Genomic DNA, 56,731 nt, shown 5'->3' with positions numbered 1-56,731 from the left:
AGGGAGCGTCTGCCCCCCGAGGGCCCTGCGCATGCCGGGCCGAACGGCACCGAGTGCCCCAGGAGCGGGGCCGGAAGGCCCAGTTACGTCAGGAGGACGACCCGGGGGCCCGGGACTCGTCGTACGCCTCTCGCGCCCTGACCACCGCCGGCAGCCGCCGCTCCGTCCACTCGGCGAGCGAGCGGACCTGCGCCGCGGCCTCCTGGCCCAGCTCGGTGAGCGAGTAGTCGACGCGCGGCGGGATCACCGGCTTGGCGTCGCGGTGCACCATGCCGTCGCGCTCCAGGGTCTGCAGCGTCTGCGTGAGCATCTTCTCGCTGACCCCGCCGATCTCCCGGCGCAGCTCACTGAACCGGAAGGAGCGCTCCTGCAACGCCAACAGCACGAGCACGCCCCAGCGACTCGTGACGTGTTCGAGGACCAGCCGCTGCGGGCAGAGCCCGCCGGCACTGTCGAGCGTCCACTGCCTCACCCTGCTTACCGCCATGGAAGTACCTTACTTCAAAGTGGGTACTTACGGATCCACAGTGCACCCCTTACGGTGAGGAAGGAAACACCGCACCGAAGGAGATTTCAGACATGAGCCTCGTCGTCACCGGAGCCACCGGCCAGCTCGGCCGTCTCGTCGTCGAAGGGCTGCTCGACGCGGGCGTGCCCGCCGGGGAGATCGCCGCCGTCGTGCGCGACAAGGAGAAGGCCGCGGACTTCGCCGAGCGTGGCGTCGAACTGCGCATCGCCGACTACAGCGCGCCCGCCACGCTCACGGACGCCTTCCGGTCCGGCGACCGGGTGCTGCTGATCTCCGGCAGCGAGGTCGGGCAGCGCGTCCCCCAGCACCGGGCCGTGATCGACGCCGCGAAGGCCGCCGGCGTGGCCTCCCTCGCGTACACCGGGGTGCTGGGCGGGCCCGACGCCGACTTCGCGCTGGCCGACGAGCACAAGGTCACCGAGCAGGCGGTCCTGGACTCGGGCCTGCCGTACACGTTCCTGCGCAACGGGTGGTACCACGAGAACTACACGCAGAACCTCGCCGCCGTCCTGGAGCACGGCGCCGTCGTGGCGTCCGCGGGCGAGGGCCGGATCGCCTCCGCCTCGCGCGCCGACTTCGCCGCGGCGGCCGTCGCCGTGCTGACCGGCGAGGGCCACGAGAACAAGGCGTACGAGCTGAGCGGCGACGACGCCTGGTCGCTCGCCGAGTACGCCGCCGAGGTCGCGAAGCGGTCCGGCAAGGACGTCGTCTACCGCGCCGTGACGCCCGCGGAGAACCGGGAGGTGCTGCTCGGCGCCGGGCTGCCCGCCCCGTTCGCCGACATCCTCGTGGGCGTCGACACCGCCATCGAGCAGGGCCTGCTCGCCCGTCGGAACGGGGATCTGGCGCGGCTCATCGGGCGCCCCACCACACCGGTCGCCGAGGCCGTCGCCGACGCCCTGAAGTAGCCCGCCGACGTCGCAGGTCAGGACGTCAGGACCGTATGGCGATACGGGCATGACACGCACTGCCCCGCGGCGCTACCTTCATGGGTGGCCGCCGCGGGGCTGCCGGGTGTCTGGAGGAGGACGGCGTTGGCCGAGAAGGAAAAGCAGGACGGGCGCGTCGGACTCCTCAACGGATTCGCGGCCTACGGCATGTGGGGGCTCGTGCCGCTGTTCTGGCCGCTGCTCAAGCCCGCCGGCTCGGTGGAGATCCTGGCCCACCGGATGGTGTGGTCGCTGGCCGTCGTGGGCGTCGCCCTGCTCTTCGTCCGCAAGTGGGGATGGGCCCGGGAGCTGCTGCGGCAGCCGAAGCGGCTCGGTCTCGTCGTCGTCGCCGCCGCCGTCATCACCGTCAACTGGGGCGTCTACATCTGGTCGGTGAACGCCGGGCACGTGGTGGAGGCCTCGCTCGGCTACTTCATCAACCCGCTCGTCTCCATCGCGCTCGGCGTGCTGCTGCTCGGCGAGCGGCTGCGGCCCGCGCAGTGGACGGCCGTCGGCGTCGGCCTGCTCGCGGTCCTCGTGCTCGCCGTCGGGTACGGGCAGCCGCCGTGGATCTCGCTGGTCCTCGCCTTCTCCTTCGGGACGTACGGGCTCGTCAAGAAGAAGGTGAACCTCGGCGGCCTGGAGTCGCTGGCCGCCGAGACCGCCGTGCAGTTCCTGCCCGCGCTCGGCTATCTGATCTGGCTCGGCACCCAGGGCCGGTCGACCTTCGGCGGCGAGGGCGTCGGCCATGCCGCGCTGCTCGCCTCCACCGGTGTCGTGACGGCCATTCCGCTGGTCTGCTTCGGGGCCGCCGCGATCCGGGTGCCGCTGTCCACGCTGGGGCTGTTGCAGTACCTCGCGCCCGTCTTCCAGTTCGTCCTCGGGATCGTGTACTTCCACGAGGAGATGCCGCCGGAGCGGTGGGCCGGGTTCGGGCTCGTGTGGGTGGCGCTCGTCCTCCTCACCTGGGACGCGTTGCGCTCCGCTCGGGCCGGGAAGGTTCGGCTGGCCCGAGCGGAAGCCATTGCCGTCGCACCTTCTGCGGAGGCCGGGGTCGATGGAGTGGTTCAGCGGGAGTCGGCCGTCTGAGCCACTGCGTCTGCCGGGATCGGGTCGCGTCGGCGGGTGCGGGTTGTGGTGGGTTGCTCGCGCTCCGCGGCGGAGCCGCTGATCGATACCGCCCCGCGCCCCCTGCGCAGGCCTCCTCCCAGCAGCAGCGCGCCTGTCACCACCATGGCCACCGGGACCGCCAGGGCCCACCTGAACGCCGACAGGGTCGCCTCCGGTGTCGTGCCGGTCAGGGTCAGGCCGTACACCGCCGTCACCGCCGAGATGCCGAGGGCCGAGCCGAACTGGGTCGCCGTGTTCAGCAGGCCGCTCGCCAGGCCCTGCTCGTGTTCGGCCACGCCGTCCGTCGCCGCGATGGTCAGGGGGCCGTACGCGAGGGCGAAGGCGGTGCCCGCGAGGATCAGGGTCGGGAACATCGCCGCGTACGTCCAGTCCAGGCCGACCGGCAGGAACAGGCCGTAGGCGAGGACCGCCAGGAGGAAGCCGCCGAAGGCGACGCGGACGTTGCCGAAGCGGTTCACGAGGCGGGGCGTCAGGGTCGGGGCGAGGACCGCGTCGCAGCCCATCACGATCAGCGCGATCGCCGTCTGGAGCGAGGACCAGCCGCGCAGCTCCTGGAGGTACAGGGTCAGCACGAACTGGAAGCCGAAGAAGGCGCCGACGAAGAGCAGGGCGCCGAGGTCGGCGCGGACCGTGGCCCTGTTGCGGAGGATGCCGAGGCGGACCAGGGGCGTCTTCCCGCGCCGTTCGACGGCGACGAACACCGCCAGCAGGAGCAGCCCCGCCGCCACCGCGCCCAGCGTCAGCCACCAGCCGTCCAGGCCGTGCTCCAGGCGTACGACGCCGAAGGCGAGCAGCAGCATCGCGCCGGCCGCCGTGAGCGCGCCCGGGACGTCGAAGCCGGCCCCGGTGCGGGCCGGGGCGCTCTGCCGCGGGATCAGCCGCAGCGCCGCCACGAGGATGGCCGCGGAGAGCAGGACCGGGGCGAAGAAGACCCAGCGCCAGCCCAGTTCGGTGAGCACGCCGCCGATGACCAGGCCGAGCGAGAAGCCGCCCGCCGCCGTCCCCGCGAAGACCAGCAGCGCCTGGTTGCGGCGCGGCCCCTCCTCGTACGAGGTGGTGATCAGGGAGAGCGCGGCCGGGGTCATGAACGCCGCCGCCACCCCGGTCACGAACCGGGCCACGACCAGCATCCACTCGGCCGTGGCGAAGCCGCCGAGCCCGGAGAAGAGCAGGAAGACGGTGAGCCAGGTGAGGAACATCCGGCGGCGGCCGAGCAGGTCGGCGGCGCGGCCGCCCAGGAGCGTGAAGCCCGCGTAGCCGAGCACGTAGGCGCTCATCACCCAGGACGCCGCGCCCGTACTGAGTTCCAGATCGGATCTGATCGAGGGCACCGCCACGGCCAGCATGGCCACGTCGATGCCTTCGAGGAAGATCGTGCTGCACAGGACGAGCAGCAGGGCCCAGGCGCGGGTTCCGTGGAGTGCGGTCATGACGGGTGTCTCCTCAAGTCGCCTGCCGACAGGGGTGGTTACCGGAGTGAGGGTCGGTTCCCTCTTGTAACCACTGGAATCCTGCGGCAGCATCGACAGGCATGGAAGAAGGCACTTCTAAGTCACCTGGTTACTGCGCGAATACCGGCTCCGACAAGGACTACGGCGACGCCGACCCCTTCCAGTGGGACACCCGCGAGGACTGCGAGGTGCGGCAGATCCTGGACCGGATCGCCGACAAGTGGTCGCTGCTGGTGATCGCGCTGCTCGACACGCGGTGCCTGCGCTTCATGGAGCTGCGCCGCGAGATCGACGGGATCAGCCAGCGGATGCTCACCGTCACGCTCCGGCAGCTGGAGCGCGACGGGCTGGTGAAGCGGACCGTGCACCCGGTGGTGCCGCCGCGCGTCGACTACGAACTGACCGCGCTGGGCGGCACGTTGCACCGCACGATCCAGTCCCTGGTGACGTGGACCGAGTCGCATCAGAGCGAGATCGCGGCGGCCCGGGTGGCGTACGACGCGCGGACCGCCGAATCCGAGCACGCGGAGGCCTGAACCGACCTATAAAGGGCCCATGACCTTTGACTGGAAGCTCGTCATGGACGCCCACGACCCGCATGCGCAGGCCGAGTTCTGGGCCGCCGCGCTCGGCTACGAGATCGAGGACAACGCCGCCCTCGTCGAGCGGCTGCTCGGGTTCGGGGCGGTGCGCGAGGACGAGACCGTGGAGTTCCGGGGGCGCAAGGCCTTCCGGGACCTCATCGCCGTGCGGCACCCCGACGACCCGGTGGACGAGCAGACCGGGAGCGGGCTCGGCCGCCGGATCCTCTTCCAGCGCGTGCCGGACGCCAAGACCGGCAAGAACCGGCTGCACCTCGACATCCACGCGGGCCCCGAACGCCGGGCGGCCGAGGCCGACCGGCTGGTCGGCCTCGGCGCGCGGGTGCTGAGCACGGTCAAGGAGCAGGGTGGCGAGTGGGTGACGATGGCCGACCCCGAGGGGAACGAGTTCGACGTGCAGTGACCGGGTCCCGCGGGACCTCTAGGCGTCGAAGTCGGTGCCGCGGGAGACCTTCTCCCAGGCGGTCAGCTCGGCCCTGACCGCGTCGAGGTGACCGGCGAGGAAGTCCACCGCGTCGCCGCCGAGGGGCAGCCGCAGCGGGGTGTCGTCGGCGGCCAGGGCGAGGCGGATCGCCGCGGCGGCCTTCGCCGGGTCGCCGGGCTGCTCGCCGCCGGCGCCCCGCACCATCTGCCGGGTGGCACCGACCTTCTCCGCGTACGCCGGGTGCTCGTCGGAGAAGTAGGCCGCGTCCTTGGCGAACAGGTTCGTGCGGAAGGCGCCCGGCTCCACGATCAGGACCTTGATGCCGAACGGCGCCACCTCGTCGGCGAGCCCCTCGGAGAGCTGCTCCAGGGCGGCCTTCGTCGCGCTGTACGCGGAGAAGCCGGCGAAGGACAGCTGGCCGCCGAAGCTGCTCATGTTCACGATCGAGCCGCTGCCGCGCTCCCGCATCTGCGGCAGCAGCGCCCGGGTCAGCCGTGCCGGGCCGAAGACGTGCACCTCGAACAGGTCGCGGAGCTCCGCGTCGGTGGTCTCCTCGAAGGCGCCGACCTGGGTGCGGCCCGCGTTGTTCACGAGGACGTCGACCCGGCCGTAGCGGGACAGGACGTCGGCGGCCACCGCGTCGATCCGCTCGCCGTCGGTGACGTCCAGGGCGATCGCCTCGATCCGGTCGGGGTGCGCGGCGACCAGGTCGGCGAGGCCCTCGGCCCTGCGGGCCGTGCCGATCACCGTGTCGCCGGCGGCGACGGCGGCCTCGGCGATGGCCCGCCCGAACCCGCTGCTCGCGCCGGTGACCAGCCAGACCTTGGCGTCGCCGTTCGTGTTCACGCTCATGTTCCGGTCTCCCTCGTCACTGTCGTCAACTGCCGTGCGGGGCTTCCCCGTTGGCGGTTCGTCTGTGGTCCCCATCCTTCTTCCGCGGGCCCGTCCGCGTCCAAGTCCCCTTGTGATAGCCATGAGTTATGGATGTTCACGGGCGCGATCTGCGCTACTTCACCGCGGTCGCCGACGAGTTGAACTTCACGCGGGCCGCCGAGCGGCTGTACGTCTCCCAGCCCGCGCTGAGCAAGCAGATCCGGATGCTGGAGAAGCAGCTCGGCGCCGAGCTGTTCGTCCGGGACCGGCGGTCGGTGCGGCTGACGGCGGTGGGCGAGGCGCTGCTGCCGCACGCCCGTGGGGTGCTGGCCGCCTGGCAGGCCGCGGAGACGGCGGTGGAGGAGGCGCGGGCCGCCGAGCGGGACACCCTGGTGGTCGGCATGTCCACGAGCCCCGGCCGCGGTCTGCTGCCCGCGCTGCGGACCCGGCTGATGTCCGGCCACCCGGCCGCCCGGCCCGTCCTGCACCAGGTCAACTGGGCCGATCCGACCGCGGGGCTGGCCGACGGATCGACCGATGTCGCCTTCGTCTGGCTGCCGCTGCCGGACGGCGAGCGCTACCGGACCGTGGTGGTGGCGAGCGAGCCGCGGCTCGTGGCGCTGCCGCCGGGGCACCCGCTGACGGCGCGGGCCGCCGCGGACCCGGAGGGCGCGGTCGACTTCTCCGACCTCGCCGACGAGCCGTTCCTCGCGCTGCCGCCGGAGGCGGGGCCGCTGCGGGACTACTGGCTCGCCCTGGACGCACGGGAGGGGCGCGCGCCACGGATCGGGGGGGTGGTGGCCAGCGCCGAGGAGACGCACGAGGCGGTCGCCAACGGCCAGGGCGTGGTGCTGCTCGCCACCGGGAACGCTCCGCTGATCGTCCGCGACGAGGTGACCGCGGTGCCGGTCAGGGGCATCACGCCGTCCCGGCTCGCGGTGGCGGCACGCCGCGACGACGAGCGGGCCCTGGTCCGCGCGTACCTGACCGCGGCGCGGGCGGTGGGGGTCGCGGAGGCCTGACCGGGCGGGGCTCCGGCGGGCGGGGTTCTTCCGGACACGTCCGCCGCCGGATGGTTCACCGTCGTACGACTTCAGGGGCGCGGGCTCCGGAATCCGAACACCCCTGACCGGAATCGGCTCTTGACCCTTCGTCAGCCACGCCGGACCATCGGGCAGCTCGAATCCCCGTACGCCCAGTGCACCACCGAGGAATCAGGAGCCCCCCACATGCCCCTGCACCCGACCCGTGTGCGCCTCGCGAGCGCCGCGCTGCTCACCGTCGCCGGTCTCGTCGCCGCCGGGACCGCGAGCGCGGCGCCCGCCCCGGTCGCCGCCGCCCCCGTCGCCGCTGCCGCCGCGCCCGACATACCGGTGGCCAACGTGAGCGCGCACCTCGCCCAGTTCCAGTCCATCGCCACGGCCAACGGCGGCAACCGCGCCCACGGCCGGCCCGGCTACAAGGCCTCCCTCGACTACGTGAAGGCCAAGCTGGACGCGGCCGGATTCACCACCTCCGTACGGCAGTTCACCTCCGGCGGCCGCACCGGGTACAACCTGATCGCCGACTGGCCCGGCGGCGACGAGACCCAGGTCGTCATGGCCGGCGCCCACCTCGACAGCGTCACCGCGGGCCCCGGCATCAACGACAACGGCTCCGGCTCCGCCGCGGTCCTGGAGAACGCGCTCGCCGTCTCGCGAACGCAGCTCAAGCCCGCGAAGCACCTGCGGTTCGCCTGGTGGGGCGCCGAGGAGCTGGGCATGGTCGGCTCCCGCAACTACGTCAACTCCCTCGCCACCGGCGACCGGTCGAAGATCGACGCCTATCTGAACTTCGACATGATCGGCTCGCCGAACCCCGGCTACTTCGTGTACGACGACGATCCCGCGCTGGAGAAGATCTTCCAGGAGTACTACACGGGGCTCGGCATCCCCACGGAGATCGAGACCGAGGGCGACGGCCGGTCCGACCACGCCCCGTTCAAGAGCGCGGGGATACCGGTCGGCGGGCTGTTCAGCGGTGCGGACTACACGAAGACGGCGGCGCAGGCGCAGAAGTGGGGCGGGACGGCGGGGAAGCGGTTCGATCCCTGCTACCACTCGTCGTGCGACACCACGTCGAACGTGAACACGACGGCGCTGGATCGCAACGCGGATGCGATCGCTTACGCCTTGTGGGGTCTGGCCACGCAGTAGCGCGGCTGCGGGTGCGCGGGGGTTGCTCGCGCAGTTCCCCGCGCCCCTGAGAGTCTGACTTCGGCTGCGGGCCGGTGGGGCTTTTCGCGCAGTTCCCCGCGCCCCTGAAAACCCGACCTCGACTGCCGGCCGGTGGGGCTTCTCGCGCAGTTCCCCGCGCCCCTGAAGGCCTGCGGCTTCGCCGCACCTTCCCCCACGGGGTGCGCCTCTGAGGTAGCGCACGAAGTGCGCACCTCAGGGGCGCGGGGAACTGCGCGGGCAACCACGACGAGACCCGCGCTCGAAGAACCGGCCGCCACCCGGCAGACGCTCAGGGGCGCGGGGAACTGCGCGAGAAGCCCCACCGGAGCCGCGCCCGCCCCACAACCCCAGATACCCTTCCCCCAAGTACTTGCGCATGCATATACTGCACGCGCAAGTACATACCCGTACCGCACCCCTGGGGGACCCATGCCCACCCACCGCAACTTCCTCTTCGTACTCGGCAGCAGCCGCCCCCACGGCAACACGGAGATCCTCGCCCGCAAGGCGGCCGAACAGCTGCCGGCCGACGTGGGGCAACGGTGGATCGACCTCGCGGAGCACCCCCTCCCCGAGTTCGCGGACCTGCGGCACGACAGCGACCACGTCCGCCCGCAGGGGGACGACGTGGCGCTGCTGCTGGACGCCACACTGGAGGCGACCGACATCGTCATCGCCTCGCCGCTGTACTGGTACTCCGTCTCCGCCCCCGCCAAGCGCTACCTGGACTACTGGTCGGGCTGGCTGCGCACCCCCGGCGTCGACTTCAAGAAGACGCTGGCCGGGCGCACCCTGTGGGGCGTCACCGCGCTCGCGCACGAGGAGTTCGTGGTCGCCGACCCGCTGATCGGCACGCTGCACAACTCCGCCGCCTACATGGGCATGCGCTTCGGCGGCGTACTCCTCGGCAACGGCAGCAAGCCGGGCGACGTGCTCACGGACGAGACGGCGCTGACCCGCGCCAAGACGTTCTTCGCGCAGGACGCGCCGCTCGCCCGGTTCGCGTACGAGACCGAGGACGCCGCGTAGTTACGCCGTGATGTCCTTGGCCGTGAAGCGGGCCCAGGCCGCCGAGCCGAACACCGCCGCGTACAGCGCCTGCAACTGGAGGTTCTTCGTGAGGTCGTCCCAGTAGACCGGTTCGCGCATCAGGTCGGCGAAGGACAGCCAGTGGTGCGAGAAGAAGTACGGCTGGACGGCGTGCAGTTGGGGGATCTGGTCGAGGATCTGGACCGTGATGAGCAGGCCGACCGTGGTGGCCATCGCCGCGATGCCGCTGTTGGTGAGCGTCGAGACGAACAGGCCGAGCGCGGCGATGCCGATCAGGGACGCCGCGACCACCAGCGCGATGAGGAAGGCCCGCCACAGCCCTTCGGCGAAGCCGATCCGCGTGCCGGAGATGGTGACCACGTCACCGAGCGGGAAGAGGACCGCGCCGGTGACCAGCGCCGAGACGGCGACGACCAGGGTCGCGACGACGCAGAACGTCATCGTCGTCGCGTACTTGGTGAGCAGCAGCCGGGTGCGGCCCGCCGGGGCGACCAGCAGATAGCGGAGCGTCCCCGCGTTCGCCTCGCCCGCCACCGCGTCGCCCGCGATGACGCCGACGGCCATCGGCAGGAAGAACGGGAGCGTCGCGGCGAGCGAGGTGAAGACGAGGAACAGGCCGTTGTTCGTGATCTGCGCGATGAAGGCGGGTCCGCCGCCCTCCGGCCCTCCCCCGCCGATCGTCGAGCCGTCGCTCGTCTCGATCTTCACCGCCACGCCGATCAGGATCGGTACGCCGGTCAGGACCGCGAGCAGGGCGAGGGTGCGCCAGCGGCGGAACGTGGTGGACAGTTCGCTGCGCAGCAGCCCGAGGGTCCACACCGCCTTCACCCGGGGCGCGGCGAGCGCTTCAGCCTGCGACATCGAATCCCTCTCCCGTCAGGGCGACGAACGCGTCCTCCAGGGAGGCCCGCTCCACGCCGAAGCCGCGTACCCGTACGCCCACGGTGACCAGCGCCGCGTTCAGCGCCGCCAAGTCCATCTCGGGGGGCGGGGGTTCGGCCGTGATCCGGTCGCCGTCCGTCGTCAGGACCGCGATGCCGCACTCCTTCAGGACGCGGCTCGCGTCCGTGATGTCCGGTGTGGTCACGACGAGCTTTCCCCGTGCGCCCGCGGCGAGTTCGGCGACGGGGCCCTGGGTGATCAGCCGGCCCTGCGCCATCACCGCCGCGTGCGAGCAGACCTGCTCGATCTCGTCGAGGAGGTGCGAGGAGAGGAAGACGGTGGTCCCGTCGCCCGCCAACTCCCTCACCAGGGTCCTGATCTCGCGCATGCCCTGCGGGTCGAGGCCGTTCGTCGGCTCGTCCAGGACGAGCAGCCGGCGCGGCTGGAGCAGGGCCGCGGCGAGACCGAGGCGCTGCTTCATGCCGAGCGAGTACGCCTTCGCCTTCTTGCCCGCGGCGGCCCGCAGACCCACCCGCTCCAGCGCCTGCTCGACCCGCGCCTTGCGGGTGCGCGGGTCGGCGGTGGGGTCCGCCGAGTCGTAGCGCAGCAGATTGTCGCGGCCGGACAGGAACCCGTACAGGGCCGGCCCCTCGATGAGCGCGCCGACCTGCGGCAGCACGGCGCGCGTCGCCCGGGGCATCGGGCGGCCGAGCACCTCGGCGGCGCCCGACGTCGGCTCGATCAGTCCCATCAGCATGCGGATGGTGGTCGTCTTGCCCGACCCGTTCGGCCCGAGGAAGCCGAAGACCGCCCCCTCGGGGACGGTGAGACTGAGCCGGTCCACCGCGAGCTGACCGCCGCGGTACCGCTTGGTGAGCTCTCTGGTCTCGATGACCGTCGCCATGCCCCTCCCCAGTACGGATTAGCTACAGGGTTTCACCAACGGACGAGGGGGCGGTGCGCACCGCCCCCTCACCCTTCGACCGTGCTCGCCCGGACTCAGCCCGCGTCGGCCGCCTTCACCAGGGCGTCCTTGGTGACCGCTCCGGCGTACGCCTTCCCGTCCTGGGTGATCAGTACGTTCACCAGCCGGGTCGAGTACACCGTGCCCGTGCCGAAGTCGCCCTTCACCTGGTCGCCCAGGGAGCTCAGGAACTTCTGCGCGTCGGCCGGCAGCTCGCCGGACGCGGCGCCGGACGCCATGCCGCCCGCTTCCTTCGGCAGCTTCAGCTCGGCGATCGAGGTCCAGCCCTCGCCGATCACGTTCAGCCCGTCGAGCTGGTCGGCGCCCTGCGGCACGGCCTTCTCGCGGTCCTGCGTGGTCAGCTCGTCGGCCTCGGTGACCTTCGTGCCCTTCGACGGCTTGAAGTCGAAGGTGGATGCGGCCGGCTTGCCGAAGTCGACGCTGGTGAAGCCCGCGTCGACGACGGCGGCGCCGCCGCTCGCCGGGGTCAGCGTGAACTTCAGCGGCGTACCGGTCTTCGCGTCCACGGACACCGTGATCGCGCCGACCGTGGACCCGGACTGCTTGGGCTTGATCTGCAGCCGGTACGCGTCCCGGCCCGCCACCTGCGCCGTGCCGTCGACGGTGATCGACGTGGTGTCGGCGGACGCCTTGAGGATCTCGTCCGTGAGCTGCTTGGGCGTGGCGGGCAGCTGCTCGGGCGTCTTCTTCTTCGCCCGGTCACCGGTCGCCTGGGTGTCCTTCGCGTGGTACGCCTCGTTCGACGCGCTGTCGTAGGCCCACACGTCCGCGCCGTTGTGGATCACGCTGTACTCGGCGGCGTCGTCCAGGACCGACAGCTTCTGCCGGTCGGGGCCGTCCGCCGCGACGCGCAGCGTGTGCTCCCCGGTGGCGAGCTCGGTCAGCTTCGTCCTGGGGTCGGCGGACGATCCGTCGCCCTTCTCCCCGCCGCCGCCTCCACCGGTGAAGCCGCCGACGGCGGCGCCGCCCAGCGAGGGCAGACCCAGATCCGTGTGGATCTTCACGGTGCCGGACAGCCGCTCGGTGTCCGACGTGGCGATCTTCTCGATGAGTTCCTGGGCCGTGACCTTCGGGAGGTCCGGGTCGCCGGAGTCGGCGAGTGCCGGGACGAGCCCGATCGTCGCCGCGGCCACCCCCACCACGGCCACCGGGACCGCGTACCGGACCGCCTTCCGGCGGCCGGTGCCCTGGCTCTGGCTGTCTTCGGATTCGTACGGTGCCATGTCTGTTGCCCTACCTCCGTGATCGGCGGCGGCTTACCGTCCTGTGCACTCGTCCCTGCTCATGAAATGCGTCCACCCCGAGCCGCCATTCTCACCCGAATTGGTAAGGAGTGGTGTACCCAATCTGACCAAACCGGCCATGCGGAAGCGTCAGACCCCGGGATCAACTCCGCGTACTCCTACGGGATGACACACGGCGGCGGCGCCTCCCCCGACCCGTAGGGGAGACGCCGCCGGTCGTCCGCTCGGTCAGCGCTGCACGAACACGTAGTCCGCCCGGTAGGGCACGGCCGCGAGGTCGCCCGCGGCGCAGCTGCCGGAAGGGGCCACGCCGCCCACGGTGTTGAGGCGGAGGATCTCCGCGGTGCCGGCCAGCAGGCCGTGCCGCTCGCCCGACTGCGTCGCCTTCAGGTCCAGCTCGGGGATGTTCCCGTCGCCGTTCGGCGTCTTGCCGATGACGGCTCCGGTGACGGCGCTGCGGTCGGGCGCGACCCACTGCGGCGTCCCCGAGTTCGGCGCGGTGAAGGAGTGCGCGATCCGCCCGCCGAGCACGGCCCTGACGTCCCGCTGCGCGAAGGCGAACGCGCCGGTGGCCGGGTCCTTCTTGCACTCGTAGATCTGCCGGCCGCGCACGACGGACGCCTGGAAGCTGTCGAGCGCGTCCCCGAAGCCGAAGGGTGTCGTCACCCGGTGGAGCTGGCCGCGGACGGCTCCACCGGGGAACTCGGCCGTGTGCAGATTGGCGTAGAACGCACCCGGATCCGCCTTCAGCCGGCCCAGCAGGGCACTGTCCTTGACGGTGACGGTGCCGGTGAGGCTGCTGTGGTGCTTGATTCCCTTGAGGTTGGTGTCCTTGGGGTTCGCGTCCTTGGGGTTCGCGTCCTTGGGGTTCGCGTCCTTGAGGAGCGGGCCGAAGTCGATCTTCACGCCGCCGTTCGTGCCCTTGGCGCCCTCGTGGATGTGGAGCATGGTCGGCCGGCCGGTGCCCCGCCACTTCACGGCGACGGACACCTTGGCCCCCTCGACCTTCACGAACTCCAGGGCCGCGCCGTCCTGGTCGCCGACCGCCGGCCCGCCCTGGACCGGGACCTCGTTGGCGCCGTTCAGGCTCGCGGCGAGGACGGTCCCCCGGCCGCCGTCGCCGTCGTCACCACCATGGTGGCGCTGGGCCGCCAGGGCCGGCGGGACGGTCAGCGCGGCGGCGGTGGCGGCCGCCGCGACGACGCCGCAGGCGATGACCCGGCTGCGTGTGCGCATGCGTGTGCCCGTGTTGCCCATGTTCGGTTCTCCCCCTGCACGGGCCGGCGCCCCCTGCGCCGGCTTCCGGGGTGCAGTACGGAACTGATCCGATCCTGGACTCAATCCAATGCTGTGAGCTGCGTCACACCATTGGGCCGTCCGTGGAAAACGACCCCGGAATCCGTACCTGAGGGTGGCAGCAGCAGGCACGGACTAGGGGGTCGCCATGCTCGCCATCAGGTGTCTCAGTGGTTTCACCGCGGCCGGTCTCGCGGTGGTCGCGCTCACGCTCGCCGGCTGCGGCGACAACGGCGGTGACAGCGGCGAGAAGGGCGGGGCCGGGGCGAGCGGCGGCGCCACGCTCGTCGCCGCCCGGGCCGAGAAGGTCTCCGGCACCGTCGTCACCGACCGGGACGGCTACGTCCTGTACCGGTTCGACGCGGACGCGGCCAAGCCCACGAAGGTGACGTGCTACGAGGCCTGCGCCAAGCTCTGGCCGCCGGCGAAGGCGTCCGGCGACATCACCGTCAAGGGCGTCGACCGGAACCTCGTGTCGACCGTGAAGCGCACGGACGGCTCCACCCAGCTCACCCTCGCCGGGTGGCCGCTGTACCGGTACGCCGAGGACGACGAGCCCCGGGAGGCGTACGGGCAGGGGGTCGACGGGACGTGGTTCGCGGCGACGCCCTCCGGGGGCAAAGCCGGATCAAGCCCCTCCGGCGATTGAGGAGCGGGGTCCGGGGCAGGGCCCCGCGGCCGTTCCCCGGCTGACCGCCGGTGGGAGCGGGCCGCGCGGTTCCCCGCGCCCCTGACGGGGCGCGAGCAACCGCTCAGCCGGCCCGGTGGACCACCGCGTCGCACAGCTCCACCAGTGCCGCCTTCGCCTCGCACTCCTGGAGCGGGGACAGGGCGGCACGCGCCTCCTCGGCGTAGCGGACCGTGTCGCGGCGGGCCTGCTCCAGCGCCGGGTGGGCGCGCAGCCGGGAGATCGCCTCGGCGAGCCGCGCGTCGTCCGCGAGGTCGGAGTCGAGGAGCTCCACGAGCGCCTGGTCCTCCGGCAGCCCGAGCCGTGCCGCGCGCTCGCGCAGCCGCAGCACCGGCAGCGTGGGGATGCCCTCGCGCAGGTCGGTGCCCGGGGTCTTGCCGGACTCGTGCGAGTCGGAGGCGATGTCGAGGACGTCGTCGGCCAGCTGGAAGGCGACGCCGAGCCGCTCCCCGTACTGGGTCAGGACGTCGACGACGGTCTCGTCGGCGCCGGACATCATGGCGCCGAACCGGCAGGCCACGGCGATGAGCGAGCCGGTCTTGCCGCTGAGTACGTCGAGGTAGTGGTCGACGGGGTCGCGGCCGTCGGCCGGGCCCGCCGTCTCCAGGATCTGGCCGGTGACGAGGCGCTCGAACGCCTCCGCCTGGATGCGCACGGCGTCCGGGCCGAGGTCGGCGAGGATGTGCGAGGCACGGGCGAAGAGGAAGTCGCCGGTGAGGACCGCGACGGAGTTGCCCCAGCGCTGGTTGGCGCTCGGCACCCCGCGGCGCACGTCCGCCTCGTCCATCACGTCGTCGTGGTACAGCGTCGCGAGGTGGGTGAGCTCGACGACGACGGCGGAGGGCACGATGCCCGGCGCGTACGGATCGCCGAACTGCGCGGCGAGCGTCACGAGAAGCGGCCTGAAGCGCTTGCCACCGGCCCGCACCAAGTGCTGGGCGGCCTCCGTGATGAAGGGAACCTCGCTCTTCGTGGCTTCGAGCAGTCCCTCCTCGACGGCCGCCAAACCGGCCTGGACATCGGCTTCGAGAGCCTGGTCCCGCACGCTAAGACCGAAAGTCCCGACGACGGTCACGAGTGGGTCTCCTGTCTGCTGACGATCACATGGCGAACTCGGTCGATCATTCGGTCGATGACACGGTTTGTCGATGTGTCGCTGCCATCACTCAAGTCAGCGTATCCGGTCGCGTTTCGATCACAGGGGGCGCCTGCCCGGACACCCCAGACCGGGCGGCTCCCGGACACCCCCGGTATGTTCTTGATCAGCCAATACGACCGGGAGTACGCACTTTGTCCCGTACCGCGACCGACACGGATCCGGGGGCCCAGCCGCCGCCGGGAGACGACACGGCCTTCTTCGGGCAGCCCCGTGGCCTGCTGACGCTCTCCGGCCTGGAGGTCTGGGAACGCTTCTCGTTCCTCGGCATGCAGGCCATTCTCGTCCTGTACTTCGCCGACACCGTCGCACACGGCGGCATGGGCATGGACCCCGGCACCGCCGCATCCGTCTCGGCGGCGTACGGAACGCTCGTCTACCTGGTCTCCGTGGCCGGCGGCTGGCTCGCCGACCGGATCCTCGGCTCGTACCGCGCGGTCCTGTGGGGCGGCATCCTGATCGCCTGCGGCCACTACTCGATGGCCGTGCCGACGGCCACGATGACGTGGGTGGGTCTGGGACTCATCAGCGCGGGCACGGGCCTCCTCAAGCCGAACGTGGCCTCCATGGTCGGCAAGCTCTACCGCACCGACGACGAGCGCCGCGACGCCGGCTTCGCGCTCTACTACATGGGCATCAACATCGGCGCGTTCGCCGGCCCGCTGATCACCGCGTGGCTCGGTGACCACAAGGGCTGGCACTGGGGCTTCTCCGCGGCCGCGATCGGCATGACGTTCGGTCTGATCCAGTACGTCACCGGCAGGCGTCACCTGGCCGGACGCAAGCACTCCGCCGAGTACGCGCTGCCGCCGGAGGGGCTGCGCCGGGCGGTGCGGCTGATGATCGTCGGCGCGGTCGTGGTGGCGGCGCTCGCCGTGCTCCTGGCCTCGGTCGGCTGGCTGACGATGGACCGGTTCGTCGACTGCCTCACCGTCATCTCGGTGATCGCGCCGGTCGTCTACTTCGCGGTGATGTTCCGCAGCCCGCGCGTGACGGCCGAGGAACGCGGCCGGCTGCGCCCGTACCTGGTCCTGTTCGTCGCGTCCGTCGCCTTCAACTTCATCCTCTTCCAGGCCTACTCGACGATGATCCTGCTGGCCTCGACGAACGCCGAGACGACCATCTTCGGCTTCCACTTCCCGGCCGGCTGGTACGCCTCCGCGCTCGGCGCCTTCGAGGTCGCGCTCGCCCCCGTCGTCGCCGCGCTGTGGGCACGGATGGGCCCGCGCCAGCCGCACGCCTCCAACAAGATCGCGATCGGCGTGATCCTGGGCGGTCTGTCGTTCCTGCTGATGGTCCTGCCGACGTCCGGGCACAGCGACGACACGTACAAGATGGCCGTCTGGTGGATCGTCGGCTCGTACCTGCTGCTCGGGCTCGGCGACATCCTCGTCGAGACCTCGGGCATGTCGGCGACGACCAAGCTCGCCCCGAAGGCCTTCGCCAGCCAGACCATGTCGCTCTGGTTCCTGTCGCTCGCCCTCGCCAACGGCATCCAGGCCCAGACCGTGAAGCTCTACGGCGAGGTCTCCAACCCCGCGTACTTCGGCGTCAACGGCGCGATCGCCGTCGCCGTCGGTGTCGCCGTGATCGCCCTGGCGCCGTGGCTGCGCCGCACCATGCGCCCCGTTCACTGAGGTACCTCCATGACGACGACTCCCAAGATCCGGACCGAGTTCCCGTACGGGACCACGCGCGAGGACATCCGCGTACCCCTCTCGGACGGGACGACGCTCTTCGCCCGCGTCTGGCGCCCGGTGACCGACGAACCCGTCCCCGTGCTCCTCGAATACCTCCCCTACCGGCTCTCCGACTGGACGGCGCCGCGCGACTGGCAGCGCCACCCCTGGTACGCGGGCCACGGCTACGCCTCCGTCCGCGTCGACGTGCGCGGGCACGGCAACTCCGAGGGCCTGCCCGGCGACGAGTACGACGCGCAGGAGCTCGCGGACGGGGTGGAGGTGGTGAACTGGCTCGCCGCGCAGCCCTGGTCGTCCGGCAAGGTCGGCATGTTCGGCATCTCCTGGGGCGGTTTCAACTCCCTCCAGATCGCGGCCCTCGCACCCGAGCCGCTCAAGGCGATCGTCACGGTCTGCTCGACGGACGACCGCTATGACAACGACGTGCACTACATGGGTGGTTCCGTCCTCGCGGTGGACATGCACGCGTGGGCGGCGACGATGCTGGCGTTCGTCTCCCGCCCGCCGGACCCGCAGTTCGTCGGCGAGCGCTGGAAGGAGATGTGGACGCGGCGCCTGGAGGCGGTCGACCCGTTCATCCACACCTGGCTGAAGCACCAGACCCGCGACGACTACTGGCGGCACGGCAGCGTCTGCGAGGACTACTCGGCGATCACGGCGGGCGTACTCGCGGTGGGCGGCTGGCACGACCCGTACCGGGACACGGTGCTGAGGCTGGCCGAGCATCTCCCGGACGCACAGATGCGGGGCATCATCGGCCCCTGGTCGCACCAGTACCCGGACCGCGGTCTCCCGCCCGGCCCGGCGATCGGCTTCCTCCAGGAGACGCTGCGCTGGTGGGACCACTGGCTCAAGGACGAGGACACGGGCGTCATGGCGGAGCCCAAGCTGCGCTCCTGGATCAGCGACTCGCACCCGCCGGCGACGGTCTACGAGGAGCTGCCCGGCCGCTGGGTCGGCGACCCGTCCTGGCCGTCCCCGAACGTCACGCCCGTCGCCTACGCCCTCCAGGGCGCCCCGGTGGTCGTGCGCTCCCCCCAGCACACGGGCCTGGACGCGGGCCGCTTCTTCCCGTTCGGCAACGACGGCGACCTGCCGCCGGACCAGCGGGACGAGGACGCGAAGTCGGCGTGCTTCGAGTTCGAAGTGCCGGAGGAGGTACGGGTGCTGGGCCGCCCCAAGGTGACGCTCCGGCTCACTTGTGGGGTGCCGCGCGGCCAGGTCGTGGCGCGGCTGTGCGACGTGGCGCCGGACGGCTCGTCCACGCTGGTCACCCGGGGCGTCCTGAACCTCTCCTCGCGGCACGGCCGGGCGGCCAACGTGCCCTGGGTGCCCGGCACTTCGGAGGACGTCACCTTCGAACTGAACGGCATCGGCCACGCCTTCCCGGCCGGCCACCGGATCCGCCTCGCGGTGTCGTCCGCGTACTGGCCGTGGATCTGGCCACAGCCCGGCTCGGAGGCCGGATTCACCCTCGCCCCGGTCGGCAGCGTCCTCGAACTCCCTTTGCGCAGCGGGAACTTGGGCCCGGCCATCACGTTCGGCAGACCGGAGCAGTCAGAGCCCCTGGGGGTCGTGTACCCCGCCTCCCTGGAGGAGGAGCGCCCCGAGCGCCTCGTCGTACGGGACGTCGCCAAGGGCGAGTGGAAACTGGAGGTCGACCCGCGCTACGGCGGGACGCGGGTGTACCCCGACGGCCTGGAGTTCACCGAGGACGCACTGGAGACGTACGTCATCGACGAGTCCGACCCCCTCTCGGCCCGCACCCGCTCCGACTGGTCGATCCGCCTGCACCGCCCGGAGCTGGCCTGGGACGCGACGGTGGAGACCCGCTCCGAAATCTCCTGCACGGAGCGGGAGTTCGTGACCTCTAGTGAGGTGGTGTGCCGGGACGGCGGCGAGGTCGTCTTTCATCGGACGTGGGAGGAGAGGATTCCGCGGACGGCGGGCTAGCGGGCCCCTGCCCCTTGAAGGCCGCGCATCGACGCGGGCCTTTCAGGGCGCGGGGAACTGCGCGAGAAGCCCCACCGGTCCACACTCCCCCACGCACCCGATCAGCACCCGATCAGCCCCCGAACACCCGCTCCAACACCACCGCCACCCCGTCCTCCTCGTTCGACGAGGTCACCTCATCGGCGAGCGCCTTCAGCTCAGGATGTGCGTTCGCCATCGCCACCCCGTGGGCCGCCCACCCGAACATCGGCACGTCGTTCGGCATGTCGCCGAAGGCGATCGTGTCGGCGGGGCCCGCGCCGAGGCGGTCCGCGGCCAGTTCCAGGCCCGTCGCCTTGGTCACGCCGCGTGGCTGAAGCTCGACGGTGCCGGGGCCCGACATCGTGACGGTGGCCAGCGGGCCGACCGCAGCCCGGGCGACCGCCGCCAACTCGTCGTCGTTCAGGGTGGGATGACGCAGCAGCACCTTGCTGATCGGCTGCGCCCACAGTTCCGCGCGGCGGTGCACCCGGACGGCGGGGAGCGTGGGGTGCGGCATCAGGTAGCCGGGCTCGATGAGGGTGAGGCCCTCCACGCCGTCCTGGTCGACGGCCGCGTACAACTGACCGACCTCCGCCTCGATCTTCCCGATCGCCTGCTCGGCCAGTTCACGGTCGAGGGTGAGGGACCACAGGAGCCGGTCGTGCGCCGCGTCGTACAACTGCGCGCCCTGTGCGCACACCGCGAGCCCACCCTCCCCCAGATCGTCGAGGAGCGGCTTCACCCGCGGTGCGGGGCGGCCCGTCACCACGATGTGCCGGGCCCCTGCGGCGGTGGCTGCGGCCAGGGCTGCGCGGGTCCGGTCCGAGACGGTGTCGTCGCTGCGCAGCAGCGTTCCGTCCAGGTCAGTGGCGATGAGTGCATATGCGGGTGCGGCCATGATCCGAAGAATACGGACCAGCAGCCCCAACGACCCGTCGACTACCGGCCGCATGGGGTTGGTGTGGTAATGGACGCGCCCGGGATCCATCCCGGCCCCCGGGCCCTCGGCGCGCGCCCGCGCCGAGGGCCCGGGGCGCCCCGGACAGCGGCGAACTAGCCGTGCGCCGCCGCCAGATGCCGCGCGAGCCGTGGCGAGGCGAACTCCGTGCCGCACACGAACCGCATCACCGGCCCGTACGACGAACCGCCCAGCATGCCCGTGAAGTACAGGCCGGGCACCGACGACACATAGCCGGCGCCCAGCCGCGGGGTGCCCCGGCTGGTGGCGAGGCGGGTGCGCAGGCCCTCGCCGAGGAACGGCATCGCGGCCAGGTCGACGCGGTATCCCGTCGCCGCGATGACGTGGTCCGCGGCGATGTCGTCGAGCCGGCCGCCGTGCGTACGGACCGTGAGGACGGGCGCGCCGTCCGACACGGTCACCCGCTCCACCCCGGCGACGTCCCGCACGCCCACCTTCCCCTCGAACCGCTCGCGCAGCCACCACGCGCCGAGCGGGCCGAGCACCCGGCGGACGAGGAAGTGGCGTGCCTGCGGCGGCAGTTGTCGGTACTGGTGGGGGTAGTAGGTGAGCGCGTACAGCGACCAGGCCCGGCCGAAGGGCGTCTCCGGCCGGAAGCGCGGCTGATCCCAGGGCGGCGCCCCGAAGCGGACCCGGCCCCGGCCCCGCGCGACCACCTTCACGCTCGCCCCCGCCTCCGCCGCGAGCGCCGCCGTCTCCAGCGCGGACTGGCCCGCCCCGACCACGATCAGCTCCTGGCCGGCGAACCGGGTCAGGTCGTGGTGCTGGGCGCTGTGCGAGAGCGGGCCCGTGGGGGTGGGACCGTCCGGCACGGCGGCCGCGAACTCCCGCGGGACGTACTCCAGACCCGACAGACCGGTGGCGACGACCACGGCGCGCGCCGTGAACTGCTCGCCCGAGTCCAGCTTCAGCTCGAAGCCCGCCGTGCCGCGCCGGTCCACCGACACCACCCGGACCCGCTCCAGCTCGGGCACCAGCTTCTGCTGGAACCAGTCCCCGTACGCGACGAAGGTCTCGGACGAGATCAGGTCCTCGTCCGTGACGAGCCGCTCGATGCCGGCCGCGTCGCAGTAGTCGACGAGGTCGTGGCCGCGCTGCGGCGCGTCGATGCTCGAGGCGGACGGGACCGACTTGAGGATCATGCCTTCGGGCATGTGCGAGCGCCAGCTCACCATGGGCTCACCGAAGACCCTGACAGGTATGCCGCGCGCCCGCAGATGGGCGGCGGTCGACAGGCCGTAAGGACCGGCCCCGATCACAGCTACCGGATGGATCACGAAGTCCCTCCCCAGGACGACGCAGCGTCACTTACTTCGTGCCGGTTCAGCCTTCCGCTAGGCGGCCGAACCGGTCGCACTGCCACGGCGGTTGGTCCGCCACAGCTGATAGAGATGCTTCGCCCCGGGCCGAACGAACCGGGCGAGCATCGTGAAGAACGGCCGCGGGTCGTCGGCCGCCCACCACGCCAGCTCCGTGCCGCTCGCGCGGGACGGGGCGTGCGGGGTCGTGTATCCGCTGCGCCGGTAGGCGAGCAGCGCCGGCAGGTCGATGTTCTCCACGACGTACCGGTGACCCGCCCGCTGTTCCCCCTCCGGGACGGCGCGGCCGGTCAGGTCGAGGTGCATGGCACGGACGACGTCGATGCCCGACTCGTTCTCGAACAGGCGGAACTGGGCGCCCATCCGCGGATTGAAGTCGAGCAGCTTGTACTGCCCGTCGCGCCGGTCGAAGCGCAGGTCGAGGTCGATGATGCCGGTGAAGCCGATCTGTTTGACGAAACGTGCGGCGAGGTCCGCGAGTTCCGGATTGTCGACGACGTACGCGTTCGCCGTCATGCCCGCGTGCGGCGGCCACGAGCGGACCTTGACGCCGGTGAACATGGCGAGCGGCGTGGAGTCCTGGTCGATGTACGCGTGCACGATCCAGTCCTCGGCGTCCTCGCGCGGCAGGTACTCCTGGAGGATCACGCCGGGCCGCTCGCCCCAGTCCCGGGCGAGCTCGCGCAGGCCGTCCGGCGAGGCGATCCTCGTGGTCCCGTTCACGGCGGGCCGCGAGCGGCGGGTGAACGCCTCCCGGTTCTTCGCCACCACCGGGAAGCGGGCCTTCGCGGCGAAGTCCTCGATGTCCGCGTACGACCCGGGGAACGCGGCGGCCGGCGACGGGATGCCGTGCTCCACGCACAACTCGTGCAGCCCCTGCTTGCTGGCCACCCGGCGGGCCAACTCCCGCTCCACGCGCGGGAACAGGAACCCGGCGGCTGCCAGCGGCTCCTGGTGCTCCGCGATGAGGACCGCCGCTTCCTCGTCGGTCGGGATCATCACGGTCGGCCGCCCGATCCGGCGCGCGACGCGCAGCAGCCCGTCGACGAGCCGCGCCGGCTCCTCCGCCCCGGTGGTCCGCCAGGGAAAGGCCCGGTGCAGATAGCGCGAGGCCGCCGCGGGCGTGTAACGGTCCTCGGTGATCGCATACATGGGGACGCCGAGACGCCCCAGGCTGCGGATGGCTCCCACTCCTCCGTGGTGCAGCGGATAGTCGCCGAACTTCACGATGAGGCCCGGCACGTCCCGGTCCACGGCGAACGGCATACGTCCAGCACCGCTCCGAGCACTGCCGGCACTCCTGGCCACGGGTCCCCCCACGTGTCCCCCTTCGGACCCGGACCCACCCCGTCCGTGCCCACCGGACATTGACGCTAAGCCGGAACTGACTACTCCATCAACGGGTCATTCGGACATTGCGAACTCTTTAGGCACTGCCCGAACGGGCGACTCCCACGTAACGTGTGCCGCACTCGATGGAAAGTGAGGCAGGTAGGCATGGCCGGCACCTCCGAGCACACCCCGCTCGACCTCCCCGAAGGCGACCCCTTCGGTGCGCACAACCTCCCTTACGGAGTCTTCTCCGAGGGCCCCGACGGTGAGCGCCGGGTCGGCGTCCGCCTCGGCGACCACGTCCTGGACGCGGGCGCCGCGGCCCTGGCCCTCGGCTCCCCGTACGCCGCGCTCCTCGCGCAGCCCACGCTCAACGCCCTGCTGGCGGCGGGCCGTACGGCGTGGTCGGACGTGCGCCGCGCGCTGACCGCCTGGGTGACGGTCCCGGCGCACCGCGACACGGTCCGCCCGTTCCTGCACCCGCTCGCCTCGGTGACGCTGCACCTCCCCTTCGAGGTCGCGGACTACGTCGACTTCTACGCCTCCGAGAACCACGCCTCGAACCTGGGCCGCCTCTTCCGTCCCGACGAGGAGCCGCTGAAGCCCAACTGGAAGCACCTGCCGGTGGGTTACCACGGCAGGGCGGGCACGGTCGTGGTCTCCGGGACCGATGTCGTCCGCCCGTCGGGGCAGCGCAAGGGCCCCGCCGACCCGGCGCCGGTCTTCGGCCCGTCGGTCCGCCTCGACATCGAGACGGAGGTCGGCTACGTCGTGGGCGTGCCGTCCGCGCAGGGCACCTCGGTCCCCCTCGCGTCCTACCGCGACCACGTCTTCGGCATCTGCCTCCTCAACGACTGGTCGGCGCGCGACATCCAGAACTGGGAGACGGTGCCGCTCGGCCCGCACCTCGGCAAGTCCTTCGCCACCTCGGTCTCCGCGTGGATCACGCCGCTCGACGCCCTGGACGCGGCCCGTACGGCCCCGCCGGAGCGGACGGTCCCGCTGCTCCCCTACCTGGACGACACGGACGCCACGGACGACCCGGCGGGCTACGACCTGCGCATCACGGTCTCCCTCAACGGCCACGTCATCTCCGAGCCCCCCTTCTCCGGCATGTACTGGACGGGCGCCCAGATGCTCGCCCACATGACGGTCAACGGCGCGTCGCTGCGTACCGGCGACCTCTACGGCTCGGGCACGATCAGCGGCACCGAGGAGAACGAGCGCGGCTCCCTGATCGAGATGACCTGGAACGGTCAGCGGCCTCTCGAACTCCCCGACGGCAAGCGGGGGTTCCTGGAGGACGGTGACGTGGTGACGATGACCGCGTGGGCCCCCGGTCCCGGCGGCGTCCGGGTCGGCCTGGGCGAGGTCACGGGCCGCGTGGTGGGCCACCGCTAGGACGCGTCACCGTCTGCCGGGTTCCGTTTCGATCGCGGGTGCGGGCCGGTGGGGCTTCTCGCGCAGTTCCCCGCGCCCCTGAAAGGCGCACTCCGTGCGCCTCCAGGAGGCCGCAGGCCTCCAGGGGCGCGGGGAACTGCGCGACCAGCCACGACGAGAGCCGCACCCGCGAACGAAACGGAACCCGGCAGACGCCCCGCCTACCAGTCCACGTCATCCGGCTCGGGCTCGAAGTCCGGCTCGGGCCCCGGCTCCGGCCCCAGCTCATCCGGAACGGAACTCGCACCCGACCCGGCCCCGGCCCCGGCCCCATCGAACCCGCCGAGAACCTCCAGCACACCCGGCCCCCACGTGGCCAACTTCTTCTCGCCGACTCCCCCGATCGTGCCCAACTGCCCCATGGACGTGGGCCGTTGCAGCGCGATCTCGCGGAGCGTGGCGTCATGGAAGATGACATACGCCGGCACCCCGTTCTCCTTCGCCTGCGCGCCGCGCCAGGCCCGCAGCGCCTCGAAGACGGGGACGAGCTCGGCGGGCAGTTCGACCGCGGCCGCCTTGGGCCGGCGCTCCCGCGAGGCCCGCGCGGCCGTGGCCGGCTTCGCCTCCTTGCGGAGCCGCACCTCGCGCTGCCGCCCGAGCACGCTCCCGCTCTCCTCGGTGAGCACCAGCGTCCCGTACTCACCCTCGACCGCGACGAGCCCCTGCGCCAGCAACTGCCGCACCACACCCCGCCATTCGGCCTCGGCCAGGTCCTCGCCGATGCCGAAGACGGAGAGCTGGTCGTGGTCGAACTGGATGACCTTGGCGGTGCGCCGGCCCATCAGGATGTCGATGATCTGGCCCGCACCGAACTTCTGCCGCCGCTCCCGGTCCAGCCGCACCACCGTGGAGAGGATCTTCTGCGCGGCGACCGTGCCGTCCCAGGTCTCCGGCGGCGTCAGACAGGTGTCGCAGTTGCCGCACGCGCCGGGCGCCTCCTGACCGAAGTACGTCAGGAGCTGGGAGCGCCGGCACCGCGCCGTCTCGCACAGCGCCAGCATCGCGTCCAGGTGGGACGACGCCCGGCGGCGGAACGCCTCGTCGCCCTCCCCCATGTTGATCAGCTTGCGCTGCTGGACGACGTCCTGCAGCCCGTACGCCATCCACGCCGTGGACGCGAGGCCGTCACGCCCCGCGCGGCCCGTCTCCTGGTAGTAGCCCTCGACGGACTTCGGCAGGTCGAGGTGCGCGACGAACCGGACGTCCGGCTTGTCGATGCCCATGCCGAACGCGATGGTCGCGCAGACGACGAGGCCCTCCTCGCGCAGGAAGCGCGACTGGTGCCGCGCGCGGGTGCCCGCGTCGAGACCCGCGTGGTACGGGACCGCCTCGATCCCGTTCTTGCAGAGGAACTCGGCGGTGGCCTCCACCGACTTGCGCGACAGGCAGTACACGATGCCCGCGTCGCCCTCGTGCTCCTGCTTCAGGAAGCTCAGCAGCTGCTTCTTCGGGTCGGCCTTGCCGACGATCCGGTACTGGATGTTCGGCCGGTCGAAGCTCGCCACGAAGTGCTTGGCGTCCGGCATGCCGAGCCGCTGGGTGATCTCCTGGTGCGTGGCGTGCGTCGCCGTCGCGGTCAGGGCGATGCGCGGCACGTCGGGCCAGCGCTGTCCGAGCACGGACAGCGACAGGTAGTCGGGACGGAAGTCGTGCCCCCACTGCGCCACGCAGTGCGCCTCGTCGATCGCGAAGACGGAGATCCTGCCGCGCGAGAGCAGGTCGAGGGTGGAGTCGAGCCGGAGCCGCTCCGGCGCCAGATAGATGACGTCGAGCTCACCGGCGAGGAACTCGGCCTCGACCAGGCGGCGCTCCTCGAAGTCCTGCGTCGAGTTCATGAACCCGGCCCGCACGCCGAGCGCCCGCAGCGCGTCCACCTGGTCCTGCATGAGCGCGATCAGCGGCGAGACGACGACGCCCGTGCCGGGTCTGACCAGGGCCGGGATCTGGTAGCAGAGCGACTTGCCGCCGCCGGTCGGCATCAGCACGACGGCGTCACCACCGCTCACCACGTGCTCGATGATCGCCTCCTGCTCACCGCGGAAGGCGTCGTACCCGAACACGCGGTGGAGCGTGGCGAGGGCCGCACTGTCGGCCCCGCGCTCCGTCACCTCGCTCATGACCTCAGTCCCATTCATCGCTGACCCCCCGTGCGCCGTGGTTCGACGTCTGCAGCAACGATAGGGGGCACCGACGACATCGCGGAAAGTTATCCACAGGCCGGTGGACGGTGAGCCTCCGCGCAGGGCCGGTGAGGCGCCGGGCGCACGGCCCGGCGCCTCACGTCCGTACGGACTCACCCGTCCCGTAAGGACTCACCCGTCCCGCACGGACCGCGTCAGCCCACCCGCCACAGCGCGGGCGTCACCGGCGGCTCCCAGCCCGGCTGGGCGGTGTGCGCCTGGAGGCTGGTGTAGCCCGCGCCCCCGTACGTGACCTTGTCGCCCGCCCTGTAGGCCGTGCCGACCGCCCAGGTGCCGCCGGGCGGCTCACCGGGTCCCGGCCCCTGCGCCACGTCCAGGACGAAGTCGAAGGCGGCCTCCTTGCCCGCACCGGCGTCCCGCACGGTCATCAGCAGACGCGGGTCGAAGATCGAGTCGGTGCTGTTGCGCGGCTCCCCGGGGAAGTACAGCTGCGTCGTCAGGACGGGCCGCCCCGGCGCCTGCACCTTGACGTGGATGTGCCGGGTGCGGCCCGGATACAGGCCCGGCACGATCGTGGAGAGCCGGAAGGCGCCCTGCTGGTCGGTGTACTGGTGGCCGCGGAAGGTGAAGCCGACGTTGTCGTACGCGCCGTTCACGTCGGCCTGCCAGAAGTCGAGGAGGGCGCCCGCGACCGGCTTGCAGGCGAGACCGAAGACGTAGCCGCTCAGCGCCAGGCGGGTGCCGGGGGTGCTCGCGGTGACCAGCGAGGTGCGCTGTGGCGAGTTCGGCTTGAAGTAGGGGCCCTCGATCTGTTCGGGCGTCGGGTCGTCGCCGTCGTCGCAGGTCGGGGTGAGTTCCGGTGCCGGCCCGCCGTCCCTGGCGGTGCGGGCGAGGGCGGGGGTGCTCGCGCCCGCCATCGCCACGGGGAGGGCGGCGCCGACCGCGAGCGCGGCCCTGAGGACCGTCTTGCGGGAGGGCCCTGACCGGCCACCGGTGACCCGGGCGTCGGCCGCTCCACCGGGGTGCGTGCCGCCGTCGGGGCGCGTGCCGTCGCCGGGCGCGCCTCCCGGGAGCCCGCCTAATGTTCCGTCCATGTCAACTCCAGGGGAGGGGGATGGATGCTGATGCTCCGCACGTGCCGTCACGATGGCACGCCCCGTTCCCGCCGGGCACATACCAACCTGCCCCCTGCCCCCGTCGCATGGCCGCTCCCCCGGCACGCGTCAGGGCCCGGCGCCCCCTCGGGGACACCGGGCCCTGACCGTGACCGCGCCGTAGGCGGTTACCTCACGAAGACCCCGGCCTGACCCGCCAGGTCCAGGAAGTACTGCGGGGCGAGTCCGAGCACGATCGTGACGGCGACGCCCACGCCGATCGTCGTCATGGTCAGCGGCGACGGCACGGCGACGGTCGGGCCGTCCGCCTTCGGCTCGCTGAAGAACATGAGGACGATCACCCGGATGTAGAAGAACGCGGCGATCGCCGACGACACCACACCGACCACGACCAGCGCGCCCGCGCCGCCCTCCGCCGCCGCCTTGAACACGGCGAACTTGCCCGCGAACCCGGAGGTCAGCGGGATGCCGGCGAAGGCGAGCAGGAACACCGCGAAGACCGCGGCGACCAGCGGCGAACGCCGGCCGAGCCCCGCCCACTTCGACAGGTGCGTCGCCTCGCCGCCCGCGTCGCGCACCAGCGTCACGACGGCGAACGCGCCGATCGTGACGAAGGAGTACGCCGCCAGGTAGAAGAGGACGGACGAGACGCCGTCGGGCGACGTGGCGATGACACCGGCCAGGATGAAGCCGGCGTGCGCGATCGACGAGTACGCGAGCAGCCGCTTGATGTCGGTCTGGGTGATCGCGACGATCGCACCGGCCAGCATCGTGACGATGGCGACGGCCCACATGACCGGCCGCCAGTCCCAGCGCAGCCCCGGCAGGACCACGTACAGGAGCCGGAGCAGTGCGCCGAAGGCCGCGACCTTGGTGGCCGCCGCCATGAAGCCGGTGACCGGCGTCGGGGCGCCCTGGTAGACGTCCGGCGTCCACATGTGGAAGGGGACGGCACCGACCTTGAACAGCAGGCCCATGACGACCAGCGCCATGCCGATGAGCAGCAGCGCGTCGTTGCCCATGGTGTCGGCGAGGGCCGGGTCGACGGTCGTCACCGAGCCGTCGACGACGCTCGCCACGGTGGCGTACGAGACCGAGCCCGCGTAGCCGTACAGCAGCGCGATGCCGAACAGGGTGAAGGCCGACGCGAAGGCGCCGAGCAGGAAGTACTTGACCGCGGCCTCCTGCGACATGAGCCGCTTGCGGCGGGCCACGGCGCACAGCAGGTACAGCGGGAGCGAGAAGACCTCCAGGGCGATGAACAGCGTCAGCAGGTCGTTCGCCGCGGGGAAGACCAGCATGCCGCCGATCGCGAAGAGCGCGAGCGGGAACACCTCGGTGGTGGTGAACCCGGCCTTGATCGCGGCCTTCTCGCTGTCGCTGCCCGGCACGGAGGCGGCCTGCGCGGCGAACGAGTCGACGCGGTTGCCGTGCACCTCCGGGTCGAGCCGCCGCTCCGCGAAGGTGAAGATCGACACCAACCCGGCCAGCAGGATGGTCCCTTGGAGGAAGAGCGCCGGTCCGTCGACGGCGATCGCGCCCATGGCCGCGATGTGTGCCTTGGTGGTGCCGTACCCGCCGGCCGCGAGCCCGACGACCGCCGCGAAGGCGGCCGCGAGCGCGACGATCGCCAGGAACGCCTGGACGTAGTAGCGCGACTTACGCGGGACGAAGGCCTCGACCAGGATCCCCAGGACGGCGGCACCGATGACGATCAAGGTCGGCGACAATTGCGCGTACTCGATCTTCGGTGCGTCGATCTTGGAGATCGGCTCGGCGGCAGTTGTCCACAGGCTGTGGACGGTTGGCGTACTCACTTGTGGGCCGCCTCCACTTCCGGCTTCGGGTCCTTCTTCTGGACGTCGGACATGGTGTGCTTGACCGCCGGGTTCACCAGCTCGGTGAGCGGCTTCGGGTAGACACCCAGGAAGATCAGCACGCCGATCAGCGGGACCACGACCGCGAGCTCACGCACCCGCAGGTCCGCGATGCCCTCCGTCGACGGCTTCACCGGGCCGGTCATCGTGCGCTGGTACAGCACCAGCGTGTAGAGCGCGGCGAGCACGATGCCGAACGTGGCGATGATGCCGACGACCGGGTAGCGCGTGAACGTGCCGACCAGGACCAGGAACTCACTCACGAACGGCGCGAGACCCGGCAGCGAGAGCGTGGCCAGACCGCCGATCAGGAACGTGCCGGCGAGCACCGGGGCGACCTTCTGCACACCGCCGTAGTCCGCGATGAGCCGCGAGCCGCGCCGCGAGATCAGGAACCCGGCGACCAGCATCAACGCCGCCGTGGAGATGCCGTGGTTGACCATGTAGAGCGTCGCGCCGGACTGGCCCTGGCTGGTCATCGCGAAGATGCCCATGATGATGAAGCCGAAGTGCGAGATCGACGCGTACGCGACCAGCCGCTTGATGTCGCGCTGGCCGACCGCGAGCAGCGCGCCGTAGACGATGCTGATGAGCGCGAGCACCAGGATCACCGGCGTCGCCCACTTGCTGGCCTCCGGGAACAGCTGGAGGCAGAAGCGGAGCATCGCGAAGGTGCCGACCTTGTCGACGACTGCCGTGATCAGCACGGCGACCGGGGCCGTCGCCTCCCCCATCGCGTTCGGCAGCCAGGTGTGCAGCGGCCAGAGCGGGGCCTTCACCGCGAAGGCGAAGAAGAAGCCCAGGAAGAGCAGACGCTCGGTGTTCGTCGCCATGTCGAGCGAGCCGGAGGCACGGGCCTCGGCGATCTCCGAGAGGGAGAAGCTGCCCGCCACCACGTACAGACCGATGACGGCCGCCAGCATGATGAGGCCGCCGACGAGGTTGTAGAGGAGGAACTTGACCGCCGCGTACGAACGCTGGGTCGCGGCCTCCTTCTCGCCGTGCGGGCCCGCCCGGTCGCCGAAGCCGCCGATGAGGAAGTACATCGGGATGAGCATGGCTTCGAAGAAGATGTAGAAGAGGAAGACGTCGGTGGCCTCGAAGGAGATGATCACCATCGCCTCGACCAGCAGGATCAGGGCGAAGAAGCCCTGCGTCGGCCGCCACCTCGTGTTCCCGGTCTCCTGCGGGTCGGCGTCGTGCCAGCCCGCGAGGATCACGAACGGGATGAGCAGCGCGGTCAGCGCGATGAGCGCCACCCCGATGCCGTCCACACCCAGCTCGTAGCGGACGCCGAAGTCCTTGATCCAGGCGTGGGACTCGGTCAGTTGGTAGCGGTCGCCGTCCGGGTCGAAGCGGACTGCCACCACCGCCGCGACCACCAGCGTCGCGACCGAGAACAGCAGCGCGAGCCACTTGGCCGCGGTGCGCTGCTTCGCCGGTACGGCGGCCGTGGCGATGGCTCCCACGGCCGGGAGCACCGCCGTCGCTGTCAGCAGAGGAAAGGACATGGGTATCAGACCGCCCTCATCAGCAGGGTCGCGGCGACGATGACCGCCGCACCGCCGAACATCGAGACGGCGTACGAGCGCACGTAGCCGTTCTGGAGCTTGCGCAGCCGGCCGGAGAGACCGCCGACCGACGCCGCCGTCCCGTTGACCACCCCGTCGACCAGGGTGTGGTCGACGTACACGAGCGAGCGCGTGAGGTGCTCGCCGCCGCGCACCAGGACGACGTGGTTGAAGTCGTCCTGGAGCAGGTCGCGGCGGGCCGCCCGGGTGAGCAGCGAACCGCGCGGGGCGACGACCGGGATCTCGCGGCGCCCGTACTGGAGCCAGGCGATGCCCACGCCGATCACCAGGCAGACCATGGTGGCGCCGGTGACCACGCCCGCGCTGATCGGCGCGTGCCCGTGCTCGTGGCCGGTGACGGGCTCCAGCCAGTTCAGGAAGCGGTCCCCGATGGAGAAGAAGCCACCGGCGAAGACCGAGCCGACCGCGAGCACGATCATCGGGATCGTCATGGACGAGGGCGACTCGTGCGGGTGCGGCTCGTGGCCCTCGGCGTCCGGCTGCCAGCGCTTCTCACCGAAGAAGGTCATGATCATCACGCGCGTCATGTAGAACGCGGTGATCGCGGCGCCGAGCAGGGCGGCGGAGCCGAGGATCCAGCCTTCCGTCCCGCCCTTGGCGAACGCCGCCTCGATGATCTTGTCCTTGGAGAAGAAGCCGGACAGGCCCGGGAAGCCGATGATGGCCAGATACCCGAGGCCGAACGTCACGAAGGTGACCGGCATGTACTTGCGCAGCGCGCCGTACTTCCTCATGTCGACCTCGTCGTTCATGCCGTGCATGACCGAACCGGCGCCGAGGAAGAGCCCCGCCTTGAAGAAGCCGTGCGTCACCAGGTGCATGATCGCGAAGACGTAGCCGATCGGGCCGAGGCCCGCGGCCAGCACCATGTAGCCGATCTGCGACATCGTCGAACCCGCCAGGGCCTTCTTGATGTCGTCCTTCGCGCAACCGACGATCGCACCGAACAGGAGCGTGACCGCTCCGACGATGGTGACCACCAGCTGTGCGTCCGGCGCCGCGTTGAAGATCGCGCCGGAGCGCACGATCAGATACACGCCCGCGGTCACCATGGTCGCGGCGTGGATGAGGGCCGAGACCGGGGTCGGGCCCTCCATCGCGTCGCCGAGCCAGGACTGCAGCGGGACCTGCGCCGACTTTCCGCACGCGGCGAGCAGCAGCATCAGGCCGATCGCGGTGAGCTTGCCCTCCGAGGTGTCCCCGACGCTGTCGAGCACCGGGCCGAAGGCGAACGTGCCGAACGTCGTGAACATCAGCATGATCGCGATCGACAGGCCCATGTCGCCGACGCGGTTGACCAGGAACGCCTTCTTCGCGGCGGTGGCCGCGCTCGGCTTGTGCTGCCAGAAGCCGATCAGCAGGTACGAGGCGAGGCCCACGCCCTCCCAGCCGACGTACAGCAGCAGGTAGTTGTCGGCGAGGACCAGGAGCAGCATCGCCGCGAGGAACAGGTTCAGGTAGCCGAAGAAGCGGCGGCGCCGCTCGTCGTGCTCCATGTACCCGATCGAGTAGATGTGGATCAGCGTGCCCACACCGGAGATCAGCAGCACGAACGTCATCGACAACTGGTCGAGCTGGAACGCGACGTCCGCCTGGAAGCCCTCGACGGGGATCCAGCTGAACAGGTGCTGGCTGAACGTGCGGTCCTCCGGGCCCTTGCCGAGCATGTCGGAGAAGAGCACGACCGCGATGACGAAGGAGCCGGCCGCGAGCAGGGTGCCGAGCAGGTGACCCACCCGGTCCAACGCCCGCCCGCCGCACAGCAGTACGGCCGCTCCGAGCAGTGGCGCCGCTACCAGCAGCGCAATCAGGTTCTCCACTGGATGCGACCCCTTACAGCTTCATCAGGCTGGCGTCGTCGACCGAGGCCGAGTGGCGGGAACGGAACAGCGACACGATGATCGCGAGCCCGACCACGACCTCGGCGGCGGCGACGACCATCGTGAAGAAGGCGAAGATCTGGCCGTCGAGATTGCCGTGCATCCGGGAGAACGCGACGAACGCGAGGTTGCACGCGTTCAGCATCAGCTCGATGCACATGAACACGACGATCGCGTTCCGCCTGATGAGCACGCCGGTCGCGCCGATCGTGAACAACAGGCAGGCGAGATACAGGTAGTTGACCGGATTCACTTCGACGCCTCCTCGGCCCGCTCGTCCGAGCGCTCCAGGCGGTCGGCCGACCGCTGCTCCAGGGCCTTCAGATCGCTGAGCGCCTCACCGGAGACGTCCCGGATCTGACCGCGCTCACGCAGCGTCTGCATGACCGTGAGCTCCGACGGGGTGCCGTCGGGCAGCAGGCCCGCGATGTCCACCGCGTTGTGCCGGGCGTAGACGCCCGGGGCGGGCAGCGGCGGGAGGTGCTTGCCCTCGCGCACCCGCTGCTCGGCCAGCTCGCGCTGGGTCTTGGCCCGCTCGGTGCGCTCGCGGTGCGTGAGCACCATCGCGCCGACCGTGGCCGTGATCAGCAGGGCGCCGGTGATCTCGAAGGCGAAGACGTACTTGGTGAAGATGAGGGCCGCGAGGCCCTCCACGTTCCCCCCGGCGTTCGCCTTCGCCAGGCCGTTGAACTGGTGCAGCGACGCGTTCCCGATGCCGGCGATCAGCAGGACGCCGAAGCCGAGACCGCACAGGGCGGCGAGCCAGCGCTGCCCCTTGATGGTCTCCTTCAGGGAGTCCGCGGCGGTGACGCCGACGAGCATGACCACGAAGAGGAACAGCATCATGATCGCGCCCGTGTAGACGACGATCTGCACGATGCCCAGGAAGTACGCGCCGTTGGCCAGGTAGAACACCGCGAGGACGACCATGGTCCCGGCCAGACAGAGGGCGCTGTGCACCGCCTTCTTCATCAGGATCGTGCACAGCGCGCCGATGACGGCGACGGTGCCGAGGACCCAGAACTGGAAGGCCTCACCCGTGGAAGTGGAGTAAGCGGCGAGCTGCGCGCTCATGCCTCCACCTCCTGCTCTTCGGCCTTCTCGCCCTTGGAAACGGCGACTTGGCGCTCGGTGCCGGGCGCCGCCTCCGTCACCAGACCCCGGTAGTAGTCCTGCTCGTCCATGCCGGGGAAGATCGAGTGCGGCGACTCGACCATGCCCTCCTCCAGGCCGGCGAGCAGCTGCTCCTTGGTGTAGATCAGGTTGGCGCGGCTGCTGTCGGCGAGCTCGAACTCGTTCGTCATCGTCAGCGCGCGCGTGGGGCACGCCTCGATGCACAGGCCGCACAGGATGCAGCGGGCGTAGTTGATCTGGTAGACGCGGCCGTACCGCTCGCCCGGGGAGTAGCGCTCCTCCTCGGTGTTGTCCGCGCCCTCCACGTAGATGGCGTCCGCCGGGCAGGCCCAGGCGCACAGCTCGCAGCCGACGCACTTCTCCAGGCCGTCCGGATGGCGGTTGAGCTGGTGCCTGCCGTGGAAGCGGGGAGCGGTGGTCTTCTGCTCCTCCGGGTACTGCTCGGTCAGCCGCTTCTTGAACATGGCCTTGAAGGTCACGCCGAAGCCGGCGACGGGGTTCTGGAACCCTGGCTTGGTGTCCTTCTCGTTCGTCGCGTTCGTCTCGTCAGCCATCGGACGCCTCCTTTCCGTCACGAGATCCGCCAAGTGATTCGTCACTCGCAGTATCGGGGCCACCACTGACAATCAACTCCCGCTCCTGGCGGGAACGCCTGCGCGGCACGGGCGGCAGGGTCTGTCCGGGCAGCGGCGGCACGGGGAATCCGCCCGCCATCGGGTCGAACGCCGTGGGCGCCTCGACCGCCGCGCCCTCGCCGGCCCGCTTGGCTCCCCGGTCGCGGAAGATGTCGACGACGAACGAGAGCAGCAGGATCACCAGGATGCCGCCGCCCACGTACAGGAAGATGCTGCTGAAGCCGATGTTCTCGTTCCGCAGCGTCCGCACCGTCGCGACGAGCATCAGCCACACGACGGAGACCGGGATGAGCACCTTCCAGCCGAGCTTCATCAGCTGGTCGTAGCGCACGCGCGGGAGCGTGCCGCGCAGCCAGATGAAGAAGAACAGCAGCAGCTGGACCTTGATGACGAACCAGAGCATCGGCCACCAGCCGTGGTTCGCGCCCTCCCAGAACGTGGAGACCGGCCACGGTGCGCGCCAGCCGCCCAGGAAGAGCGTCACGGACACCGCCGAGACCGTCACCATGTTCACGTACTCGGCAAGCATGAACATCGCGAACTTGATGGACGAGTACTCGGTGTTGAAGCCGCCGACGAGGTCGCCCTCGGACTCCGGCATGTCGAACGGGGCGCGGTTCGTCTCGCCGACCATCGTCACGATGTAGATCAGGAACGACACGGGCAGCAGCACGATGTACCAGCGGTCCTGCTGCTGGGCGACGATCTCCGAGGTGGACATCGAGCCCGAGTACAGGAACACCGAGGCGAAGGCCGCGCCCATCGCGATCTCGTACGAGATCATCTGCGCGCAGGACCGCAGGCCGCCCAGGAGCGGGTACGTCGATCCGGACGACCAGCCCGCGAGGACGATGCCGTAGATGCCGACGGAGGCGACCGCGAGGATGTAGAGCATCGCGATCGGCAGGTCGGTGAGCTGCATCGCCGTGCGGTGGCCGAAGATCGAGATCTCGTTGCCCGACGGGCCGAACGGGATCACGGCGATCGCCATGAAGGCGGGGATCGCGGCGACGACCGGCGCGAGGATGTAGACGACCTTGTCCGCGCGCTTGACGACCAGGTCTTCCTTGAGCATCAGCTTGATGCCGTCGGCGAGCGACTGGAGCATGCCCCAGGGGCCGTGCCGGTTGGGGCCGATGCGCAGCTGCATCCAGGCGACGACCTTGCGCTCCCACACGATGGAGAACAGCACGGTCACCATCAGGAAGGCGAAGCAGAAGACCGCCTTGATGACGACGAGCCACCACGGGTCCGTGCCGAACATCGACAGGTCTTCGAGTGCCATCGGGTTGACTGCTGCTGGGCTCATGACTGCACCTCCGGAGCCTCGGCGGCGACGGCCGGGCCGATCTTCACGAGGTCACCGGGGACGGCGCCCGTGTCCGAAGCGACGCCGCCGCCCGTGGAGTTCAGCGGCAGCCAGACGACCCGGTCCGGCATCTCCGTGACCTGGAGCGGCAGGTGCACCGATCCGGCGGTCCCGGTGACGGCCAGCACGTCGCCGTCCTTGACGCCCGCCTCGGCGGCCGTGGCGGCGGACACGCGCGCGTGGGCGGCGTGCCGGGTGCCGGCCAGCGCCTCGTCGCCGTCCTGGAGGCGGCCCTGGTCGAGGAGCAGCCGGTGCCCGGCGAGCACGGCCTCCCCGCTCGCGGGCCGCGGCACCTGCGTGCCGGTCTCCAGCGGTTCGGTGGCGTGCGGCCCGTCCCAGTTGCCCAGGCGGTCCAGCTCGCCGCGCGCGGAGCGCAGGTCGGGCAGGCCCAGGTGGACGTCCATCGCGTCGGCCAGCATCTGCAGCACGCGCCCGTCGGTCGGGGCGACGCGGCGCGTCATCTGGTCGGGCTTCAGCGCGGCCTCGAACATCCGGGCCCGGCCCTCCCAGTTGAGGAACGTGCCCGCCTTCTCGGCGACCGCGGCCACCGGGAGGACGACGTCGGCGTGCTCGGTGACCTCGCTCGGCCGCTGCTCCAGGGAGACCAGGAACCCGACCTCGTGAAGCGCTTCACGCGCGCGGGCCGGCGAGGGCAGGTCGGCGATCTCGACGCCCGCCACCACCAGGGCACGCAGCTCCCCGGTGACCGCGGCCTCGACGATCTGGCCGGTGTCCCGGCCGAAGCGGTGCGGCAGTTCGGCCACGCCCCAGGCGGCGGCGACCTCCTCCCGCGCGCGCGGGTCGGTCGCCGGACGGCCGCCCGGCAGCAGCGACGGCAGCGCGCCCGCCTCGACGGCGCCGCGCTCACCGGCCCGGCGCGGGATCCACACCAGCTGGGCGCCGGTCGCGGACGCGGCCCGTACGGCGGCGGTGAGTCCGCCCGCGACGGCCGCGAGGCGTTCGCCGACGACGATCACCGCGCCCTCGGAGCGCAGCGCCTCCGCGGCGGCCGCTCCCCCGTCCTCCAGGCCGAAGCCGGAGGCGAGCGCGTCCAGCCACTCGGTCTCGGTGCCGGGCGCGGCGGCCAGCAGGGTGCCGCCGGCCTTCTCCAGACCGCGGGTCGCGTGCGTGGCGAGCGAGAAGACCTTCTGGCCGTGCGTCCGCCACGCCTTGCGGAGCTTGAGGAAGACGCCGGGCGCCTCCTCCTCCGACTCGAAGCCGACCAGGAGGACGGCCGGGGCCTTCTCCAGCGAGCGGTAGGTGACGCCGCTGCCGTCGAGGTCACGACCGCGACCCGCGACCCGCGCGGCCAGGAAGTCGGCTTCCTCGCTGCTGTGCACGCGCGCGCGGAAGTCGATGTCGTTCGTGTCGAGGGCGACGCGGGTGAACTTGCTGTACGCGTAGGCGTCCTCGACGGTGAGGCGGCCACCGGTGAGGACACCGGCCCGGCCGCGTGCCTCGGCGAGCCCGCGCGCGGCGGCCTCCAGGGCCTCCGGCCAGGACGCGTCCCGCAGTTCACCGGTCTCCGCGTCCCGCACCTGGGGCGTGGTGAGCCGGTCGGGCTTCTGCGCGTAGCGGAAGCCGAAGCGGCCCTTGTCGCAGATCCACTCCTCGTTGACCTCGGGGTCGTTGGCCGCGAGGCGGCGCATGACCTTGCCGCGCCGGTGGTCGGTGCGCGTCGCGCAGCCGCCCGCACAGTGCTCGCACACCGACGGGGACGAGACCAGGTCGAAGGGCCGGGAGCGGAACCGGTACGCCGCCGAGGTGAGCGCGCCCACCGGGCAGATCTGGATCGTGTTCCCGGAGAAGTACGACTCGAAGGGGTCGCCCTCACCCGTGCCGACCTGCTGGAGCGCACCGCGCTCGATCAGCTCGATCATGGGGTCGCCCGCGATCTGGTTCGAGAACCGGGTGCACCGGGCGCACAGCACGCACCGCTCGCGGTCGAGCAGCACCTGCGTGGAGATCGGCACCGGCTTCTCGTAGGTGCGCTTCCGGCCCTCGAACCGCGAGTCGGCCTGGCCGTGCGACATCGCCTGGTTCTGCAGCGGGCACTCGCCGCCCTTGTCGCAGACCGGGCAGTCCAGCGGGTGGTTGATGAGCAGCAGCTCCATCACGCCGCGCTGCGCCTTCTCGGCGACGGGCGAGGAGAGCTGGCTCTTGACCACCATGCCGTCGGTGCAGGTGATGGTGCAGGACGCCATCGGCTTGCGCTGGCCCTCCACCTCCACGATGCACTGGCGGCAGGCGCCGGCCGGGTCCAGGAGCGGATGGTCGCAGAACCGGGGGATCTCGATGCCGAGCAGTTCGGCGGCCCGGATCACCAGCGTCCCCTTGGGGACACTGATCTCGATGCCGTCGATGGTCAGGGAGACCAGGTCCTCCGGCGGGACCGCCGCCTCGCCGCCCCCGGAGGGAGCGTTGGTGGTCACAGTCACGCGTTCACCTCCGTGCGGTGCTGGTCGGTCCGGTCGGCCCAGAGAGTCGAGCGGGCCGGATCGAAGGGGCAGCCCTTGCCCGTGATGTGCTGCTCGTACTCCTCGCGGAAGTACTTCAGCGAGGAGAAGATCGGCGAGGCGGCGCCGTCGCCGAGGGCGCAGAACGACTTGCCGTTGATGTTGTCGGCGATGTCGTTCAGCTTGTCGAGGTCGTCCATCGAGCCCTTGCCGGCCTCGATGTCGCGCAGCAACTGCACGAGCCAGTACGTCCCTTCGCGGCACGGCGTGCACTTGCCGCAGGACTCGTGGGCGTAGAACTCGGTCCACCGCGTGACCGCGCGCACCACGCACGTCGTCTCGTCGAAGCACTGCAGCGCCTTGGTGCCGAGCATCGATCCGGCGGCGCCGACGCCCTCGTAGTCGAGGGGCACGTCGAGGTGCTCCTCGGTGAACATGGGGGTCGAACTGCCGCCCGGCGTCCAGAACTTGAGCTGGTGCCCGGGGCGGATGCCGCCGCTCATGTCGAGGAGCTGGCGCAGGGTGATGCCGAGCGGGGCCTCGTACTGGCCGGGGTTGGCGACGTGGCCGCTGAGCGAGTAGAGGGTGAAGCCGGGGGACTTCTCGCTCCCCATCGACTTGAACCAGTCCTTGCCCCGATTGATGATCGCGGGAACCGACGCGATGGACTCGACGTTGTTCACGACAGTGGGGCACGCGTAGAGGCCCGCGACCGCGGGGAAGGGGGGACGGAGTCGCGGCTGGCCACGGCGGCCTTCGAGCGAGTCCAGGAGTGCGGTCTCCTCACCACAGATGTACGCGCCTGCGCCGGCGTGCACGGTGAGTTCCAGGTTGAGGCCGGACCCGAGGACGTTCTGCCCGAGGTACCCCGCGGCGTAGGCCTCGCGCACGGCCTCGTGCAACCGCCGCAGCACGGGGACCACTTCACCGCGCAAGTAGATGAACGCGTGCTCCGAACGGATCGCGTAACAGGCGATCACGATGCCCTCGATGAGGCTGTGCGGATTGGCGAACAGGAGCGGGATGTCCTTGCAGGTCCCCGGCTCCGACTCGTCGGCGTTGACAACAAGATAGTGCGGCTTGCCGTCTCCCTGCGGGATGAACTGCCACTTCATCCCTGTCGGGAAGCCGGCTCCGCCGCGGCCGCGCAGACCCGAGTCCTTCACGTAGGCGATCAGGTCGTCCGGCGACATCGCGAGGGCCTTGCGCAGTCCCTCGTAGCCCTCGTGCCGGCGGTACACGTCCAGGGACCAGGACTTGTCCTCGTCCCAGAAGGCCGACAGGACCGGTGCGAGCAGCTTCTCCGGGCTGGTGTCGTTGTTGTCGATCTCGGCTGCCAAGGTCATCACTCCCCCTCCTCGGCGGTCGGGCCCGCTGGGTGGGCCGGGTCGGAGGCCGATGTGTCCTGCGGCGCGTCGTGCGAGCTGAGGTGCTCGGTGGGCGACGGGTCGTGCGGCGCCTCGCCCTCGGTGGCCGCCGCGCGCGGGTGGACCACGCGCGCGGGGCTGGTCTCCCCCTTGGCCAGGCGCAGCCCGATCAGGGAGGCCGGGCCCGCGCTGCCGCTCGCCTCGACGGCGCCCTCGCGCTCGTCGGGGAAGCCGGCCAGGATGCGCGCGGTCTCCTTGAAGGTGCACAGGGGAGCGCCGCGGGTGGGCGACACCTCCGCGCCCGCGCGCAGGTCGTCGACCAGCTGCTTGGCGGAGGCGGGCGTCTGGTTGTCGAAGAACTCCCAGTTGACCATCACCACGGGAGCGAAATCACAAGCGGCGTTGCACTCGATGTGCTCCAGCGTGATCTTGCCGTCCTCGGTGGTGCCGTTGTTGCCGACGCCGAGGTGCTCCTGGAGCGACTCGAAGATGGCGTCGCCACCCATGACCGCGCACAACGTGTTGGTGCAGACGCCCACTTGGTAGTCGCCGCTCGGCTTGCGCCGGTACATCGAGTAGAAGGTCGCGACGGCGGTGACCTCGGCGGTGGTCAGGTCGAGCATGTCCGCGCAGAACTGCATTCCGGTGCGCGTGACGTGCCCTTCCTCCGCCTGCACGAGGTGCAGCAGCGGCAGGAGGGCCGACCGGGAGCCGGGATAGCGGGCGATGACCTCCTTCGCGTCCGCCTCCAGGCGGGCTCGGACGTCGTCCGGGTAGGCAGGGGCGGGCAGCACGGGCATGCCGAGGCTGACACCCTGCCCCGTGGACCCTGAAGAACTGGTGGTCACCGGTCGACGCCTCCCATCACGGGGTCGATGGACGCGACGGCGACGATGACGTCAGCGACCTGGCCGCCCTCGCACATCGCCGCCATGGCCTGCAGGTTGGTGAAGGACGGGTCGCGGAAGTGGACCCGGAAGGGGCGGGTGCCGCCGTCGGAGACGACGTGCACACCGAGTTCGCCCTTGGGCGACTCCACGGCGGCGTACGCCTGTCCCGGCGGGACGCGGAAGCCCTCGGTCACCAGCTTGAAGTGGTGGATGAGGGCCTCCATGGAGGTGCCCATGATGTTCTTGATGTGGTCGAGCGAGTTGCCGAGACCGTCCGGGCCGAGGGCCAGCTGGGCGGGCCAGGCGATCTTCTTGTCGCCGACCATGACCGGGCCGGGCGCGAGCCGGTCCAGGCACTGCTCGATGATGCGCAGCGACTGGCGCATCTCCTCCAGGCGGATCAGGAAGCGTCCGTAGGAGTCGCAGGTGTCGGCGGTCGGGACGTCGAAGTCGTACGTCTCGTACCCGCAGTACGGCTGCGCCTTGCGCAGGTCGTGCGGCAGGCCGGCGGAGCGCAGGATCGGTCCTGTGGCGCCGAGCGCCATGGTGCCCGCGAGGTCGAGGTACCCGACGTCCTGCATGCGGGCCTTGAAGATGGGGTTCCCGGTGGCGAGCTTGTCGTACTCGGGGAGGTTCTTCTTCATCTTCTTCACGAACTCGCGGAGCTGGTCCACCGCGCCGGGCGGCAGGTCCTGGGCGAGCCCGCCGGGCCGGACGTACGCGTGGTTCATCCGCAGGCCGGTGATCAACTCGTAGATGTCGAGAATGAGTTCACGATCACGAAAGCCGTAGATCATGATCGTCGTCGCGCCGAGTTCCATACCGCCGGTGGCGATGCAGACCAGGTGCGAGGACATCCGGTTCAGCTCCATGAGCAGGACCCGGATGATGCTCGCGCGGTCGGGGACCTCGTTCTCGATGCCGAGGAGCTTCTCGACGGCGAGGCAGTACGCCGTCTCGTTGAAGAACGGCGTCAGGTAGTCCATGCGCGTCACGAACGTGGTGCCCTGCGTCCACGTGCGGTACTCGAGGTTCTTCTCGATGCCCGTGTGCAGGTAGCCGATGCCGCAGCGGGCCTCGGTGACCGTCTCGCCGTCGATCTCCAGGATCAGGCGCAGCACTCCGTGCGTGGACGGGTGCTGGGGTCCCATGTTGACGATGATGCGCTCGTCGTCGGACTTGGCCGCGGACTCGACGATCTCGTCCCAGTCACCTCCGGTGACCGTGTAGACGGTGCCCTCGGTGGTGGCGCGGGCCGAAGAGAAGGATTGCTGCGCGTGGGGTGTGGTCACGAGTACGACCTCCGCTGGTCCGGAGCCGGGATCTGGGCGCCCTTGTACTCGACGGGGATGCCGCCGAGGGGATAGTCCTTGCGCTGCGGGAAGCCCTGCCAGTCGTCCGGCATCATGATCCGCGTCAGCGCGGGGTGGCCGTCGAAGACGATGCCGAAGAAGTCGTACGTCTCGCGCTCGTGCCAGTCGTTCGTGGGATACACGGGGACCAGGGACGGGACGTGCGGGTCCGTGTCGGGCATGGACACCTCGAGGCGGATCAGCCGGTTGTGGGTGATCGACCGCAGGTGGTAGACGGCGTGCAGCTCCCGGCCCTTGTCGCCGGGGTAGTGGACGCCGCTCACCCCCGTGCACAGCTCGAAGCGCAGGGCCGGGTCGTCGCGCAGCGTGTGGGCGACGCGGACGAGGTGCTCGCGCTCGATGTGGAAGGTGAGCTCGCCGCGGTCGACGACCGTCTTGTCGATGGCGTTCTCGGGGACGAGGCCCTGTTCCTCCAGGGCGCCCTCCAGCTCGTCGGCCACCTCGTCGAACCAGCCGCCGTAGGGGCGGGTGGCCTCACCGGGGAGCCGGACGGAGCGGACGAGTCCGCCGTAACCCGACGTGTCCCCGCCGTTGTCGGCGCCGAACATGCCGCGCTGGACGCGGATCTCCTCGCCGGCGTCGCCGCGCTGCCCCGGCAGGTTGGAGGCGCTGAGATCCTTCTCGGGGTTGGCCCCGTCGGGCCCCTTGGCGCCGTTCGCGTCACTCATCGCAGCAGCCCCTTCATCTCGATCGTCGGGAGTGCCTTGAGCGCCGCTTCCTCCGCCTCACGGGCCGCCTCCTCGGCGTTCACGCCGAGCTTGGAGCCCTGGATCTTCTGGTGGAGCTTGAGGATCGCGTCCATCAGCATCTCGGGGCGGGGCGGGCAGCCGGGCAGATAGATGTCGACCGGGACGATGTGGTCGACGCCCTGCACGATCGCGTAGTTGTTGAACATCCCGCCGGACGAGGCGCAGACCCCCATGGAGATGACCCACTTGGGGTTGGGCATCTGGTCGTAGACCTGGCGCAGGACGGGCGCCATCTTCTGGCTCACCCGCCCGGCCACGATCATCAGGTCCGCCTGGCGGGGCGATCCGCGGAACACCTCCATGCCGAACCGCGCCAGGTCGTAGCGTCCCGCGCCCGTCGTCATCATCTCGATGGCGCAGCACGCGAGCCCGAACGTGGCGGGAAAGACGGACGACTTGCGCACCCAGCCCGCGGCCTGCTCGACGGTGGTCAGCAGGAATCCGCTCGGCAGCTTTTCTTCGAGTCCCATTGCTCTGTGGCTCCTGGTCTCCCCTGTACGGGGCTCAGTCCCATTCCAGGCCGCCGCGCCGCCACACATACGCGTACGCGACAAAGACGGTGAGCACGAAGAGCAGCATCTCCACGAGCCCGAAAAGCCCCAGGGCGTCGAAGGTGACGGCCCAGGGGTAGAGGAAGACGATCTCGATGTCGAAGACGATGAAGAGCATCGCCGTCAGGTAGTACTTGATGGGGAAGCGGCCGCCACCGGCCGGCGTGGGGGTCGGCTCGATCCCGCACTCATAGGCTTCAAGCTTGGCCCGGTTGTACCGCTTTGGACCGATAAGCGTGGCCATGACCACGGAGAAGATCGCAAAGCCTGCCCCGAGGGCTCCCAGTACGAGGATGGGCGCATAGGCGTTCACCGCTCCTCGCTCCTCTCAGTCGGCGCTGACTGCTGGCGGTTGCACGGGCTCGCACCCCCGCCCCTCCTGCAAACGGTCGAAGATCGCTTACATGTGAAGCAGGTCACAAGCCCAACTGCCCCGCATCCTATGCCCGGCACTCTGTGATCTGCGACACGGGGTGCGCCAACTACTTTGTGATCTCCACCACCTGACGAAGGATCATGAAGTCGGATGAGCGGTGATCTTCACACTCGAAGCACCTGAGTGATCACCAGAGGTGACAACTTGCCCGGTTACCGCAGGTCGCAGCCGTGTCGCACTATCAAGCGGTGCGCTCTGCAAGCAAATTGGCGCTGGACGGGACTGGCTGATAGTGGCCGTCGTTCACACATCAGAGGGAGAGGTGTGGACGGAAGTGGACGCGGGGGCCGACCCCTAGGGGTTCCGTGTGACCTGCGCCACACACAAATCGGGCACCCGAAACCGGGCTTGGCCAACCGTGTCAACGAGTGGTAGGCGTCGGGCAATTCGGACGTATTGCGGAAACCCCTAGATCACAGCGTCGATCAAGGGTGTCCGTATTGCCCTTTACGGCGTCAATAAGGGCCGCCACGCCCGGGATTCAGGTCTCATCTTCACAACTGTGGCGCACCACACGTTTCTTGATGGGAACCGTGAAGCCCTGATAGCGGTTGTACTCATGTCCCACACCGCTCACATACCCAGCCACCGGAAGCCCCGTCGCAGCGCCTCGAAGATGGCCCTGCGCGCCGGAGTTACCGGTGGCGTCCTCAGCACCCTGGCAGTGGCTGGTGCGTCCGGTGCGGCGAACGCTGCCGAGCCGGTGACGCAGACCATGGAGCTGCCCACGCTCACCGCCGACCTGTCCACACAGGTCGCCCAGTCCGCGGACGCCACGCAGCAGGCCGCGGCCAACTACCAGCTCAAGGCCGAGCGCGACGAGGCGTTCGCCAAGGCTGCCGACCAGGCGAAGAAGGACCAGCTCGCCGCCGAGAAGAAGGCGGAGGCCAAGAAGAAGGCCGAGGCCGCCGCGAAGGCGAAGGCCGAGCGCGAGGCCGCCGAGCAGGCCGCCTCCCGCTCCAGCGAGCGCACCACGCTCGCCTCGGCCTCCTCCGAGACCGTCGCGGCGCCCGCCAGCGGCTCCGTCGGTGCCGTCATCAGCTTCCTGAAGGCTCAGGTCGGCGACGCGTACGTGATGGGCGGCACGGGCCCCAACTCGTGGGACTGCTCCGGTCTGACCCAGGCCGCGTTCAAGCAGGCCGGCGTCGACCTGCCGCGCACCTCGCAGCAGCAGTCGACCTTCGGCACCCCGGTCTCCCTCTCCAACATCCAGGTGGGCGACCTCCTGTACTGGGGCGGCGCGGGCTCGGCGTACCACGTCGGCGTCTACATCGGCAACGGCCAGTACCTCGACGCCGCCAACCCGTCCAAGGGCGTCGTCATCCAGGACCTGTCCGGCTACCCGGCGAGCGGCGCGGTCCGCGTCCTCTGAGGTTCCCGTGAACGGCCGAAGGGCCGCCGCTCCCGTCACCGGGTGCGGCGGCCCTTCCGCGTTGCGGGCGGGGGCGGGAGCCGTGCGGCGGGCTCAACGCCGCCGCTGCCGCGCCTGCTTGAACATCTGGCGCGTATAGGGACGATCCAGGTACATCGTGAGCAAAGTGGTCACGAGGACGACCCAGAACACGGCCGCCGGGATCCCGGTCGACGTCCACGGCACCAGGAGCAGCAGCACCGCGATCGCGGTCACCGCCACCGCCTGGCCGAGCGCGAGGCGGGCCCAGCCGTCACGGCCCAGCAGGGACCGCACGGTCAGCCGGACCCCCCTGCGCCGCTTGCGGTAGCGCAGCAGCGCACCGAGCACCCACACCACGGCGAGCAGCAGGACGTCCCACAGGCGCTGTCCGAGCGGCAGGGGCAGCTCGCGCTCCCCCGTGACCAGATCGAGCCCCAGGGCCGCACCCAGGAGGCAGAGCAGGGCGAGCCAGCGGGTGCCGCGCAGCAAGCGGTAGGACGCGCTGTCCAGTTCGTCCCGCATCGTGTGGCTCTGCGGGGCCGTGGCGAGCGCGTCCGCGACCCGGTCGGCGGTGTCCGCGGCCCGCGCACCCGGGACGGCGGCGGCCTTGCGGGTCTGCTCCCCCAGGGCGAAGGCGTGGGTGGGGTCGAGCCGGAGGATCGCCTTCTCCAGCCCGTCCTTGGCGGCCTCGTCGCCGACCGTCGCCGCGACCTTCCAGGCGCTCATGTACATCGCCGGGTCCTCGGGCGACAGCCGGACGGCCTCCCGCGCGCAGTCGGCCGCCTCCCGCCGCAGCTCCTGCGCCCCCTCCTCACCGCGCAGCGCCCGGAACGACTGCACCTCGCCGAGCATCGCGTGCGCGTACCCGGAGTGCGGGGCGAGCCGGATCGCCGAGCGCAGCGCGTCCGCGGCGTCGGGCATCCGGTTCAGGCCGCGCAGCGCGGTCGCGCGGTACAGCAGGGCGAGCGCGTACTCGGGCTGGTGGCGCAGCGCCTCGTCGGTGGCCGCGAGGGCGTCGGCGGAGCGGCCCGCGGTGTTGTGGCAGCGGGCCAGGGCCGCCCAGGCGCGGGCGTCGTCGGGCGCCTCGGCAAGGCGTGCGGACAGCAGGGCCGCCGCCTCGTCGGGCCGGCCGAGGTCCAGCAGGGCGTCGGCGCGCTCGGTGGTCTGCTCCGGTGTCACAGCTTCCGCTTCCTCTTCAGGTGGGCGACGAGGTCGTCGTACTGACCGCCCTCGTTCGCGTACATCGCCACGTTCCTGGCGGACGCGAACCAGGGCTCGGTGGACGGGATGATCTGCCGGGCGGCGCCGAGCAGGTCCTTCATGCCGATCAGGCGGACGGTGCCGGTGCGCGCAGAGTCGAGCAGCGCGGTCTCCGCCGCGGACTCGCACAGATGGGCCAGGTCGGCGCCGGAGAATCCGTCGGTCAGCTTCACCAGTCTGCCCAACTCGACGTTCTCGATGGGGCGTTCCCGCAGGTGGTAGCGGAGGATCGCGTCGCGGGCCGGGGCGTCGGGCGGCAGCACGAGCAGGGTGCGGTCGAAGCGTCCCGGGCGGCGCAGGGCGAGGTCGACGTCCCAGGGGACGTTGGTCGCGGCGAGCACGAAGACGCCCTCGTTGGCCGCGGCGTCGACGCCGTCGAGCTCGGTGAGCAGCTGGTTGACGGTGTTGCGCATGCCGCTGGACTGCGTGCGGGAGCGTTTGCCGCCCAGGGCGTCGAGCTCGTCGAGGAAGACGACGCAGGGCGCCTTGCGCCGGGCCGTCTCGAAGACCTCGTGCATGTTGCGCTCGGAGTTGCCCATCCACATGTCGAGGACGTCGCCGACGGACACCGACAGGAAGCTCGCGCCGAGTTCACCGGCGACGGCCCGCGCCACGAACGTCTTGCCGCAGCCGGGCGGCCCGTACAGGAGGAGCCCGCCGCGCAGGCTCTTGCCGTACAGCCTGCGCAGTTCGGGGTTGCGCAGCGGAGCGAGGAACGCGGCCTCCAGGCGGTCCTTGACCTCCCGCATGCCACCGACGTCGGCGAGGCGCACGGCACCGGGCGCGGCGGTGTCCTCGACGTCCCAGGCGGCGGGGTCGGCGGGGTCGCCGCCACCGTCCTCGGTCAGCGGTTCCTCGGCGAAGCGCGGCGGGATGACGTCACCGACCTGCTCCTCGACGGTCTTCCAGTCGAATCCGGCGGCCGGGGCGGGGTCCGGTGCCGGGGCCGGTGCCGGGGCGCCCATCGCCCGGGCCATCAGCTCCCGGGCCTGCGCGTCGCCCGGCGCGTGCTGCAGGGCGACCGCCACCTCGGCGACGGCCGCGTCGGCGGCGCCCGCGGTCAGCAGCAGTTCGGCGAGGTGCAGCCGCAGCGGCACGTCCTGGGGCGCGGCGGCGACGGCCGTCCGCAGGCTCTGGATGAGAGGGGAATCAGCCGACATGGCGCCCACTGTACGAAGCGGGCGCCCCTGTCGGCCGGGCGGGCTCAGCCCTGCGGCGCCAGCTCGCCCATCGGGCCCCAACCCTCGTTCGGGATGTCGGCGTTGATGATCTCGGGGGTCGAGGCGACCAGCGGGGCCATCGCGTCGAGACCCGCCTTGAAGTGCGCGGAGCCGACGTGCGCGGCGCCGGCGTCGCCGTCCCGGAAGCCCTCCAGGAGGACGTACTGGTTCGGGTCGTCGACGCTGCGGGACCAGTCGAAGAAGAGGTTGCCCTCCTCGGCGCGGGTGGCCGCGGTGAACGCGGCGGTCTTCTCCAGCCAGGAGTCGGCGTGCTCGGGGCGGACGGTGAACTTCACGGCGATGAAAATCATGGGTTCAGGGTGCGGCGGCCGCCCGCGGACGGCCAGTGGGCCGCCCGCGCTTTCCGGCAGGACCGGAAAACCTACGCCCGCGCCGCCTGCCGCAGCACCGCCGTCAACTGCCGCCGCCGCGCCCGGAAGGAGTCCGTCGGCAGCGACACCGACAGGGCGTGCCCCGGACGGTCCGGCAGGGGCACGGCCAGACAGGTGTACGCCGGGTCGGTCTCGCCCACCGACACCGCGACGCCCGCGGCCCGCACCCGGCGCAGCTCCGCCGCGAAGCGGTCGTGGTCGGTGATGGTGTGCTCGGTCAGCCGGGGCAGCCCGTGCGCGTCCAGGTAGCGGCGCCTGGCCGGGGCGGGCAGCCCGGCGAGCAGCACCTTGCCGTGGGCGGTGGCGTGCGCGCCCCGGTCGACGCCGACCTCGAACGGGTCGCCCCGGTGCACGGCCGCCGTGGAGTCGACGACCGCGATGCGCCCGCCCTGGTGGGCGCTGAGGTACGCGTCGGCGCCCGCGAGACGCCGTACCGCGTGCAGCATCCCGTACGTCTCCTCGTCCAGGCCCGTGTGCCGGCGGAAGGCGCGGTACAGCGCCGGGACCCGGGGGCCGAGCACATAGCCCCGCGGGGTGCGGTCGACGTGGCCGCGCGCGACGAGCGGCCCCATCAGGTGGTACACGGTCGACAGGGCACAACCCGCCTCCCGTGCGAGGGACTTGGCGGGTACGGGACGCGGTGACCGGGCGACGGCCTCCAGGAGGTCGAGCGCCCGGTCCACCGAACGGGGCACGGTCACGCCTTGGGGGCGACCTTGCTCAGCCCGTTGATGATCCGGTCCATCGCGTCGCCGCCGGTCGGGTCCGTCAGGTTCGCGAGCATCTTCAGCGTGAACTTCATCAGCATCGGGTGGGTCAGACCGCGCTGCGTCGCGACCTTCATGACCTTCGGGTTGCCGATGAGCTTCACGAAGGCGCGGCCCATCGTGTAGTAGCCGCCGTAGGTGTCCTTGAGGACCTTCGGGTAGCGCTGCAGGGCGAGTTCGCGCTGGGCGTCGGTGGCGCGGGCGTGGGCCTGCACGATGACGTCGGCGGCGATCTGCCCCGACTCCATGGCGTAGGCGATGCCCTCGCCGTTGAACGGGTTGACCATGCCGCCCGCGTCGCCGACCAGGAGCAGGCCCTTGGTGTAGTGCGGCTGGCGGTTGAAGGCCATCGGGAGGGCGGCGCCGCGGATCGGGATCGTCATGTTCTCCGGCGTGTAGCCCCAGTCCTCCGGCATCGACGCGCACCAGGCCTTGAGCACCTCGCGCCAGTCCAGCTCGCGGAACGCCTTGGAGGAGTTGAGGATGCCGAGGCCCACGTTCGACGTGCCGTCGCCCATGCCGAAGATCCAGCCGTAGCCGGGCAGCAGCCGGTCCTCGCCGGGACCGCGCCGGTCCCACAGCTCCAGCCACGACTCCAGGTAGTCGTCGTCGTGCCGGGGCGAGGTGAAGTAGGTGCGGACGGCGACGCCCATCGGGCGGTCCTCGCGGCGGTGCAGGCCCATCGCCAGGGAGAGCCGGGTCGAGTTGCCGTCGGCGGCGACCACGAGCGGGGCGTGGAAGGTGACCTCGCGCTTCTCGTCGCCGAGCTTGGCGTGCACGCCCGTGATCCGGCCGGTGCGCTCGTCGAGGATCGGGGCGCCGACGTTGCACCGCTCGTACAGCCGCGCGCCCGCCTTCTGCGCCTGCCGCGCGAGCTGCTCGTCGAAGTCGTCGCGCTTGCGGACCAGGCCGTAGTCCGGGTACGAGGCGAGGTCCGGCCAGTCCAGCTGGAGGCGGACGCCGCCGCCGATGATGCGCAGCCCCTTGTTGCGCAGCCAGCCGGCTTCCTCGGAGATGTCGATGCCCATGGAGACGAGCTGCTTGGTGGCGCGCGGGGTGAGGCCGTCGCCGCAGACCTTCTCGCGCGGGAACGCCGTCTTCTCCAGGAGCAGGACGTCGAGCCCCGCCTTCGCGAGGTAGTACGCGGTCGTCGAACCGGCCGGACCGGCCCCGACGACGATCACATCTGCGCTGTGCTCGGAGAGAGGCTTGGGCTGCTCGGTCACGGCGGGTTCTCCCCAGGCTCGAAAACGGTGGTCTCGAAGAACGGTGGTCTCGAAAACGGTGTGCCGTCCGGCACGGACATGGGCAGTCTATTCAGCGCCAGTGATCCCCCAGCCGAAGGGCCAGCCCATGAGTCGAGTTCTGCCCGCCGTGGAACTGCGCGTCCCCACCCACGAGGACGCCTTCGCCTGGCACCGGGTGTTCGACGACCCCGACGTCATGGAGTTCCACGGAGGCGCCTCGGCCGAGCTGTCCGTGTACGAGGAGCTGACCGCGCGCCAGCGCCGGCACGACGCGGAGCGCGGGTTCTGCCTGTGGACGATGACCGACGGCGCCGGGCAGGTCATCGGGTTCACGGGCGCGCAGCCGTGGGAGCGGACCTGGGGTCCGGTCGGCGAGATCGAGATCGGCTGGCGGCTCGGCCGCGCGCACTGGGGCCAGGGGTACGCGACGGCCGCCGCGCTCGCGACCGTGGAGCGGGTACGGGCCGCAGGCATCGGCAGCGTCGTCGCGATGGTCGACGCGCGCAACGAGCGGTCGATCGCGGTGACCCGCCGCCTCGGCATGGACCTGGCGGAGACGTTCGTGACGCCGACGGGCCGGCAGGGCCACTGCTTCCGTCTCGTCCTGTAGGGCCGCTTCCGGCAGCCTCACCCCCGGGTCTACCCTTCCGTTACCTCCTGGGGGTGACATCCGTGCCGAAGACACCCAAGACACCCGAAGTGCCCGTCCCGAAGTTCGTCGGCCAGATGGCCGTCGACGCGCAGGCCGCGGCCGTCGCGTACGGCGTCCGGCTGGCGGCCGGGGACCGGCCCGATCTCGCCGGGGCCGCCGTGGAGTACGTGGTGCGCCAGTACCCGCTGCCCGGGGTCGAGGTGCCCAGGGACGCGGTCGTGACGGTCTGGTTCGACTTCGGCGAGGGCGAGGGCGGCGGCGGCGCGGGCGTGCGCGTGCCCCGCGAGCCGGGCCCGCGGGGCGGTGGCCTGCGCCGTGAACTGCCGGAGCCCGCCGAGTCGTTCAGTCCGTGTCCGTGAGCCGCCACGAGTCGAGCGCGATCTCGTACATGTCCCGCGCGTCGGACCAGGCGTCGTCGCGGGCGGTGAGCAGGATCGCGTACTCGGTGCCGTCGCCGGCGACGTAGGACTGGTCGATGCAGTGGAGGGTCCGCCCGGCCTCGTCCTCGTACGTGTACTCCCACAGGGCGCCGTCCTCGCCCTGGAAGGTGTTCCGCTCCAGCCGGATCCGCCGGTAGTCCTTCTTGGTCTCGTCGGCCTTGAGGTGCTTCTCCATGGACAGGGTGTTGTCGTACGACGTGTAGCCGGCGGCCGGGATGACGCCGACGAGGTAGTTCTCCAGGCCGGTGCTGCCCGCGTAGGTGATCTGGCTGCCGTTCTTGACGCCCTGCCGCTCCCAGACGTCCGGGACGACGAAGGAGAAGCCCAGGTCGTCGAAGACCTGGTGGTAGCCGGCCGGGACGTCGGGCAGGTCGGTGGGCGCGCCGGTGTCGGAGGCCGGGGGCGACGAGTCGGCCGCGGAGGGCCGTACGGACTCCTGTGACCCCTGGGACCCCTGCGATCCCTGGGACTCCTGACCCTCCTGTGACTGCTGGGTCTGCGCCCCGACCGGTTGGTCGTTCTTGGTGTCGTTCTTGCCTCCGTCGCCGTCGCCCTGGAGCAGCAGCACCCCGGCCGCCGCGCCACCGCCGATGACGAAGGCGCCGACGAGGGTGCCGACCCAGACGCCGACGCGCCGCTTCGGCCGCTCCGGACCGCCGGGGGCGCCTGGAGCGCCGGGGGCGCCGGGCGGCGGGGCGAGGTGCACGGTGTGCGGGTCGTGGAGCGGGGCGACGGGCGGGGCAGTGGGGGCGGCCGGTGGCTGGAACGGTGCCTGGGCCGGTGGCTGGAGGTACGCGGCGGGGGCCTGTCCCGGCACGGCGGGCAGCGGCGCCGGGACGATGCCCGTGTCCAGTCCCGCCATCTGCATCAGGTACGGCGCGAGGAACGCGGCGGCGCCGATCCACAGCAGCCCGAACAGCAGCGCGTCCGGCACGCTCAGGCCCAGGTCGACGCGGCCCGACCCGCTGCCGAAGAACTTGAAGTCCCCGGTGAACTCCGCGCCCACCCCGCCGACCCCGGCGAGCAGCAGGAACAGGCCGAAGAACAGCCCGGCGGACAGGAGTTGCTCGCGCCGGTCGACCGAACGGCGCGCCGCGAGCACCCCGACGACGAGCGCGCAGACCAGCCCGACGCCCAGCGCGTACACGACGGCGCCCGAACCGAGTTCGTCACCGAGCCGCGAGAGGCCGAACGACTCCTTCTCGTAGCCGCCGCCGGCCCCGAACGACGACGAGCCGCGGGCCTCCACCTCCAGCGGCGCGCCCCAGCACAGGCCGAGCACGCCGAGCGCGAAGTTCGGCAGCAGCGCGAGGAACCCGCCGAGGGCGGCGGCCGCGCTGCCGTCGAAGTCGGCGTCGTCCGCGACGTCCGACGGCGAGCCGCTCTCGCCGAAGAGCGCCAGACCGATCCAGCCGAGGACGAGGGCGACGACGAGGACGACTCCCATGGCGCGCACGGCCGTTCCGAAGGCGCGCACCGCCGTCCGCACCCCGGGGCGGGCGGCCGCGACGCGGTGCCTGAGGTCGTCCTGGTGGAGCACTCCCCCGGCGACGGCCAGGGCGAGCAGCAGCGTCCACAGCGCGGTCAGGAACGGTGCCGAGGACACCGAGACGCCCTGGACGTCCGGCTGCGCGAACAGCGCGAGGACCAGTACGCCGGCGGTCACCGCGAGCGCGACGCGCACGGCCGCCTCCAGTCCCGCGGTGGCCCCCTCCGGGGCGCCGGGCACGGTCCGCGTGTACAGACGCGTGCGCAGCAGCCGTACGCCGATGACGAGCGCCACGATCCACACCACGGTCACCAGGAGCGGGACCACGGAGAGGGAGGCGGTGCCGGTCGAGCCGGAGTCGTAGCCGCTGCCGTCGCCGTACATCGACGGGCCGGAGCCACCGCCGCTCATCCCGAAGCTGCCGCCGACCCCCTGGAGCAGCGCGGCGAGCGCGATCCGCAGCCGGTCGGAGAAGCCGACGACGACGTCGTCGGAGTCCTGCCCGTACGAGGGAAGGGCGAACGCGAACGCGCAGAGCAGCAGCAGTCCGACCGGCCACAGTGCGGCCTGCGCCGCACCGGCCCAGTCGCCGCGCAGCGCCCGGCCGAAGAAGGCGCCGACGGCCGAGGGCTGAGCGGGGCCCGGGGCGTAGGCGGGGGGCGGCGGCGGTGGCGGCGCGGCGGGAGCGGGCGGGGCGGCCGGGGAGCGCTCCCGCCCGCATCTCATGCAGAAGCGGGCCTCTTCAGGAGCCTCGGCTCCACAGTGCGGGCAGAACGACGCCATCGGGGTGCTCCGTGATGATCCGGGGACGGTCGGGTGACCCGCCGTCACCGGCCGTCACCACGTAATCAACGGACACATCTTTCCCGCCGCCCGGTTCCCGTCAACTGCAATGCGCAGCAAGGGACTTACTTGGTCCCGCGGTGCAGTGCGACGATCCCGCCGGTGAGGTTGCGCCAGGCCACCTTCTGCCAGCCGGCGCCCTGGAGGCGGTCGGCCAGCTCGGGCTGGGTGGGCCAGGCGCGGATCGACTCGGCGAGGTAGACGTACGCCTCGGGGTTCGAGGAGACGGCGCGTGCCACCGGCGGCAGGGCGCGCATCAGGTACTCGGTGTAGACCGTGCGGAACGGGGCGAACGTGGGGTGGCTGAACTCGCAGATCACGACCCGGCCGCCCGGCTTCGTCACGCGGTACAGCTCGCGCAGCGCCTGGTCGGTGTCCTGGATGTTGCGCAGCCCGAAGGAGATCGTCACGGCATCGAACGTGTCGTCCTTGAACGGCAGCTTCGTGCCGTCGCCCGCGGTGAACGGCATCCACGGGTGGCGCTTCTTGCCGACCCGGAGCATGCCGAGGGAGAAGTCGCAGGGCACGACGTAGGCGCCGGCCTGGACGAAGGGCTGCGAGGACGTGGCCGTGCCGGCGGCGAGGTCGAGGATCTTCTGCGCGGGCCGCGCGTCGACCGCCTTGGCGACCTCCTTGCGCCAGAGCCGGGCCTGTCCCAGGGACAGCACGTCGTTGGTGAGGTCGTACTTCTCCGCCACGTCGTCGAACATGGAGGCGACTTCGTGGGGCTGCTTGTCCAGGGATGCACGGGTCACCCGGCCATTGTGTCAGGGGGTGCGTCGTCGTGTGCGCGTAGGTGGGGGCTGGTCGCGCAGTTCCCCGCGCCCCTGAGATGCGCACCCTTCGGGTGGCATCTCCCCGACGGGGGAAGGCTGCGCGCCGCGCATGGCTTCCAGGGGCGCGGGGAACTGCGCGACCAGCCACGACGAGATCCGCAGCGGCGAACCGGGAGACGCCCCTGCGCGCCTAGCGGCCCCGGTACACCAGGCGGCCGCCGATGACCGTCGCCACGCACGTCGACGCGCCGCGCCGGACCAGGTCCGGGCGGTCGGCGACGTCGAAGACGGCGAAGCGCGCGGGGCCGCCCACGGCGAGGCCCGGCAGGAGCACCAGGGGCTTGGGGGACAGGGAGACCGGGCCGGGCAGGCCGTCGGGGCGGGCGGCGAAGACGAGGCCCGAGCGCTGCGCCACCTCCAGCACGGGCTTGGCCCGCAACTCCCCGGCCAGGGCCACCGTCCCGTGCGCGAACAGCCGCTGCACGCCCCGCCGCGCGCTCGCGCCCAGCCGGGACGGATCGGCGCGGAAGATCTCCCGGGCCCGCTCGCCCCCGATCGGCGCCGTCCCGTACCGGTCGGCCTCCCGCGGATCCGGGTGGTAGGTGCCCTCCAGGATCTCGGGACCGTACGGGTTGAGCAGCCCGGGCGTGAGGATCCCGGGCCAGTTCCGCACCCGTGCCTGCGGGTGGGCGGCGGCCAGCTCCTCGTACGGGCCGAGCGCCTTGACGCGCTCGCCCTCGACGAGGACGGCCGACCCGTCGGCCGCCGTGGCGTGAAGTGTCAGCACGTCCGGCTCAGTTGGTGGAGACGAGCTTCAGCTCGGGATGCGCGGTGCCGCCCTCGATCGCGATGGACGAGATGTGCGAGGAGACCCGGTCGTCGACGGGGTCGTTCGCCCGGTCGTCGTGCACGACGAGGTGCTCGTAGGTGGTGGCGCGCTGCGCGGGCACCCGGCCGGCCTTGCGGATCAGCTCGATGATCTCCATGCGGTTGGAGCGGTGCTTGGCACCGGCCGAGGAGACGACGTTCTCCTCCAGCATGATCGAGCCGAGGTCGTCGGCGCCGTAGTGCAGGGAGAGCTGGCCGACCTCCTTGCCGGTGGTCAGCCAGGAGCCCTGGATGTGCTGGACGTTGTCCAGGAAGATCCGGGCGATCGCGATCATCCGCAGGTACTCGAAGAGCGTGGCCTGCGTGCGGCCCTTGAGGTGGTTGTTCTCCGGCTGGTACGTGTACGGGATGAAGGCCCGGAAGCCCCCGGTCCGGTCCTGCACGTCGCGGATCATGCGCAGGTGCTCGATGCGCTCGGCGTTGGTCTCGCCGGTGCCCATCAGCATCGTGGAGGTCGACTCGACGCCCAGGTTGTGGGCGGCCTCCATGATCTCCAGCCAGCGCTCGCCGGACTCCTTCAGCGGGGCGATGGCCTTGCGCGGCCGCTCCGGGAGCAGCTCGGCGCCGGCGCCCGCGAAGGAGTCGAGGCCCGCGGCGTGGATCCGCTGGATGGCCTCCTCCACGCTCACCTTGGAGATCCGCGCCATGTGCTCGACCTCGCTGGCGCCCAGGCTGTGGATGACGAGCTGCGGGAAGTCCTTCTTGATCGCCGCGAAGTGGTGCTCGTAGTACTCGACGCCGTAGTCCGGGTGGTGGCCGCCCTGGAACATGATCTGGGTGCCGCCGAGCTCGACGGTCTCCGCGCAGCGGCGCAGGATGTCGTCGAGGTCGCGGGTCCAGCCCTTCTTGGTGTCCTTGGGGGCCGCGTAGAAGGCGCAGAACTTGCACGCCGTCACGCAGACGTTCGTGTAGTTGATGTTCCGCTCGATGATGTACGTCGCGATGTGCTCGATGCCCGCGTACTTGCGGCGGCGGATCGCGTCGGCGGCGGCGCCCAGCGCGTGCAGCGGGGCGTCGCGGTACAGGGCGACGGCTTCTTCGGGGGTGATGCGCCCACCGTCGGCGGCACGGTCGAGGACTGACTGAAGCGCGGCCTTCTCGGTCACCGGGCGTGCCCCTTTCGGAGGTGTAGAGCTGAAATCTCAGCGTACGTCAGCGGGCCATGGCCCCCAGCAGAACCCCCGCGTAGGCCCCGAGGATCATGAACGGGCCGAACGGGATCTCGGTCTTGCGCCCGGCGCGCCGGGTCACGACGAGGGCGAGCGCGTACAGGCCGTTGAACAGCACGCCGGCGAACGCCCCGATGAACAGCACGCCCCACCCGTACCAGCCGAGCGCCGCCCCGAGGCCGAGCGCCAGCTTCACGTCGCCGAAGCCCATGCCCCGGGGGTAGGCGAGGAGCAGCAGCAGGTATCCGGCGCCGAGGCCGAGCGCCCCGAGCACCGCCCCGCGCCACGATCCGCCCGGCTCCGGCAGCAGGGCGGCGGCGCCGAGCGCGGCCAGGGCGAGCCCGGCCAGCGGCAGCGTCAGGACGTCCGGGAGCCGGTGCACGGCGAAGTCGACGGTGGCCAGCAGCACGGCGACCGGCGCGAGCAGCAG

General features: G+C 71.2%; 51 protein-coding genes. 14 read left to right on the top strand and 37 right to left on the bottom strand.

The window, feature by feature from the left end; translation table 11 throughout:
- Positions 1-88: 88 nt before the first annotated feature.
- Positions 89-487, bottom strand: a complete 399-nt coding sequence (locus RBJ77_RS13240; RefSeq protein ID WP_255982526.1) for a helix-turn-helix domain-containing protein — start codon at positions 485-487, stop codon at positions 89-91.
- Between the two features lie 92 nt (positions 488-579).
- On the opposite strand from RBJ77_RS13240, the gene RBJ77_RS13235 reads away from it, so the two are divergent.
- Positions 580-1,437, top strand: coding sequence for an SDR family oxidoreductase (locus RBJ77_RS13235; protein WP_372345184.1), 858 nt, complete (start codon positions 580-582; stop codon positions 1,435-1,437).
- Between the two features lie 189 nt (positions 1,438-1,626).
- The gene (gene rarD, locus RBJ77_RS13230) at positions 1,627-2,547 is read left to right on the top strand and encodes an EamA family transporter RarD (protein ID WP_372345187.1); all 921 of its coding nucleotides are present in this window, start codon (positions 1,627-1,629) and stop codon (positions 2,545-2,547) included.
- Here the strand turns inward: rarD and RBJ77_RS13225 are convergent.
- Complete coding sequence (locus tag RBJ77_RS13225; RefSeq protein WP_372345183.1) at positions 2,526-4,019, bottom strand: MFS transporter; 1,494 nt, start codon at positions 4,017-4,019, stop codon at positions 2,526-2,528. The two genes, rarD and RBJ77_RS13225, sit on opposite strands and share 22 nt — an antisense overlap.
- Before the next feature lie 101 nt (positions 4,020-4,120).
- Here RBJ77_RS13225 and RBJ77_RS13220 point away from each other — a divergent pair, with 101 nt between their 5' ends.
- Both RBJ77_RS13220 and RBJ77_RS13215 read left to right on the top strand, forming a co-directional pair.
- Complete coding sequence (locus RBJ77_RS13220; RefSeq protein ID WP_372345182.1) at positions 4,121-4,576, top strand: winged helix-turn-helix transcriptional regulator; 456 nt, start codon at positions 4,121-4,123, stop codon at positions 4,574-4,576.
- 19 nt (positions 4,577-4,595) lie between these two features.
- Complete coding sequence (locus RBJ77_RS13215) at positions 4,596-5,045, top strand: VOC family protein (RefSeq protein WP_372345181.1); 450 nt, start codon at positions 4,596-4,598, stop codon at positions 5,043-5,045.
- 18 nt (positions 5,046-5,063) lie between these two features.
- Here the strand turns inward: RBJ77_RS13215 and RBJ77_RS13210 are convergent, their stop codons facing one another.
- On the bottom strand, positions 5,064-5,918 hold the full coding sequence (locus tag RBJ77_RS13210; RefSeq protein ID WP_372345180.1) for an oxidoreductase: 855 nt from the start codon (positions 5,916-5,918) through the stop codon (positions 5,064-5,066).
- Positions 5,919-6,046: 128 nt separating this feature from the next.
- Here RBJ77_RS13210 and RBJ77_RS13205 point away from each other — a divergent pair, with 128 nt between their 5' ends.
- The 3 genes from RBJ77_RS13205 (at position 6,047) to RBJ77_RS13195 (ending at position 9,184) form a co-directional block, all read left to right on the top strand.
- Positions 6,047-6,961: a LysR family transcriptional regulator gene (locus tag RBJ77_RS13205; protein ID WP_372345179.1), complete on the top strand. Its 915-nt coding sequence runs from the start codon at positions 6,047-6,049 to the stop codon at positions 6,959-6,961.
- Between the two features lie 207 nt (positions 6,962-7,168).
- Positions 7,169-8,134, top strand: a complete 966-nt coding sequence (locus tag RBJ77_RS13200) for a M28 family metallopeptidase (protein ID WP_372345178.1) — start codon at positions 7,169-7,171, stop codon at positions 8,132-8,134.
- Between the two features lie 450 nt (positions 8,135-8,584).
- Complete coding sequence (locus RBJ77_RS13195; RefSeq protein WP_372345177.1) at positions 8,585-9,184, top strand: flavodoxin family protein; 600 nt, start codon at positions 8,585-8,587, stop codon at positions 9,182-9,184.
- Here RBJ77_RS13195 and RBJ77_RS13190 read toward each other — a convergent pair whose 3' ends face one another.
- From RBJ77_RS13190 to RBJ77_RS13175, 4 genes are all read right to left on the bottom strand, one after another.
- Positions 9,185-10,066 (bottom strand): ABC transporter permease, encoded by an 882-nt coding sequence (locus tag RBJ77_RS13190; protein ID WP_372345176.1) that lies wholly within the window; start codon positions 10,064-10,066, stop codon positions 9,185-9,187.
- Positions 10,053-10,991: an ABC transporter ATP-binding protein gene (locus tag RBJ77_RS13185; protein WP_372345175.1), complete on the bottom strand. Its 939-nt coding sequence runs from the start codon at positions 10,989-10,991 to the stop codon at positions 10,053-10,055. Before RBJ77_RS13185 ends, RBJ77_RS13190 begins: the two co-directional genes overlap by 14 nt.
- Positions 10,992-11,086: 95 nt before the next feature.
- Positions 11,087-12,295 (bottom strand): outer membrane lipoprotein carrier protein LolA, encoded by a 1,209-nt coding sequence (locus RBJ77_RS13180; protein ID WP_372345174.1) that lies wholly within the window; start codon positions 12,293-12,295, stop codon positions 11,087-11,089.
- A 249-nt stretch (positions 12,296-12,544) separates the two neighbouring features.
- Positions 12,545-13,552, bottom strand: a complete 1,008-nt coding sequence (locus RBJ77_RS13175; RefSeq protein WP_372345173.1) for a CHRD domain-containing protein — start codon at positions 13,550-13,552, stop codon at positions 12,545-12,547.
- Between the two features lie 208 nt (positions 13,553-13,760).
- Between RBJ77_RS13175 and RBJ77_RS13170 the strand changes: the two genes are divergently transcribed.
- Entirely contained in the window at positions 13,761-14,261 is a 501-nt protein-coding gene (locus RBJ77_RS13170) for a hypothetical protein (protein ID WP_372345172.1), read from the top strand.
- 103 nt (positions 14,262-14,364) lie between these two features.
- On the opposite strand, the gene RBJ77_RS13165 is transcribed toward RBJ77_RS13170, so the two are convergent.
- Complete coding sequence (locus RBJ77_RS13165) at positions 14,365-15,375, bottom strand: polyprenyl synthetase family protein (RefSeq protein WP_255974824.1); 1,011 nt, start codon at positions 15,373-15,375, stop codon at positions 14,365-14,367.
- 215 nt (positions 15,376-15,590) lie between these two features.
- On the opposite strand from RBJ77_RS13165, the gene RBJ77_RS13160 reads away from it, so the two are divergent.
- Positions 15,591-17,093 (top strand): peptide MFS transporter, encoded by a 1,503-nt coding sequence (locus RBJ77_RS13160; protein WP_372345171.1) that lies wholly within the window; start codon positions 15,591-15,593, stop codon positions 17,091-17,093.
- A 9-nt stretch (positions 17,094-17,102) separates the two neighbouring features.
- Positions 17,103-19,109 carry a CocE/NonD family hydrolase gene (locus RBJ77_RS13155; protein WP_372345170.1) on the top strand — a complete coding sequence of 669 codons (2,007 nt, stop codon included), beginning with the start codon at positions 17,103-17,105 and terminating at the stop codon, positions 19,107-19,109.
- Positions 19,110-19,221: 112 nt separating this feature from the next.
- On the opposite strand, the gene RBJ77_RS13150 is transcribed toward RBJ77_RS13155, so the two are convergent.
- The 3 genes from RBJ77_RS13150 to RBJ77_RS13140 all read right to left on the bottom strand — a co-directional run bounded on the left by RBJ77_RS13150 (position 19,222) and on the right by RBJ77_RS13140 (position 22,694).
- Entirely contained in the window at positions 19,222-20,028 is an 807-nt protein-coding gene (locus RBJ77_RS13150; protein ID WP_372345169.1) for an HAD family hydrolase, read from the bottom strand.
- 155 nt (positions 20,029-20,183) lie between these two features.
- Complete coding sequence (locus tag RBJ77_RS13145) at positions 20,184-21,386, bottom strand: FAD-dependent oxidoreductase (protein WP_372345168.1); 1,203 nt, start codon at positions 21,384-21,386, stop codon at positions 20,184-20,186.
- 57 nt (positions 21,387-21,443) lie between these two features.
- Entirely contained in the window at positions 21,444-22,694 is a 1,251-nt protein-coding gene (locus RBJ77_RS13140) for an ATP-grasp domain-containing protein (protein ID WP_372345167.1), read from the bottom strand.
- Between the two features lie 231 nt (positions 22,695-22,925).
- On the opposite strand from RBJ77_RS13140, the gene fahA reads away from it, so the two are divergent.
- Positions 22,926-24,161, top strand: coding sequence for a fumarylacetoacetase (gene fahA, locus RBJ77_RS13135; RefSeq protein ID WP_372345166.1), 1,236 nt, complete (start codon positions 22,926-22,928; stop codon positions 24,159-24,161).
- Positions 24,162-24,361: 200 nt separating this feature from the next.
- Here fahA and recQ read toward each other — a convergent pair whose 3' ends face one another.
- The 16 genes from recQ to RBJ77_RS13055 form a co-directional block, all read right to left on the bottom strand.
- Complete coding sequence (recQ, locus tag RBJ77_RS13130) at positions 24,362-26,335, bottom strand: DNA helicase RecQ (protein ID WP_372345165.1); 1,974 nt, start codon at positions 26,333-26,335, stop codon at positions 24,362-24,364.
- A 200-nt stretch (positions 26,336-26,535) separates the two neighbouring features.
- Entirely contained in the window at positions 26,536-27,435 is a 900-nt protein-coding gene (locus RBJ77_RS13125) for a carbohydrate-binding protein (protein WP_372345164.1), read from the bottom strand.
- A gap of 188 nt (positions 27,436-27,623) precedes the next feature.
- Positions 27,624-29,273 (bottom strand): NADH-quinone oxidoreductase subunit NuoN, encoded by a 1,650-nt coding sequence (nuoN, locus tag RBJ77_RS13120; RefSeq protein ID WP_255974840.1) that lies wholly within the window; start codon positions 29,271-29,273, stop codon positions 27,624-27,626.
- The gene (locus RBJ77_RS13115; protein ID WP_372345163.1) at positions 29,270-30,844 is read right to left on the bottom strand and encodes an NADH-quinone oxidoreductase subunit M; all 1,575 of its coding nucleotides are present in this window, start codon (positions 30,842-30,844) and stop codon (positions 29,270-29,272) included. Before RBJ77_RS13115 ends, nuoN begins: the two co-directional genes overlap by 4 nt.
- A gap of 5 nt (positions 30,845-30,849) precedes the next feature.
- The gene (nuoL, locus tag RBJ77_RS13110) at positions 30,850-32,745 is read right to left on the bottom strand and encodes an NADH-quinone oxidoreductase subunit L (protein ID WP_372345162.1); all 1,896 of its coding nucleotides are present in this window, start codon (positions 32,743-32,745) and stop codon (positions 30,850-30,852) included.
- A 13-nt stretch (positions 32,746-32,758) separates the two neighbouring features.
- Entirely contained in the window at positions 32,759-33,058 is a 300-nt protein-coding gene (nuoK, locus tag RBJ77_RS13105) for an NADH-quinone oxidoreductase subunit NuoK (protein WP_255974843.1), read from the bottom strand.
- The gene (locus tag RBJ77_RS13100) at positions 33,055-33,879 is read right to left on the bottom strand and encodes an NADH-quinone oxidoreductase subunit J (protein WP_372345161.1); all 825 of its coding nucleotides are present in this window, start codon (positions 33,877-33,879) and stop codon (positions 33,055-33,057) included. Before RBJ77_RS13100 ends, nuoK begins: the two co-directional genes overlap by 4 nt.
- A complete protein-coding gene (nuoI, locus tag RBJ77_RS13095) occupies positions 33,876-34,493 on the bottom strand; it encodes an NADH-quinone oxidoreductase subunit NuoI (RefSeq protein ID WP_372345160.1) in 618 nt (205 codons plus the stop codon). Before nuoI ends, RBJ77_RS13100 begins: the two co-directional genes overlap by 4 nt.
- On the bottom strand, positions 34,486-35,883 hold the full coding sequence (nuoH, locus tag RBJ77_RS13090; protein WP_372345159.1) for an NADH-quinone oxidoreductase subunit NuoH: 1,398 nt from the start codon (positions 35,881-35,883) through the stop codon (positions 34,486-34,488). The genes nuoI and nuoH overlap by 8 nt, the downstream gene beginning before the upstream one ends.
- Positions 35,880-38,381 carry an NADH-quinone oxidoreductase subunit G gene (locus tag RBJ77_RS13085; RefSeq protein ID WP_372345158.1) on the bottom strand — a complete coding sequence of 834 codons (2,502 nt, stop codon included), beginning with the start codon at positions 38,379-38,381 and terminating at the stop codon, positions 35,880-35,882. Before RBJ77_RS13085 ends, nuoH begins: the two co-directional genes overlap by 4 nt.
- Positions 38,378-39,745, bottom strand: a complete 1,368-nt coding sequence (gene nuoF / locus RBJ77_RS13080) for an NADH-quinone oxidoreductase subunit NuoF (RefSeq protein WP_372345157.1) — start codon at positions 39,743-39,745, stop codon at positions 38,378-38,380. Before nuoF ends, RBJ77_RS13085 begins: the two co-directional genes overlap by 4 nt.
- On the bottom strand, positions 39,745-40,614 hold the full coding sequence (gene nuoE / locus RBJ77_RS13075; protein ID WP_372345156.1) for an NADH-quinone oxidoreductase subunit NuoE: 870 nt from the start codon (positions 40,612-40,614) through the stop codon (positions 39,745-39,747). Before nuoE ends, nuoF begins: the two co-directional genes overlap by 1 nt.
- Positions 40,611-41,948, bottom strand: a complete 1,338-nt coding sequence (locus tag RBJ77_RS13070; protein WP_372345155.1) for an NADH-quinone oxidoreductase subunit D — start codon at positions 41,946-41,948, stop codon at positions 40,611-40,613. The genes nuoE and RBJ77_RS13070 overlap by 4 nt, the downstream gene beginning before the upstream one ends.
- The gene (locus RBJ77_RS13065) at positions 41,945-42,697 is read right to left on the bottom strand and encodes an NADH-quinone oxidoreductase subunit C (protein ID WP_372345154.1); all 753 of its coding nucleotides are present in this window, start codon (positions 42,695-42,697) and stop codon (positions 41,945-41,947) included. Before RBJ77_RS13065 ends, RBJ77_RS13070 begins: the two co-directional genes overlap by 4 nt.
- Complete coding sequence (locus RBJ77_RS13060) at positions 42,694-43,248, bottom strand: NADH-quinone oxidoreductase subunit B family protein (protein ID WP_005313804.1); 555 nt, start codon at positions 43,246-43,248, stop codon at positions 42,694-42,696. The genes RBJ77_RS13065 and RBJ77_RS13060 overlap by 4 nt, the downstream gene beginning before the upstream one ends.
- 34 nt (positions 43,249-43,282) lie before the next feature.
- A complete protein-coding gene (locus tag RBJ77_RS13055) occupies positions 43,283-43,642 on the bottom strand; it encodes an NADH-quinone oxidoreductase subunit A (protein ID WP_030494815.1) in 360 nt (119 codons plus the stop codon).
- A 682-nt stretch (positions 43,643-44,324) separates the two neighbouring features.
- Between RBJ77_RS13055 and RBJ77_RS13050 the strand changes: the two genes are divergently transcribed.
- The gene (locus RBJ77_RS13050; RefSeq protein ID WP_372345153.1) at positions 44,325-45,137 is read left to right on the top strand and encodes a C40 family peptidase; all 813 of its coding nucleotides are present in this window, start codon (positions 44,325-44,327) and stop codon (positions 45,135-45,137) included.
- A 93-nt stretch (positions 45,138-45,230) separates the two neighbouring features.
- On the opposite strand, the gene RBJ77_RS13045 is transcribed toward RBJ77_RS13050, so the two are convergent.
- The 5 genes from RBJ77_RS13045 to RBJ77_RS13025 all read right to left on the bottom strand — a co-directional run bounded on the left by RBJ77_RS13045 (position 45,231) and on the right by RBJ77_RS13025 (position 50,023).
- The gene (locus RBJ77_RS13045; RefSeq protein ID WP_372345152.1) at positions 45,231-46,337 is read right to left on the bottom strand and encodes a tetratricopeptide repeat protein; all 1,107 of its coding nucleotides are present in this window, start codon (positions 46,335-46,337) and stop codon (positions 45,231-45,233) included.
- A complete protein-coding gene (locus RBJ77_RS13040) occupies positions 46,334-47,578 on the bottom strand; it encodes a 26S protease regulatory subunit (protein ID WP_372345151.1) in 1,245 nt (414 codons plus the stop codon). Before RBJ77_RS13040 ends, RBJ77_RS13045 begins: the two co-directional genes overlap by 4 nt.
- Before the next feature lie 44 nt (positions 47,579-47,622).
- Positions 47,623-47,949, bottom strand: coding sequence for a putative quinol monooxygenase (locus tag RBJ77_RS13035; RefSeq protein ID WP_372345150.1), 327 nt, complete (start codon positions 47,947-47,949; stop codon positions 47,623-47,625).
- 71 nt (positions 47,950-48,020) lie between these two features.
- A complete protein-coding gene (locus tag RBJ77_RS13030; protein ID WP_372345149.1) occupies positions 48,021-48,731 on the bottom strand; it encodes an IclR family transcriptional regulator in 711 nt (236 codons plus the stop codon).
- Positions 48,728-50,023: a geranylgeranyl reductase family protein gene (locus RBJ77_RS13025; RefSeq protein WP_255983389.1), complete on the bottom strand. Its 1,296-nt coding sequence runs from the start codon at positions 50,021-50,023 to the stop codon at positions 48,728-48,730. The genes RBJ77_RS13030 and RBJ77_RS13025 overlap by 4 nt, the downstream gene beginning before the upstream one ends.
- 127 nt (positions 50,024-50,150) lie before the next feature.
- Between RBJ77_RS13025 and RBJ77_RS13020 the strand changes: the two genes are divergently transcribed.
- Both RBJ77_RS13020 and RBJ77_RS13015 read left to right on the top strand, forming a co-directional pair.
- Positions 50,151-50,654, top strand: coding sequence for a GNAT family N-acetyltransferase (locus RBJ77_RS13020; protein WP_372345148.1), 504 nt, complete (start codon positions 50,151-50,153; stop codon positions 50,652-50,654).
- Between the two features lie 62 nt (positions 50,655-50,716).
- A complete protein-coding gene (locus RBJ77_RS13015) occupies positions 50,717-51,055 on the top strand; it encodes a PASTA domain-containing protein (RefSeq protein ID WP_372345147.1) in 339 nt (112 codons plus the stop codon).
- On the opposite strand, the gene RBJ77_RS13010 is transcribed toward RBJ77_RS13015, so the two are convergent.
- The 5 genes from RBJ77_RS13010 to RBJ77_RS12990 all read right to left on the bottom strand — a co-directional run.
- Positions 51,039-53,408 carry a zinc ribbon domain-containing protein gene (locus tag RBJ77_RS13010; RefSeq protein WP_372345146.1) on the bottom strand — a complete coding sequence of 790 codons (2,370 nt, stop codon included), beginning with the start codon at positions 53,406-53,408 and terminating at the stop codon, positions 51,039-51,041. The genes RBJ77_RS13015 and RBJ77_RS13010 overlap by 17 nt on opposite strands.
- 125 nt (positions 53,409-53,533) lie before the next feature.
- Complete coding sequence (locus RBJ77_RS13005; protein WP_372345145.1) at positions 53,534-54,223, bottom strand: demethylmenaquinone methyltransferase; 690 nt, start codon at positions 54,221-54,223, stop codon at positions 53,534-53,536.
- A 211-nt stretch (positions 54,224-54,434) separates the two neighbouring features.
- Positions 54,435-55,031 (bottom strand): hypothetical protein, encoded by a 597-nt coding sequence (locus RBJ77_RS13000; RefSeq protein ID WP_372345144.1) that lies wholly within the window; start codon positions 55,029-55,031, stop codon positions 54,435-54,437.
- 7 nt (positions 55,032-55,038) lie between these two features.
- Complete coding sequence (mqnC, locus tag RBJ77_RS12995) at positions 55,039-56,238, bottom strand: cyclic dehypoxanthinyl futalosine synthase (RefSeq protein WP_372345143.1); 1,200 nt, start codon at positions 56,236-56,238, stop codon at positions 55,039-55,041.
- 46 nt (positions 56,239-56,284) lie between these two features.
- The coding region (locus RBJ77_RS12990) for a prepilin peptidase (protein WP_372345142.1) at positions 56,285-56,731 on the bottom strand (447 nt) is incomplete at its 5' end.

The organism is Streptomyces sp. KL116D, from assembly GCF_030766975.1.
In the GTDB taxonomy this organism is placed as follows: Bacteria; Actinomycetota; Actinomycetes; order Streptomycetales; family Streptomycetaceae; genus Streptomyces; species Streptomyces longispororuber_A.
Note: the sequence above shows the minus strand (reverse complement) of the source record. Positions and strands in the feature narration are given on the sequence as shown.

What these genes read in the sequence shown, in the direction of transcription:
- RBJ77_RS13195 (WP_372345177.1), top strand. Translation starts at nt 8,585, where the DNA reads ATGCCCACCCACCGCAACTTCCTCTTCGTACTCGGCAGCAGCCGCCCC.
- RBJ77_RS13035 (WP_372345150.1), bottom strand. Translation starts at nt 47,949, where the DNA reads ATGATTTTCATCGCCGTGAAGTTCACCGTCCGCCCCGAGCACGCCGAC.
- RBJ77_RS13040 (WP_372345151.1), bottom strand. Translation starts at nt 47,578, where the DNA reads ATGTCGGCTGATTCCCCTCTCATCCAGAGCCTGCGGACGGCCGTCGCC.
- RBJ77_RS13215 (WP_372345181.1), top strand. Translation starts at nt 4,596, where the DNA reads ATGACCTTTGACTGGAAGCTCGTCATGGACGCCCACGACCCGCATGCG.
- RBJ77_RS13050 (WP_372345153.1), top strand. Translation starts at nt 44,325, where the DNA reads ATGTCCCACACCGCTCACATACCCAGCCACCGGAAGCCCCGTCGCAGC.
- recQ (WP_372345165.1), bottom strand. Translation starts at nt 26,335, where the DNA reads ATGAATGGGACTGAGGTCATGAGCGAGGTGACGGAGCGCGGGGCCGAC.
- RBJ77_RS13100 (WP_372345161.1), bottom strand. Translation starts at nt 33,879, where the DNA reads ATGAGCGCGCAGCTCGCCGCTTACTCCACTTCCACGGGTGAGGCCTTC.
- RBJ77_RS13020 (WP_372345148.1), top strand. Translation starts at nt 50,151, where the DNA reads ATGAGTCGAGTTCTGCCCGCCGTGGAACTGCGCGTCCCCACCCACGAG.
- RBJ77_RS13210 (WP_372345180.1), bottom strand. Translation starts at nt 5,918, where the DNA reads ATGAGCGTGAACACGAACGGCGACGCCAAGGTCTGGCTGGTCACCGGC.
- RBJ77_RS13220 (WP_372345182.1), top strand. Translation starts at nt 4,121, where the DNA reads ATGGAAGAAGGCACTTCTAAGTCACCTGGTTACTGCGCGAATACCGGC.
- RBJ77_RS13240 (WP_255982526.1), bottom strand. Translation starts at nt 487, where the DNA reads ATGGCGGTAAGCAGGGTGAGGCAGTGGACGCTCGACAGTGCCGGCGGG.
- RBJ77_RS13010 (WP_372345146.1), bottom strand. Translation starts at nt 53,408, where the DNA reads ATGGCGTCGTTCTGCCCGCACTGTGGAGCCGAGGCTCCTGAAGAGGCC.
- RBJ77_RS13150 (WP_372345169.1), bottom strand. Translation starts at nt 20,028, where the DNA reads ATGGCCGCACCCGCATATGCACTCATCGCCACTGACCTGGACGGAACG.
- RBJ77_RS13170 (WP_372345172.1), top strand. Translation starts at nt 13,761, where the DNA reads ATGCTCGCCATCAGGTGTCTCAGTGGTTTCACCGCGGCCGGTCTCGCG.
- RBJ77_RS13185 (WP_372345175.1), bottom strand. Translation starts at nt 10,991, where the DNA reads ATGGCGACGGTCATCGAGACCAGAGAGCTCACCAAGCGGTACCGCGGC.
- RBJ77_RS13140 (WP_372345167.1), bottom strand. Translation starts at nt 22,694, where the DNA reads ATGCCGTTCGCCGTGGACCGGGACGTGCCGGGCCTCATCGTGAAGTTC.
- fahA (WP_372345166.1), top strand. Translation starts at nt 22,926, where the DNA reads ATGGCCGGCACCTCCGAGCACACCCCGCTCGACCTCCCCGAAGGCGAC.
- RBJ77_RS13205 (WP_372345179.1), top strand. Translation starts at nt 6,047, where the DNA reads ATGGATGTTCACGGGCGCGATCTGCGCTACTTCACCGCGGTCGCCGAC.
- rarD (WP_372345187.1), top strand. Translation starts at nt 1,627, where the DNA reads ATGTGGGGGCTCGTGCCGCTGTTCTGGCCGCTGCTCAAGCCCGCCGGC.
- RBJ77_RS13235 (WP_372345184.1), top strand. Translation starts at nt 580, where the DNA reads ATGAGCCTCGTCGTCACCGGAGCCACCGGCCAGCTCGGCCGTCTCGTC.
- RBJ77_RS13060 (WP_005313804.1), bottom strand. Translation starts at nt 43,248, where the DNA reads ATGGGACTCGAAGAAAAGCTGCCGAGCGGATTCCTGCTGACCACCGTC.
- RBJ77_RS13065 (WP_372345154.1), bottom strand. Translation starts at nt 42,697, where the DNA reads ATGAGTGACGCGAACGGCGCCAAGGGGCCCGACGGGGCCAACCCCGAG.
- RBJ77_RS13155 (WP_372345170.1), top strand. Translation starts at nt 17,103, where the DNA reads ATGACGACGACTCCCAAGATCCGGACCGAGTTCCCGTACGGGACCACG.
- RBJ77_RS13200 (WP_372345178.1), top strand. Translation starts at nt 7,169, where the DNA reads ATGCCCCTGCACCCGACCCGTGTGCGCCTCGCGAGCGCCGCGCTGCTC.
- nuoF (WP_372345157.1), bottom strand. Translation starts at nt 39,745, where the DNA reads ATGACCTTGGCAGCCGAGATCGACAACAACGACACCAGCCCGGAGAAG.
- nuoH (WP_372345159.1), bottom strand. Translation starts at nt 35,883, where the DNA reads ATGAGCCCAGCAGCAGTCAACCCGATGGCACTCGAAGACCTGTCGATG.
- RBJ77_RS13180 (WP_372345174.1), bottom strand. Translation starts at nt 12,295, where the DNA reads ATGGCACCGTACGAATCCGAAGACAGCCAGAGCCAGGGCACCGGCCGC.
- nuoI (WP_372345160.1), bottom strand. Translation starts at nt 34,493, where the DNA reads ATGGCTGACGAGACGAACGCGACGAACGAGAAGGACACCAAGCCAGGG.
- RBJ77_RS13115 (WP_372345163.1), bottom strand. Translation starts at nt 30,844, where the DNA reads ATGTCCTTTCCTCTGCTGACAGCGACGGCGGTGCTCCCGGCCGTGGGA.
- RBJ77_RS13125 (WP_372345164.1), bottom strand. Translation starts at nt 27,435, where the DNA reads ATGGACGGAACATTAGGCGGGCTCCCGGGAGGCGCGCCCGGCGACGGC.
- RBJ77_RS13225 (WP_372345183.1), bottom strand. Translation starts at nt 4,019, where the DNA reads ATGACCGCACTCCACGGAACCCGCGCCTGGGCCCTGCTGCTCGTCCTG.
- RBJ77_RS13175 (WP_372345173.1), bottom strand. Translation starts at nt 13,552, where the DNA reads ATGCGCACACGCAGCCGGGTCATCGCCTGCGGCGTCGTCGCGGCGGCC.
- RBJ77_RS13190 (WP_372345176.1), bottom strand. Translation starts at nt 10,066, where the DNA reads ATGTCGCAGGCTGAAGCGCTCGCCGCGCCCCGGGTGAAGGCGGTGTGG.